We start from the raw sequence: 57,671 nt of genomic DNA, 5'->3' as shown, positions 1-57,671 counted from the left end.
CATGGACAGCCACTTTATATGATTGTTTATGCATTTTTAATGGCGTTTTTTTGCTTTTTTTATACAGCTATTGTGTTTAATCCAAGTGATACTGCAGATCAGTTGAAAAAACATTCTGGTTTTATTCCAGGGATTCGTCCAGGTGAGCGTACAGCCGAATATATTGATTACGTTTTGACGCGTATTACTGTTGTGGGGGCACTTTATATTATCTTGGTTTGTTTGTTACCTGAATTTATGATATCTGCATTACAGGTTCCTTTTTATCTTGGGGGAACATCCTTGTTGATTGTTGTTACTGTTACACTTGATACGGTTGCTCAAATTCAGGGGCATCTTGTTGCCCACCAATATGAAGGGTTGATAAAAAAATCAAAACTTCGTGGAGGTAGAAGGAATCGATGAGAGTTATTCTTTTAGGTCCTCCTGGAGCGGGAAAAGGTACGCAAGCAAAAATGTTGACTGAGGAATATAGCATTCCTCATTTATCAACAGGGGATATGTTGCGTGAGGTGATTGCCAAAGAAACGGAGATTGGTAAAAAAGCTAAAGCTATTATAAGTTCTGGTGCTTTGGTACCTGATAGTATTGTTAATCAAATCGTATCAGATCGGATTGATGAAGCTGATTGTGTAAACGGTTTTGTTTTGGATGGATATCCGCGAACTGTAGGGCAGGCAGAAGCGTTGCAACAGATACTGAATTCAAAAAATACGCAGCTTAATGCTGTTATTGAGTTGTGTGTTGATGAAGACGTGTTGATTGAACGTATGAAGAAGCGCGTTGAAGAAACAATAGCGGCTGGTGGACAGGTTCGTTTAGATGACAATCCTGTTGCTTTTGCAAAAAGATTAGTAGAATATCGTGAAAAAACAGCTCCCTTATCAAAATTTTATTCAGAGAGGGGAATGTTGAAGGTTATTGATGGAATGATTGGTGTTGCTGAAGTGACACGTATGATTAGAGGGTTTCTTTCATGAGATTTTTTTAGAAATAAATGAAAAGAGTTGACTTTTGAGATGAAATCTATCAAAAGTGAATTTAATTTATTTTAGTGAAATAATAGGATTCGGAAGAATTTTTTTCTGATTCTATTTTTTTCTATAAGGTATATCAGGTATTTTATAACAATTTGTCAAAAATAACTAAGGAGAGTAGGCGTGGCTCGTATTGCTGGCGTCAATATCCCGACAAATAAGCGTGTAATTATTGCGCTTCAATATATCCACGGGATTGGACCAAAATTTGCTCAAGAAATTATTGAAAGAGTTGGCATTCCTTTGGGGCGTCGTGTGCATGAGCTTTCAGATGCTGAGGTGCTGCAGATTCGTGAGGCAATAGATCAGGGGTATCAAGTTGAAGGTGATCTTCGTCGTGAGGTTGCTATGAATGTTAAGCGTTTGATGGATCTTGGTTGTTATCGAGGATTGCGTCATCGCCGGTCTTTGCCTGTCCGAGGACAGCGTACACATACGAATGCTCGTACGCGTAAAGGTCCGGCTAAGGCAATCGCCGGTAAGAAGAAATAAGGGCCTTTGTGGAAGGTTTTTATATGTTCTTTTTCTTGTTTGATTTGTTTGACAAGGAAAAAAAGGTGGAGCTGCTGATGTTACGGCAGTGATGAGATCGTTGAAAGGGAAATTATGGCCAAGGAATCCGCACGTGTTCGTCGTCGCGAACGTAAAAATATTTCATCGGGTGTTGTTCATATTAATTCAACATTTAATAACACAATGATTACTATTACTGATGCTCAGGGTAATGCAATTGCTTGGTCATCTGCGGGAGCTCAGGGGTTTAAAGGTGCGCGTAAATCGACACCTTTTGCTGCTCAAGTTGCTGCGGAGGATTGTGCAAGAAAAGCGCAAGAGCATGGTATGCGTTCTTTGGAAGTTGAAGTTTGTGGACCTGGATCAGGGCGTGAATCTGCTCTACGAGCATTGCAATCTGTTGGTTTTGTCATTACTTCTATTCGCGATGTAACACCAATTCCTCATAATGGATGTCGTCCGCGGAAAAGGCGGCGTGTTTAATTGGGTGTTGTTTTTTGTTGTCGGAGATTTCTCTGATGTTCACATTGGTCGTTACGATTGAATGGTAACGGAACTAAAGAACGGGAATAAAAATATGATCCAGAAAAACTGGCAGGAACTTATTAAACCCAATAAGGTTGAATCATGTGCACATGATAATCCAAATATTATAAGTGTGATTGCTGAACCTCTTGAGCGTGGTTTTGGTTTAACGTTAGGAAATGCGCTTCGTCGCGTTTTGTTATCTTCGCTTCGTGGTGCTGCTATTACTGCTGTGCAGATTGACGGTGTCTTGCATGAATTTTCATCGATTCCAGGTGTGCGTGAGGATGTTACGGATATTATTCTGAATATAAAAGAAATTGCGCTTCGTATGGAAGAAGAAGGTCCTAAACGTGTCGTCGTTTATAAAGAGGGGCCTGGTGTCGTGAAAGCGGGAGATATCAGTACAGTTGGGGATATGGAAATTCTAAATCCAGATCATGTTATTTGTACTCTTGATGAAGAAGCTGAAATTCGTATGGAATTTATTGTCAACACAGGAAAGGGGTATGTTCCATCTGATCGTAATTGTGTTGATGATGCACGTATAGGGCTTATTCCAATTGATAGTCTTTATTCACCGATCCGTAAGGTATCTTATAAAGTAGAAAATACACGCGAAGGTCAAGTTCTCGATTATGATAAATTAACGCTCACGATTGAAACAAACGGTGCTGTTAATGGTGAGGATGCTGTTGCTTTTGCAGCACGCATTCTTCAGGATCAATTATCGTTATTTATTAACTTTGAAGAGCCACAGAAGGAGCCTGTTGAAGAGGCTGATTCTGAGCTTTCTTTTAATCCTGCTCTTCTCAAAAAAGTGGATGAATTAGAACTTTCAGTTCGTTCGGCAAATTGTCTTAAGAATGATAATATTGTCTATATTGGTGATCTGATTCAGAAAACAGAATCTGAAATGCTTCGGACACCGAACTTTGGTCGAAAATCGTTGAATGAGATTAAAGAAGTTTTGGCGTGTATGGGTTTACATCTTGGGATGGAGATTCCTGCGTGGCCGCCTGAAAACATTGATGATCTTGCAAAACGTTATGAAGATCAATATTAAAATTAGAATTTAAGGAGAGGGCTTATGCGCCATAGTAAGTCAGGACGCAAGTTGAACCGTACTGCCAGTCACCGTAAAGCGATGTTTGCAAATATGGCAACTTCGTTGATCGAGCATGAGCAGATTGTGACAACGCTTCCAAAAGCTAAAGAAATTCGTCCTATTGTTGAAAAACTTGTTACTCTTGGTAAGCGTGGTGGTTTGCATGCGCGTCGGCAAGCTATTGCAGCACTTCGTGATGCAGGAAAGGTTGCGAAATTATTTGATACGCTTGCGCCACGTTATGCATTACGCAACGGTGGGTATTTGCGTATTATGAAAGCGGGGTTTCGTACCGGTGATAATGCGCCCATGGCTGTTATAGAATTTGTTGATCGTGATGTTGAAGCGAAGGGTGCTGGGGATCGTGCTCGCATGGAAGCTTCTGAGAATGAAAAGGGAACATCTTCGTAGAGTTTTTTATTCTGTTGGATTTTTAAAGGCCGCCTTGTCTTGGGCGGTTTTTTTGTGAGCATTTTTAAGTTTGTTTTAGTTGAGAAATAGGTGCAGAGAGAAAATTATAGAATATTGAATTATCTTATTTTTATAATATTTATTGTTCAAATAGGTTGTTTTTATTCTCTATTATGAAATATTAATAGAGGTCCTTAATTTGCGGGGATACGTTTTTTTATTCTATTAATCTTCAACAGAATGTGCTGATTTTATAAGGAGTGGATTATGAGGTGTTCTTTTTGGGTGCGGATTTTTTTTGTAATTATGATGCAGATATCATTTGATCATGTATATGCTCATGTTCCTCAAACACAAACAGAAATCACTCTTTCATTTGCTCCTTTAGTTAAAAAGACAGTTCCATCTGTTGTAAATATTTATGCAGCTCGACAAATTAGAGCTAGATCACCTTTTGAAGGCGATCCATTTTTTGAGCAATTTTTTGGTCGTTTTCAAAATAAATTTCCTGTTCGTAAGCAATCGTCATTAGGATCAGGGGTGATTGTTGATGCACGTGGTTTGATCGTTACAAATTACCACGTCATTAAAGATGCAAGCGAAATTAAAGTGGCTTTTTCTGATGGACGGGAGTTTGAGAGTAAGGTCGTGCTCAAAGATGAAGCAACTGATATTGCAATTCTTGAAGTTAAGGAAAAAGATGCTCAATTTCCGGTTCTTTCTTTGGGAAATTCTGATACTGTTGAAGTTGGTGATCTTGTTCTTGCTATTGGTAATCCTTTTGGTGTTGGTCAAACAGTTACAAGTGGTATTGTTTCAGCGCAAGCGCGTACACGTGTTGGGATTTCTGATTTTGACTTTTTTATTCAAACAGACGCAGCCATTAATCCAGGGAATTCTGGTGGCGCTTTAATTGATATGAAAGGTCAGTTAATCGGAATTAATACGGCTATTTATTCGCGTTCCGGTGGTTCTGTAGGGATTGGTTTTGCTATTCCAGTTAATCTTGTAAAAGTAATGCTTGATACTGTTAAACGCGGTGGAAAATATTTTGTGCCGCCTTATATTGGGGCTTCTTTTCAAAATGTTACACCTGATATTGCTGGTGGTTTAGGTTTAGAACGTCCCTATGGTGCTCTGATTATTGAAGTTATCAAAGATAGTCCTGCTGAAAAAGCTGGATTGAAAGTAGGTGATGTTATTTTGAGTGTGCAGGGGGTACGCGTTGACAGCCCAGATAGTCTTGGGTATCGTTTGATGACAGCTGACGTTGAGCATAGTCTTGCTTTGGAATATTTACGAAGTGGAAAAACTTTAAAAACACAAATAACAGTTTCATCGATATCAGAAACTGCATTTTTAAAATCTGAAAAAATTACGGGTGAAAGTCCTCTTGCTGGTGCTGAGGTGTTAGATTTAACACCGCAAAATAGTCGACGTTTTCATCTTCCTATATCTGCAAAAGGGGTTGTGATTACCAATCTTGAGGAAATGAGCAATGCTGCTGGAATTTTTCAGTCAGGAGATATTCTACGTGTTGTAAATGGCCATAAAATTCAAACAGTTCATCAGTTGAAAAAGGTTCTTATGCAAGGTCACTCAAATATGTGGCAATTGGAATATGAACGTGATGGTATGTATATTCGCCAATTTATTCGTTGAGGTTTTTTTGAAGAAAGATTTTTTTACTTCGTCGTTTGATTTTCAAGTTAATAAAAATCAGCCACTAGCAGAAAGAATGCGCCCTTGTTCTCTCAATGATGTTGTGGGACAAAAGCATTTGATTGGAGAGGATGGTTTGCTTTCACGTATGGCGGCAACAGGCTCAATTGGATCGATGATTTTTTGGGGACCTCCAGGGACGGGAAAAACGACCGTTGCACGTTTGTTAGCCCTTGAAACAAATTTCGCGTTTGAACAGGTTTCTGCTATTTTTACAGGAGTTTCTGAACTTAAAAAGATTTTTGAAGTTGCGCAGAGGCGTTTTATATCTGGGGATAAAACACTTCTCTTTGTTGATGAAATTCATCGGTTTAATCGTGCACAGCAGGATAGTTTTCTTTCTGTGATGGAAGAGGGTACTGTGGTACTTATAGGTGCAACAACCGAAAATCCTTCTTTTGAACTGAATGCTGCCCTTCTTTCGCGTGCACGTGTTTTAACATTTCTTTCTCATGATCATGAAAGTTTGGACATGCTTTTGAGGCGTGCTGAAGAAGTGGAGGGAAAAACTCTTCCCTTGGATAATGATGCCAGAGACGTTTTGATAGAGATGTCTGATGGTGATGCGAGGGTTGCGTTAACATTGGCAGAGGAAGTTTGGTCTATTGCACCATTGGGAGAGATTCTTGATGTTGTTGCTTTGCAAAAAGTTATTCAGCGTCGTGCGCCTATTTATGATAAAGGACGAGATGGGCATTATAATCTCATTTCAGCGTTGCATAAATCCGTTCGTGGATCTGATCCTGATGCTGCGCTTTATTATTTGGCACGTATGTTGGATGCTGGTGAAGATCCTCTCTATATTGGGCGAAGATTGGTTCGTATAGCCGTTGAAGATGTTGGTTTGGCGGATCCTCAAGCTCTTGTCATTTGTAATGCAGCAAAAGATGCCTATGATTATTTAGGATCACCAGAAGGAGAATTGGCTTTGGCGCAAGCATGTCTTTATGTTGCAACTGCGCCAAAGTCAAATGCAGCATATCTTGCGTATAAAGCAGCACTGCGTTGTGCACGCAAAAATGGCTCTTTACCACCTCCTAAGCATATTCTTAATGCTCCTACGAAATTTATGAAGGAAGAAGGGTATGGAAGTGGTTATTGTTATGACCATGATGAACCAGATGCTTTTTCAGGACAAGAATATTTTCCCGAAAAACTTGGGCGTCAGAGTTATTATAAACCAGTTGAGCGTGGTTTTGAGCGTGAAATTGTGAAACGTCTTGAGTGGTGGCAACAGTTGCGCAAAAAACGTAAAGATCAAAATAAAATTTGAGTTGAAATACGTTTTTTATTGATCTCTTATGTTATTGTATGAGAAATTTAGCTTATATTTTAAACATTTATTGCATTGCTTGTAGAGATTTTTTTTTGATATCTCCAAAATTGCATATTTTTTCAAATTTAAATATGTCATTCAACTTTTAAGCTGCTTTATTTTTTTTGGTTTTTATTAAATAATATATTGACTTATAATGATAATTGACTGTTTCGTAAGTTGAATGAAAGTTTCAAATACCGTAAATTTCTCTCATCCCAAGTCTGTTATTTGTTGAAGCAATCAAGTTATTCGCTTGCATGTTACAAGCAGGATTAGCGTGTGATAAAAACTGTACAAGAAAGGACTAAAAATCCCTCTTATGAATCGTCTCAAGTGCCGAGAGCTGTCGCAACATTGGGGGATGATAAATAGTGTGATGGTGCCGGCTTGCTCCTTCTATAGAGTAAAGATGGTGGTGCCTAAAGGGTTTTGCAGTATACCACATTCATAGGTGTTGTCACAAAATGAGCTTGGAAGTTTTGAGAGATGTTTCTTAAATCAAGTGCATGAATATGCAACACAATAGCGTTTTGTTCTTCGATGCAATAGGGTATGAGGTTGATTGATGATGCGTTTTTTGTGTGATCAATAGTGGGAGAATTCTTAGTCTCTCAAGTATTTAATCAAAGGGATAAGCAGAAGGGTTGTAGAACATTGTGTTTAAAATTAAATTGTTCCTTTTCTAGAGAGATATAAATATGTTAACTATGCTCCCATAGAGATATTACTTTATTGAAGTTTATTATGTGTCATAAGATAAGCAATGCCAATTCTTTATTGTGATGGTCATGAATGTTTATGGACATAATGTGGAGATAGGAATGGAAATAGTCTGTGAAAATCTAAACTCAAGCCTTTAGTTAAATTAAAAGTACAGTGTACACTAAAGTTTTAGGTTATTATGGATTCGGTCAAGGATATAATCGTGGATAAAACAAAAGCTCTCGATGCTGCTCTCTCACAAATTGAACGTTCTTTTGGTAAAGGCTCGATTATGCGTCTTGGGCAAAAAGAGCAGGTTGTTGAAATTGAAACAATTCCAACAGGGTCGTTATCCTTGGATATTGCTTTAGGGATTGGTGGATTACCGAAGGGGCGTATTGTTGAGATTTATGGACCAGAAAGTTCTGGGAAAACGACATTGGCTCTCCATGCTATTGCTGAGGCACAGAAAGGTGGTGGGATTTGTGCTTTTATTGATGCAGAGCATGCGCTTGATCCTATTTATGCGCGTAAGCTTGGTGTTGATTTAGAAAACTTGTTCATTTCTCAGCCAGATACCGGTGAACAGGCATTGGAAATTACAGAAACGTTGGTTCGTTCTGGTGCCGTTGATGTGCTTGTTGTGGATTCTGTCGCAGCTTTAACACCGCGAGCAGAAATTGACGGTGAAATGGGTGATGCTTTGCCCGGATTGCAAGCTCGGTTAATGAGTAAAGCGTTACGAAAATTAACCGCAGCAATTTTTCGCTCTAACTGTATGGTTGTTTTTATTAATCAAATTCGCATGAAAATTGGTGTGATGTTTGGTTCTCCTGAAACGACAACGGGTGGAAACGCTTTAAAGTTTTATGCTTCTGTTCGTTTAGATATTCGTCGCATTGGATCCATTAAAGATAGGGATTCAATCGTTGGTAATCAGACGCGCGTTAAAGTGGTGAAAAATAAATTGGCACCTCCATTCAAACAGGTTGAGTTTGATATTATTTATGGTGAAGGTATTTCCAAAGTAGGTGAATTGATTGATTTGGGTGTCAAGGTTGGTGTTGTGGAAAAATCTGGTGCATGGTTTTCTTATAATTCTCAGCGTTTAGGGCAGGGGCGTGAGAATGCAAAGCAGTTTTTACGTGAACATGTGGAAATAGCTACAGAGATTGAAGCAGCTTTGCGCCAAAATGCTGGTTTGATTGCGATTGAATTGTTAGAAAATGCAGGGTCAGAAAATATAGAAAGTGATGAAGCCATTTGATGGGGCGTTTTTTTCGTTTATAATTTTTTTCCTTTAAGATTTTTCTGTTTTTTTGTTTGAGTTTTTAAATACGCAGTCGTTGTTTCTCAATTTTTTAAAACAAATATTCCATTTTTGATTAAATTGACTCCATGCGTGGCGAAGAGGATTTAATGAGGGGGATTTTTCTTTTATGGTTTTGTGCTGTATTGAGCAGGTGTCAACATGAATAGTGTTAATAATATTCGGTCAATATTTTTGGATTATTTTCATCGTAATGGGCATAAAGTTCTTTCTTCTAGTCCGCTTGTTCCGCGGAATGATCCTACACTTATGTTTACAAATGCAGGGATGGTGCAGTTTAAAAATGTTTTTACTGGACTTGAACAACCTTCTTATACGCAGGCAACAACGGCACAAAAATGTGTTCGTGCGGGTGGAAAGCATAATGATCTTGATAATGTTGGTTATACGGCGCGCCATCATACATTTTTTGAAATGCTGGGTAATTTTTCTTTCGGTGATTATTTCAAGGAAGAAGCTATTTTTTTATCATGGAATCTTTTAACAAAGGAATTTTGCCTGCCAAAAGATAAATTGTTGGTGACAGTTTATCAGAGTGATGATGTTGCTGCTGAACTGTGGCGTAAAATTTCTGGTCTTCCAGATGAAAAAATTGTCCGTATTGCGACGGCTGATAATTTTTGGTCGATGGGAGAAACAGGCCCTTGTGGGCCTTGTTCGGAGATTTTTTATGATCATGGTGATGAAATCTGGGGCGGTCCTCCTGGAAGTGCTAATGAAGATGGGGATCGCTTTATTGAGATTTGGAATCTTGTTTTTATGCAGTATGAGCAAGTTTCCAAGGAAGAACGTGTTAACTTACCTCATCCTTCTATTGATACCGGTATGGGGTTAGAGCGTATTGCAGCTGTTTTACAGAGCGTTCATGATAATTATGACATTGATCTTTTTCGTGCATTAATTGACGCGTCAGAAGAAATTACAGGGATTGAGGCAAAGGGTGATTTTATTGCCAGCCATCGTGTCATTGCTGATCATCTTCGCTCATCTGCATTTTTGATTGCTGATGGTGTGCTTCCTTCTAATGAAGGAAGAGGATATGTTTTACGTCGTATTATGCGTCGTGCTATGCGTCATGCGCATCTTCTTGGTGCTAAAGAGCCCTTAATGTGGCGACTTTTGCCTGCTTTAATTCGCGAAATGGGACAAGCTTATCCTGAGTTGGTGCGTGCTGAATCTTTGGTTTCAGAAACTTTAAGGTTAGAAGAAATACGTTTTCGTAAAACGCTTGAACGAGGACTTGGTTTGTTGAACGAAGCAAGTACCGATCTTAAAGAAGGGGACTATTTGAATGGTGAAGTTGCTTTCAAGCTCTATGATACCTATGGTTTTCCACTTGATTTGACGCAAGATGTTCTTCGTCGTCGAGGAATCTCTGTTGATGTTGGTGCTTTTGATAAAGCGATGGAACGCCAAAAAGAGGAAGCACGTGCCAATTGGTCTGGTTCTGGAGAAGCTGTAACAGAGAAAATCTGGTTTTCTGTTCGTGATCAAGTGGGGGCCACAGAATTTTTAGGTTATGAAACTGAGACAGCGAAAGGTATTCTTACAGCTCTTGTGTGTGATGGTAAAATTGTTGATCATATTTTTTCAGGTCAGAAAGCTATGCTTGTTGTTAATCAGACACCTTTTTATGGTGAATCTGGTGGGCAAATTGGTGATAGCGGTATCATTTCTAGTGAAAATTTTATTTTTAAGGTGCATGATACCCAAAGAAAGGGCGATGGTGTTTTTATCCATATTGGGGAGGTGAAATCTGGTCAGGCATCGAGGTCTGATTGTGTAGAATTAATGGTTGATATTGTTCGTCGTAAGAAAATTCGTGCGAATCACTCTGCTACTCATTTGTTACACGAAGCTTTACGCCAAACATTGGGGGACCATGTTACACAAAAGGGTTCTCTTGTATCGCCAGATCGGTTGCGTTTTGATTTTTCCCATCCAAAATCTGTTTCACCAAAAGAGTTGAAAAAAATAGAAGATTTAGCCAATGAGATTATTTTGCAAAATAGTAGAGTGATAACGCGCCTCATGGCTGTAGATGATGCCATTTCTGAAGGAGCCATGGCATTGTTTGGTGAAAAATATGGTGATGAAGTTCGTGTTGTTTCTATGGGGGAGCCACTTGAACAGGGAAGATTAAAAAAGCGTTGGTCAATTGAGCTTTGTGGAGGGACACATGTGGAGCGAACAGGTGATATCGGTTTGATTCATATTGTTTCTGAAAGTTCTGTTTCAGCTGGAGTGCGGCGTATTGAAGCTTTAACAGGCAAAGAAGCACGTCTTTATCTTAGCCGCCAAGATGAACGTATTCATGAAATTGCTGATCTTTTAAAAATTTCTTCTGTTGGCGTGGAAGAACGGGTGCGAATTTTGCTTGATGATCGTCGTAAACTTGAAAAAGAATTGAATGATGTACGCAAGAAAATGATGTTGAGTGGTGGAATAACAGAAAGGAGCCAAGATGATATTATCATCATCAATGGGTTTTCTTTTACCGGACGCGTTGTTAAAAATATTTTACCACGGGATCTTAAGGCGCTTGTCGATTCTGAGAAAAAACAAATTGGATCTGGAGTGGTTGCTTTTATTAGTGTCTCGGAGGATGGAAAAGGGAGTGCTGTTGTCGGTGTTACGGATGATTTAACGGATAAATTAAATGCTGTAGATCTCGTTCGTATTCTTTCAGCGATGCTTGGTGGTAAAGGTGGAGGTGGCCGTCCTGATATGGCGCAGGCTGGTGGTCCTGAGGGGAACAAAGCTGAGGAGGCATTTGCGGCACTAAAAGATTTTCTTGAAAAAAATTAAAGAATGAAATCATTCTGCATAGGTGTTTTTCACATTGTTATATTTGGTTGGCATCTATGTATCATGAATATCTGTCTGGTGTATTTCTGAAATGCAGATACAGCGTAATTGGGGAAAATACAATTGTAAAGATAAAGACAGTGTTTGTCTTTATCACCACTTTATCATTTGGCTTTATAGCTTCCAAGCGTTTCAGGAATCACCTTTTTAAGATAAGATAGATTATGCAGCACTTCATGCTTTGCTGTGTATTCTTTTACTAGGGAGACTAGTTATTATGTTGCTCTTATAGATTTTTTGAAGAAACATCTCTTTTTATGAAAGAAAAATATAAGATTTATTGCATACGATTATCCTTATAAAGTTATAAGCTGTCATTATTCGATTAGTTTTCAAATGAATAAAATCTCTTTCCTTGAAAAGGCTTATAAAAGCGTTGTTATATCTTAGAGCTATTGTTTTCATTTTGCTTGTTATGTACAAGAAAACAGTTTTTTGGTTTATTATTAAAAGGTCTTGAAAGGAATATTCTCCTATCTTTATAAATCTTTATTTCATATTATAAAGTAATGAATTATCAATATGAATCAAAGGAATATCACATAAATCTAAAGATTTAGATTAACATCTAATTTATTTATGATAAAATTGCTTTAATACATTGAGTTATAATGATAATTTATCGTTTTATCTTTTGAATAAGAGCTACGAATATTCGTAGGATTTTATTATTTCAAATTCTGTGTATGTTAAATTAATCAAAACCACTCACGAATGTCGTTGTGAAATGGGCTTAAGAGCATTGAGAAATGTTTTTTAAAAAAAGTCATATGAATGTGCAAAACAATGATGTTCTGTTCTTTATGAGAGGACTATAAAGAAAGTGATAAACAAAGTGCAACGCAATACATAATATTCATTATTTAAAAGATATTTCTTTAGTTCGTTTTGAAATTCGTAAAGCTGAGTAAAAAGAAGACGGTAAAACTGGAAATTGTTTTTACCTTTACATTTTCCCTAAATGAGAATGTATACTCGTCAATATTCACAGATATAGGGAAATATTTTTGTCCCAATCTAGTAAAATTGCAATAGCAGAGAAAATACTAGACTGTTTTAATATTTTTCTTAAATACCTAAAATGGATTGTGGTATTTTTAGAAATCTTTTTACTTGTATCATATATAAGCACTCTTGTTATTCTGAGGAGGATTTTTTTGCTTGAAAAGAGTGTCAATTTTATGATGCTATGGCTTCATGTAAGGGGATAACATTTTCTCCTTCTCTTTTTGGTGGTTTGATTGTTAAACCACTTGCCTTTAAAAATTTAGAGAAACGTCCCCCTCTATCGATTAATTCTTGAAAGTTTCCTTTTTCCATTAAGTGACCATGATCCAGAAAGAGTATCACATCAGCATTGCGTACTGTTGAGAGGCGATGTGCTATAATAAAAGTAGTACGGTTATGGCTTATACAATCGAGAGCATCTTTGACTCGTGCTTCTGTTTCAACATCAAGAGCGCTTGTTGCTTCATCTAGAATGAGAATAGGGGCATTTTTTAAAACAGCGCGTGCAATTGCTAGTCGTTGTTTTTCTCCACCTGATAATTGAGATCCTCGTTCGCCCACTATTGTGTTATAACAATCAGCTTTTTTTAGAATAAAATCGTGAGCTTCTGCTATTTTTGCTGCTTCATAAAGTTCTTCATTCGTTGCGCTCGCTTTTCCTATTGAAATATTGTCATGAATAGTACGGTTGAAAAGACCCGAGTCTTGAAATACTGTTGCTAGAGATTTGCGTAAAGATTCGCGATTGATTGAGCATATATTTATTCCATCAATGGAGATATGCCCAAGGGTAGGGTCGTATACGCGCTGCAACAGATTGATCAATGTTGTTTTTCCAGCCCCTGTTGGTCCTACAATCGCAACAGTTTGTCCTGCTTTAACTTCAAAGGAAATATCAAAAACACCTTGAGAAGAATTTTGGAATTGATAGGTCACGTGATGAAATTGTATGGCGCCTTTAACATTTTGGAGGGAAGGAAGATTTTGCGGTTCGTTGATATGAAAGGTTGAGTCTTCCATTTCAAAAAATTCTTGCAGTTTTGCTTGTGAGGATATTGCACAATTAATAAAACTGCTCATTTGGTCTAGGCGGCTAATCATGAGTTGTGCAAATCCAACAAAAGCAACGACTTCACCTACTCGTAATTGATCTTTTGCAACAAAAAAAGCTCCAAGGAGAAGAACACAAACGATTGAAATTGTTGAAGCCATTCGATTTAAGCCACTGGCGAGCGCCCACCAATTGAGAACAGGATTTTGTGCTTTAAGAAGAGCATTTGTATGTTGATGCAGTATGGAAGTTTCTTCTTTTATTCGGTTATAACTTTGTACAATGGAAACATTAGAGATTGAATCACTGACATGCTTAAAAAGGTTATGATGATAGCATTCTACAGCGGCTTGTCCGTCTTTTGTTTTTCGCATCACTAAACGTGCAATTAATACATAAATGATGGCAAGCACAACCAAGACTATTGAAAGACGCCAATTCATATTAAACGCTATGGGGATGAGAACCAATAAGGCGACAAGCGTTGAGAGATGTTGGCGCATAAAATCAAGCCATATGGTTGACATGGAATCTATTGCGCGCAAAAGTGTATGGAGTGCGTTGGAAGTTCCACGTTGTTGATGCCAAATTAAAGGCATGGCAATGATACGTTCGAAAGATTCCGTTAAAACCGTTAAGCGGCGTCTATGGGCTAAGCGGTCAGCACCGCGAGCAACAAGGACATAAGCAATAATATGTGAAAGTCCAAAACAAACCCAAATGGCAAGAGTAGGGATGATAGCTGTTTTGTCTGTAATAGAATCAATAACTTGTCCAAATAAAATAGGTTCTGCAATAGTGATAATAGCTAATATAACATTAGCGGTACAGATTAAAAGGGATGCATTTTTTTCTCTATTTAGGTAAGTGAGAACACGTGCATAGGTTTTGAATAAGGACACGGTTAATTATCTCCATTCGCTATTAAGCGTAAAGGCTGTTGATTTTTACAACGCTTAGTTTTTAGCTAATAAAATTTGGACGTTAAGAAAAGGAAATTTTGGATACTAACTGTAATATGGTGTGATAAGACCAACTAAAATATGAATTTTTGTGTTTATAAAGGCGCAAAAATAGATCAATAAAATTAGCAGGTAAGGGAATTTTCATGGCAGGCATAGAAATAAAAAAAGTTGAGGCAGATGAAAATGGAATGCGCTTAGATCGCTGGTTTAAAGTGCATTATCCAGGACTTGGTTTTGGAGCTTTGCAAAAATTGTTGCGTTCTGGTCAGATACGGGTTGATAGTGGACGTGTTAAAGCCGATACGCGTCTTTGTATAGGGCAAGCTGTTCGTATTCCACCTCTCCCTATTAATGACAAGGAAAATCTTTCAATAACGGATAAAACACTTCGTGGGCAGGATGATGGGACCGTTTTGAAAAAAATGCTGCTTTATGAAGATCCAAAGGTATTTGTTTTTAATAAACCAGCTGGGTTGGCTGTACAAGGAGGCTCTGGTTTAACACGTCATATGGATAGTATGCTTGAGGTATGGCGCAATAAAAAAGGTGAAAAGCCGCGTTTGGTTCATCGTCTTGATCGTGAGACGTCGGGTGTGCTTATTGTTGCGCGATCAAGGGGAGCTGCTCAGTCCTTAACTGCTGCTTTTAGAGCGCGAGAAACAAAAAAGACTTATTGGGCGTTGGTTCGGGGTGTGCCTAAAAAAAAGCAGGACAAAATTTCAACGTGGATGGTTAAGGAAATGACTGCACAAGGTGACAAAATGCGTGTTTGTGAACATGGGGAGCCAGATTCACATCATGCGGTTTCCTACTATCGCGTTTTAGATACGCGAGGGCGGGCTCTTTCGTGGCTTGAAATGGAACCCTATACAGGGAGAACACATCAGCTTCGTGTGCATGCTGCCCATATGGATCATCCTATCATTGGCGATACAAAGTATTTTTTTTCTGATAGTAATTGGACATTACCAGGAGGAATTCAAAATCGTCTTCATCTTCATGCACGTCGTATTCGTATTCCTCATCCTTCAGGAGGAATATTGGACATTGTTGCACCTTTACCACCTCATATGGTCCAAAGTTTTAATCTTTTATCTTTTAATGAGAGTGATGCTGAAACCAACTAAACAAACTTCATTTGTTCTTTTTGATTGATACAAATTTTGTCTATAAATTTGATAAGATGAATAGGGCATTATTTGAAGAAAGTTTTTGATAAGTCAATTGCTATGAGAAAATTGTGTTTTTGAGTGATGAAATTTTCGAATATCATGGCTTTCTTTCTACAGATCTTTATCCATAATTGATTGTATTGTTATTTTTGGATATGATGTATCGTTTAATAATCTGAGTTTATGAAGCTGCTCCTTTGAATTATCTACAGAGGTCATATATTGGGGAGGCGTGTCTGTTGAGGGAGATGAGTTAGATAAAATCTGAAAGATATTTACTAAAATAGTGAAAGCAATTTTAGTTTTTTCATGGGGAATAATGGAGGCATTTTATAGTAATGCTGAGGGAAAGTAGCCTCTCAAAAAATTCCTGTTGTCAAGGATTTTTGTTTTGTTATCAATGTGGTTTGATATGCTTATAGTATAGATTTATGCTTTGTATCTTTGCTTACACAATGAAGCCTTCTTAGCAAAGCTCTCCTTTCAATGACCAATTATTTTTCTACTTACTTAGTTTATCCAAAAGATTATCTTTCATAAAAGAAGAAATAAGTTTTTAGTATCTTAATGCTTCATTGAAGTGAACTCATCACATTGAAAAAATATCTAGACAAAAAATTGGAGATAAAACGTCAGGTGCGTTTTATTGCTCTAGGGAGGGCTTGAACACTTTTGTTTTTTCTAGTGAACAAAAACAGATATTTATTATGGGAACATTCAAAGGGGGGATAAGTTGAAATTAGGAGTGACTGATGGGATCATTATTGATTGACGTTAATAACGTCTCAAAAATATATCGCAACATTGACAGAGAAATTGGTTTTAAAAACAAGGTGTTTTCTCTCTTCAAGCCGGATTATACAAATCATTATGTGTTAAAAGATATGAGTTTCACCCTCTTTTCAGGGCAATCGTTAGCAATTCTTGTCCCTAACGGAGCGGGTAAATCGACACTGATTAAAATACTTTCTGGTATACAATACGCTGATGAGGGATGTGTTAAAGTCCTTGGTGTTGATCCTTATAAAGCGAAGAAAAATCTGTTCAAGTCTTTGGGTGTGGTCTTTGGTCATAAGAATTGTTTATGGTGGGATTTGCCCTTACGCTACAGTCTGGATATGGTTCAACCATTATATGGTCTTGAACGCGCCTCTTTTACCCGTGATCTTAAAGAGATCGCTGAGTTACTGGGTCTTGAGCATATTATGGATAAGCCAGTGCGGATACTTAGTCTGGGTGAGAGAGTGAAAAGTGAATTGGCATTTAATCTCTCCTTTAGACCTAAACTGTTGTTTCTCGATGAGCCAAGTATTGGTCTTGATCTTACATCTAAGCATGAAATCAGGGAGCTTCTTAAAAAACTGAAAAGGGAGCGTGGCACTGGGTATATCATCACAAGTCATGATATGGGAGATATTGATGGATACGTTGATGATACTATTCTCTTGCATAAAGGAAAGAAATAGTTTCATGGTAATCTTCATGCGCTTAAAAATGTCATTCCTTCTTTGGTGAGAATGACACTTTTTTGTGAACACTTGGCGGCACCTTCAGCTGTTGTAGAAAAAATTGATGAGATTGCGTTGAAATTATCTACTCCTTTAAAAGATAAGTACTTTAACGCTGAAGAATGCTCGCTGGAGGTTTCGTTGCCCCGTGAGGATTTTGCGCGTTTTGTACGCGAAATTACAACCAAATTGAACTGTACGTTCTCTGTATCCACTCCCTCGCTTGAAGAGATGCTCCGTGTTAAATTTAAAGAATTTATCTAACCACTGCTTTGGTATGTTTCTTTTTGCCAAGAATGGATTACTCACTGTTCTAAGTGATAGAGCAATGTTTTTTACCGATATTATCATTGGGACACTTTCGCCATTTGTTATTCAACTTCTATTATGGAATGCACTTTTCTCTGATACGGGCAACACCATAAATGGCTTTAGCTTTTATGATATGATGTATTATTATGCTTTTGCTTTAGTCCTAGGTCGCTTAAATAATGGTTATAATGTGATTAAGTTTTTCTCTCATCATGTTAAAGAAGGTCAATTAGAAGTATATCTTACAAAGCCCTTTAGTTATATGACACAAATGCTTTTTACTTTTTAGGGGAGAGTGTATTATATAGCATTCCCTTATTGGCTCTTTTTGTTGTTAAGCTTGTTTTATCCTATGAAAATATTCTGGGATTGGTCATCGCTTTTCTGTTCTTTTTTTGGTTGTTATTCTATCACAACTGCTTTGTTTTTTAATCTCTTTTGGAATTGCCTTATTAAGCTTTTGGGTGATTGAGTACAATATATTACTTTCTTTCAGTATTCTCAGTTCAGCGCTTCTTGGGGGTGTTCTTTTACCACCATCTTTTTGGCCGGTGTGGCTTATTCCGCTTATGCAATTTAATCCTTATCGTTTCATGATATCAGCTCCTGCCGAGTTTTTCGCGACGCAAAATTTAGCGTTGTTTCAGCAGTTTATTTTCGGAAGTTTTACTTATATTTTGTGTTTTTTATTCTTAATTTATATTGCTTGGAATAAAGGGATGAAAGCATATAATGGAGCAGGTGGTTGAGATGAAAATCATCCTTCATTTTATCAGTCTGAATATCCGCCGACAGATTGTTTATGGTAAGAATTTGGCTGGGAAGTTTATGCTTTCTCTATGCTATTATTTTATTCAATTCATATTTATTGATAGAATATCTTCTTTTTCAGGAAAGATCGGTAACTATAGCAGAGATGAAATCCATTTTATCTTTGTTGTCTTTGTTTTACTTGGAATATTTTTGAATATTTTTACTAATTCTATTGAAACGTTTTTGAAAAAGTAGCGGATGGTAAAATTGAACCATACTTGATAAAGCCCGTTTCAATCTGGTTGTTGATGTTGTTTGGTTGGTGTAAACCTCTTAATTTGATCAAGCTCTTTGTCCTTTATGTTAGTGCCTATTTATTTGTATCATTACCGAATATTTCTGATCTTAAGCTAAGATGGATCTCTTTTATTGTTGCAATATTTTGTGTTTTTATCGTCAATATTTGTTTTTTCATGATGTTCAATTTTATAACATTTATTATTAGCCGTAAGATGCCTGTCGAATATTTTCATGAAATGATTTACGAGCTTTCATTTGTGCCAATAGGAATTTATCCTTTAAGCATCGTAAAATGGCTTTTGTTTATGCTTCCCATGGCTTTTTCTGCTTCCTTGCCTGTGTCATTGTTGCTTGGTAAAGACGAATGGAATATTGGATATCTTCTGTTGAGCGCTTTTCTTTCCATGGTCATGACTTTCATAAGTTATAAGAAAACAATGCGTAAATTTAATGGATTAGGGGGATAATATAAAAGTCATCATGATTATAAAAATAAAAAATTGAGTGAAAATTCTATCGTACTGTAAAATATCGTTATTTATGCTGGCGGTATAGGGTATGTAAAATTTACACATGAGGATTTTTATTAGACATATTCATGCATAAAATCGGTTGTATTTCTATAGCTATGAGCAAAGAATTTACAACAGAAATCATAGAGTTAAATTTCTTGGTTTTAGATCAGTTTTAGTTTGAGTTTGGATGGCTGCTTGATGACACAAGCCAATTGTAAGATGGTGTACAATATTAGTAGTGCTTTCTCCTCCGAGCAAAATTTACTTTTGTTGCGTTTATAGTGCTAAAAAACTGTCAAAGATGGGTAATTTTTATATGTGCAAAATGTGGTTATTCGTGCGGATTTTGTTGGTACATTCAATATATTATTACGTGGATGAGTTTTTGCTTAAACAATAAGAAAATTGACAGAATAAAGCTTTTAAGTTGCCCGATAGAAAGCTAAGAGCTTCGCCAAACAACATGATAGCAATTATCAAGACAACAATCACATAGAGATTTTTCAGCATGCTGAGCAGTCAAAATTCAGTTAATAATTGCTTGGAAATAAAAGGATTCACCAATCCAAGCAGGCAAAAACGATGGCAACGCAACTGAGTTCAATAACATAATTAAATATATTTCTTTGTTGTTCTTGTAAACAAAGAGAATTATACTTGATTTTCTTGTTAATTTCTTATTCTATTTAATAGAAAGATAATTATTATGTAATATTTTAGTGTTATTATAAATATTATTATTTAATTAAAAATATACAATTTAAACACATACAATATAAACATAATATATTTATATTATTTTAAATAGGTTATTTTAAAAAGTAATTAAATAAGATATTATTTTGTAAAAAAATATTTTCTATTTTTTAAATATTAATAAGCTCATTTTTCAATTTTTCTTAACAATGATAAGAGTAAAATGAAGTTTTACATACTCTTTTACAATAAATAAAAATGATACTTTAATCTGGTGTTGCTATTTAAGCTTAGAGCTATACAGATGTTATTGCTTATCATTAATAAAACTAATGTGATTGATGGCGTAGAGATTACAAAGGGCTAAATTTTTTTGTATGTAATTCATATCTTTTACAAGACTTTAAAAATAACACAAAAAAAATGAGTGAGGAAGGAATAGTGAACAAGAGTGATAAGCTTTTTCACTTTCTAGTGTTATGATTACTTTTGTATGTTACGGTTCATTCATTGTATGTATGATCAATTCCAAAATTTTTATTTTAAGCTTATAGTGAATCTATATTTTAGTCTGTTATTGAAGTGTTGTCGTGATTGAAATTACAATATCATAGTAGTGAACACTCTGATTTAATAGAGAAGATTGTTTGCTAGCAAATAATCTATCCATATCAACGTTATTTAAATTTTTATTTCTCTATTTTATCTTAAAGTCGTGAATTATATTAATGTTAGAAAGTTATAATTGTGGAAGACAATGAACTTTATTAAAATTATTCCACGTTCTTGTAGAAACGCATGGCTGTGAAATCGTTGAAATGTGTAATAGCTTATGGCATTAGATTTAGCGCATTCACCAAAGTTATCCCTTATATTACCTAATTTAGCTTTTTCAATCAAAGAATTAAGCTGGTGCTTACGCTAATTGTAGCTGGGGCAAATATTTTTTCTCAATATATACTAAGGAAAAATTATTTTATAAAAATATTTATTTTACTATATTATACAAAAAATAAAAATATTATGTGTAACTAAAAAACAACATATTAATATTTTTTTATATTATAAAATCATAATAATATTTATGATAATAAAGCTAAATTTATAATAAAAACAATAAAATAATTTTATTTTAATATATTTTTATCATTAAACATACATAATGTAAAGTACAAATAAAATAATTGACAATTATTAAATAAACATGTAACGGATATATTATAGGTGTAATATAATACAAAAACAACAATTAAAATAAAGTTATTAATTAAATTTTGTATTATATTTTTATTATAAGAAGATAAATATACTTTATCGATAGATGATGGAATGTTTTTTATTTAGAGGGGGCGGTAAAGAAAATTTATTTTATTAAATATTGTAATTAGGTGGTTATGATGAAAATATTCAAGCATTGTATAGTATGTTTTGTTGCAGTAGCGATTTTCTTTTCACAGATTTTAAGAGCCAATGCTGATTCTTTAAATGGTAGATTTCAAAAAGCTGGTTTTATTTCTGTAATGACACAGGAAAATAGAGTTATTAAAGCTGTTGATATGGTTATTAGCCAGTTTGAAGGACAAGGGGGTGAGAAAAATGTCCAAAAAGTCGCGGGTTTAATGGGGATGGAGACAGCGATTTTTGCTTTAATCGCATATTTTGTATATTTCTTTACTAGAAAGCCGCCCAGTCCTAACAGAGAGACAGGTGGAAGAACATTCGATGCTTTTGCTCATAGTTCATGGGCTTTGAATTAAAAGATATTATCCTTGATCAAATTTGAATTATTCTGTTATTTGAATGTTTTATATTAAATAAACCGTGTTATTTAATCACGGTTTATTTATTTTTTACTCTTAATAACATTGATAAGTTTATCTTTTTATATCATTAAGATATTGTTTTGTGGATGCCAGTATATGGCGCATTAAATTCAGCGAATCAGTTGCTTTTTAAATTTACTTAAATTTTTTCCTCTTCAAAATACGCGTTTGAGCTAAGTTTGTGGTTGATATTTTTTTATGATGAAAACGCGAATGCATTAATTGAGATATCCATAAACTTTGTATATCAATTCAAAAAATACAAGGTCACACAATCTTACGACTATTTGTGGGTTTTATGTTGATGAACTGAATAAGTATAGCGATGCGTCTTACAAATATTTGCAAAAATGCTTTTATTGGAATCTTTTAATCTCTTTGTGGTTTACAATTCATTTTATCATTTTATCTTAAGCAAAGAGAATGTGGATTCATTTCTATTTCTCTATTTTATCTGAGAAGGGTGGAGTTATACGAATGTCAAAAAAAGTCATGATCGTGGAAGATAATGAGCTTAATATGAAGTTATTTCGCGATCTTGTAGAAGCGAGTGGTTATGAAACCGTTGAAACGCGTAATGGTCTTATGGCATTAGATTTGGCGCGTTCATCAATGCCATCTCTTATCCTTGTGGATATCCAGTTGCCAGAGGTCTCTGGAATAGATGTTATTAAACAATTAAAAGAAGATGAAGAACTTCGATCAATCCCCGTTGTTGCTGTAACAGCTTTTGCTATGAAAGGCGATGAGGAGCGAATTCGTGCCAGTGGATGTGAAGAATATATGTCAAAGCCTATTTCTGTCCCTCATTTTATTACAATGGTAAAGCATTTCTTGGACTAAAGCTTGTTAAGTGATGATAGGAAAATATTGAAAAGCTTATAAGATTGCTAAAGTTGTCGCGTAAATATTTTTGTGCTTTAGCACGTCGATATATTACAAGTTAGTAAAACAGATTTTAAAAATTGAAACTGAAGTTTTGAATTTTTTCGGTCTATTTTTCTTGCCTTTTATCTTAAGAGAAGAGGTTGTTCTGCATTCTTGTTTTTTTTAATCGGTATAGATTTGTTCCTACATTCATCTAAAAGTCTGTTTTAGCAGTTTAAAAAAGCCCCGTTTTTGTCCGAGGCTTTATGCATTGCAAAAATTGAAATTAACGCTTTGAGAATTGGAAAGAACGACGTGCTTTTGCTTTACCGTATTTTTTACGTTCAACAACACGACTATCACGGGTAAGAAACCCACCTTTTTTCAAGATTGAGCGAAGTTCTGGTTCGTAATAGGTTAAAGCTTTGGAAATGCCATGGCGCACTGCACCGGCTTGTCCGGAAAGACCACCGCCTGCAACGGTTGCAATAATATCAAACTGGGTATCCCTATTTGTTGCAACAATTGGTTGACGAAGAATCATTCTAAGAACAGGACGAGCAAAATATTTGTCAAATTCCTTATTGTTGATCGTGATTTTTCCAGAACCTGGTTTAATCCATACACGTGCAACAGCGTCTTTACGCTTTCCTGTTGCGTAAGCACGTCCTTGTGAATCAAGCTTTTGCACGTGAACAGGAACAACATTTTCATGTGTTTCTGTAATACTTGTTACTATGCTAAGCTCAGAAAGAGAATTAATTTCAGCCATAATCAAGCAATCCTTTTGTTTTTGCGGTTTAAAGCACCAACGTCAAGAGATTCAGGCTGTTGTGCTTCATGTGGATGTTGGCTTCCAGCGTAAACACGTAGATTCTTCAATTGACGGCGACCAAGAGGTCCACGAGGAATCATACGCTCTACCGCTTTTTCAATAACGCGTTCGGGAAAACGCCCCTCAAGAAGTTGACGTGCTGTACGTTGTTTGATTCCACCAATATAGCCGGTATGCCAATAATATTTTTTATCCGTATATTTTTTGCCAGTGAGAGCTATTTTATCTGCATTAATGACAATAACGTTGTCACCATCATCAACATGTGGAGTAAATGTAGCTTTATGTTTGCCACGTAAGCGGTTAGCAACAAATGTGGCAAGACGACCTAAAACAAGGTTTTCTGCGTCAATAATAACCCATTTTTTCACCACTTCAGTTGGCTTTTGTGAAAAAGTTGCCATAGAAGTATCCTTTATTAGAACCCTTTTAATATAAGGGAATTTTTACTGTTTTGCGTTGAAAATTGTTACCATAGCGAAATATTTAACGCATACCACTTGTTCTGATATAATGTCTTTTGATTGACGTCAAGAGAAAATAAAAACTTTATAAAACAACATGTTATGAGAAAGGTATTGTAATACCACATTAAAGAAGTTTGTGGACCATTTAAATTTAAAATGAATGTTGCAAAAGACTATTTTATCTTTAACGCATGATTGTATTTTATCGTTCTTCATTATAAAATAAGTAATAATGCAGTGGTCTCGTTATTTTCTCAATGTTGAATCTTCTGCTTGTGGTCAAGCTTGGTTAGATGCCCTTGATGTTCAAGGGATAAATAATGCGCGCGCTATTTCTCAAAAATTTGGTTTTCCAGATCAGTTAGCTCGAGTACTTTCAGCAAGAGATGTGGATGAAGCTGAGGCTGTTGCTTTTATTAATCCAACATTGCGTACACTTATGCCGGATCCAGAAAGTTTTAGGGATATGCAATGCGCTGCAGAGCGTATTGTTAAGGCTCTTCTCAATCAAGAACAGGTTGCTGTGTTTGGTGATTATGATGTTGATGGTGCTTGTTCATCGGCACTCATAGCGCGTTTTTTTCGTTATTTTGGTATTGAAGTCAAAATTTATATTCCTGATCGTATTGTTGAAGGCTATGGTCCGAATGAACAAGCAATGAGGATGCTTGTGCAAGAAGGCGCTCGGTTAATTATCACTGTTGATTGTGGCGCAAACAGTCCAGATGCCGTAAAAGCAGCTAGGCTTGCTGGTGCTGATGTTGTGATTTTAGATCATCATCAAATGTCAGAGATTCATCAAGAAGCTGTTGCTCTTGTCAATCCTAATCGTCCTGATGATTTTTCTAAACAGGGGCATTTATGTGCAGCTGGCGTTGTTTTTGTTACGTTAGCTTGGGTTCATCATTTGCTGCGGAAAAAACAATTCCAAGGACCGCTGCCTGATCTTTTAAGTATGCTTGATCTTGTTGCATTGGCAACCATATGTGATGTCGTTCCATTACAGGGGGTTAACCGTGCTTTTGTGTTAAAAGGGCTTCAAGTTGCTCGTTCTATGCATAATCTAGGAATAACAGCTTTAACAAAGGTTGCACGAATAGGGGAACCGCTTAATAGTTTTCATTTAGGTTTTTTATTAGGTCCTAGAATTAATGCAGGAGGGCGCATTGGTGATCAAGCTTTGGGAGCACGTTTGCTTAGCTGTGAGAATAAAGATGAAGCGGACAGAATAGCAGAACAATTAGATCGGCTTAATCAAGAACGCCAAGAAATGGAGAACATTCAATTAGCACAAGCGGAATCTTACATTTCTTCTCTTTATCAAGATCAAGAAATACCATTGTCACTTGTGATTTCTCATAAAGAATGGCATCCGGGAATTATTGGTATTCTTGCTTCCCGTCTCAAAGAGCGTTTTTTTTGCCCTGTTTTTGCTATTGCTTTGAAAGAAGATGGAAATGGCGTAGGGTCGGGACGCTCAATTAATGGTATAGATTTAGGAGCACTCGTTCGTGAAGCTGTTACATTAAATTTATTAGAAAAAGGAGGGGGACATAGTATGGCAGCAGGAATTACAATTCAATCAACAAAAATTGAAATTTTTCGAAAATGGCTAGAAGAAAAAGTTTCTTTAATGGTTTCACAGTTGCGTGCAAAAAAATCTCTTAGTATAGATGGCTCTCTTTCTGCTTCTGGTATTAATGAAGCGCTGTTTGAATTGCTTGAAAAAGCAGGGCCATTTGGGGCAGGGAATGCAACACCTGTTTTTGTTCTTCCCTCTCATCGACTGGTGAATCTATCTGAAGTTGGTAAAGGACATCTTCGCCTCATTGTATCTAATGTTGAAGGAAAAAAACTACAAGGAATAGCTTTTCGTGCTGTAGGGACATCGCTTGGTGATTTTCTTTTTGAAAATATTGGTGAAATGATTCATTTAGCTGGTCATCTTAGTTTGAATTATTGGAATGGAACGATCAATCCGCAGCTGCGCGTGATTGACGCAGCCGCAGTGGCTTGAAAGGGATATTTTTTACATTAGATGTCTAGATTAGAAGCAAAAGTAGAATTTTCTTGTATGAAACGAAATCGTGCTTCTGGTTTTGTTCCCATGAGACTTTCTACAGTCTTTTTCGTTTCTTGCATTTCCACGGCATCAATAGAAACACGAAGCAATGTACGTTTTTGAGGATGCATAGTCGTTTCTTTAAGTTGTTCTGCGCGCATTTCACCCAGCCCTTTAAAACGCCCGATTTCGATTTTAGCTTTTCCAGTAAATTCAGTTTTGAGCAATTCATCCTTATGAATGTCGTCACGAGCATAAGCAACTTTTCCTCCTTGTGATATTCTATAAAGGGGGGGGACGGCAAGATATAAATGTCCCTGATGAATAAGGTCAGGCATTTCTTGAAAGAAGAAGGTAATGAGCAGTGACGCAATATGAGCACCATCAACATCAGCATCTGTCATGATGATAATACGTTCATATCTGAGATCTTTTTCACGATACTTGGAGCGTGTTCCACATCCAAGAGCAAGGATAAGATCGCTAATTGTTTGGCTTGAGTTCATTTTTTCATGTGCAGCACTGGCGACATTTAAGATTTTACCACGAAGAGGTAAAATTGCTTGGTTTGCTCTATTTCTTGCTTGTTTAGCAGATCCTCCTGCAGAATCTCCTTCAACAATGAATAGTTCAGCACCCACAGCATGGTTCTGGCTACAATCTGCAAGTTTACCGGGCAGACGTAATTTACGGACAGCAGTTTTTCGACTTATTTCTCTATCTTGGCGTCGTTTAACACGTTCTTCAGCACGTTCAATAACCCAATCGAGAAGTTTTGTTGCTTCTTGTGGGGAATTTGCTAACCAATGATCAAAAGGATCGCGGATTGCATTCTCAACGATACGCTGTGCTTCAATGGTTGCTAATCGATCTTTTGTTTGTCCAACAAATTCAGGGTTACTGATAAAGACTGAAAGTATTGCGGCTGTTGAAATCATAATATCGTCAGACGTAATAATCGTTGCGCGCTTGTTTCCTATTAACTCAGCGTAGGATTTCAATCCACGCAAAAGAGCTTGACGTAATCCTATTTCATGTGTTCCGCCTTCTCCTGTAGGAATCGTATTGCAGTAAGATTGCACACAAGAATCACCACCATGCCAAGCGATAGCCCACTCAACGGAGCCATGGCCATTATTGTGTTGTGTTTTGCCAGAAAAAATTTCTGACGTTACTCGAGATTTATCTTTTAGTGACGAAAGTAAATAGTCTTTAAGCCCATCGGGAAAATGAAAAACAGCTTTTTCAGGAATATTTTTTGCGCCTTCAAGTATGACGGGATCACAAGACCAGCGAATTTTTACGCCACCAAAAAGATAGGCTTTGGAGCATGTCATCTTATAGATTTTTTCTGGATCAAAAGCTGCTTTTTCACCAAAAATTTCATGATCAGGATGAAAACGAACGCGCGTACCACGACGATTATAAACATCTCCCAGATCTTCCAATCCAGATTGAGGAATACCACGTGAGAAACGTTGGCGGTAAAGTTTTCGTTCTCGTGCAACTTCAACTTCCATATCATCAGAAAGAGCATTGACGACAGAAATTCCTACTCCATGAAGTCCACCTGCAGTTTGATAAGCCTTTCCATCAAATTTTCCCCCTGAGTGGAGTTGTGTCATAATAACTTCAAGAGTCGATTTCTCAGGCATTTGAGGATGATTTTCGATAGGAATACCGCGTCCATTATCTGTAACGGTTATATAACCGTTCCTATCTAATGAGACCTCAATAGAATCTGCATAACCCGCAACAGCTTCATCCATCGCGTTATCAATAATTTCGGAAAATAAATGATGAAGCGCTTTACTGTCTGTTCCACCAATATACATTCCAGGGCGTAAACGTACGGGCTCTAAACCCTCAAGAACTCGAATAGAGAGGGCATTATAGTCATCTTCTTGCGTATCTTTTGCACTTTTTCTTGAAATCATCGCGTTTGATTTCATTGAAGACTGCAGAGTGTTTTCTTTTGTATTTACCCGAGATTGGGCTTTATTAAAAACACTAAAAAGATCCTTTTTGTTATCGCTCATAGCGTTTAACTATCCACCTCATAAAATAAAATATTTATTAAAATAATTTTATGCCTGTTTTTTGTTTAAAAATCAATGCACTTAGGAAACATCGATTGTTGGGCCAAAAATTTGTTCAAAAGCGTGTTTGAGAGCAATATCAATATCATGCATTGCTACAGGGCAACCGAGATTAAGAAAGCTTGTGACACCGTGGTTTGTAATTCCACAAGGAACAATTCCTGAATAATGGGCTAAGTTAGGATTAACATTGATAGAAACTCCATGAAAACTTATCCATTTGCGCACTCGAATGCCAATGGCTGCAATTTTATCTTCGGAAGAAAGATCATTTTGTTTTGATGGGCAATGAGACTGTTTAACCCAGACACCAACGCGATCTTCTCTGCGTTCGCCTTTAATATTAAAGTTGGCAAGCATCTGTATGATCCATTCTTCTAATGCACTAATGAAAGCACGAATGTCTTGTTTCCGGCGTTTAAGATCAAGCATGATATAAGCAATACGCTGTCCTGGACCGTGATATGTAAATTCACCTCCACGTCCTGCTTCATAAACAGGGAATAAATTAGGCGCCAAAAGATCTTTTTTATTTGCACTCGTTCCCGCTGTATAAAGGGAAGGGTGTTCAAGAAGCCAAACTTGTTCATGCGCGGTTTTTGCAAGAATTTTTTCTACACGTTCTTGCATATAACGCAGAGCTTCAGGATACTCAACTAGATGATCACTTATCTTCCATTCAACGGGTGGATTTCCTAGAATTGCATTAAAATGATGTGATAAGTGATTACGATCCGTATGTTTCAATTCAAATGTCATTGGTAATATTTATCTTGATGTTTGAGTTTATTTTGTAATCAATAAAAGTGATTACAGAGTAAGGTATAGAATTGTTGAATAAAAGAGAATACGTTCATAAATTTTATCTTAAGAAGATTTGCTACGCTTAAAAATCGACGTTCCTTTTACCATCTTCCTGTTGCACCACCACCACCTGATGATCCACCACCACCCCTAAATCCCCCTCCACCTCGAGGACCACCGAACCTTCCACCAGGATATCTGCCACCGGCACTTAAGTTAAGAAACCAAGGTGTGAAGATGATCCCCAGCCAGAGATACTTTTGTGGACCCACTTTTTTACCAAAAATCATTGCAAGAATGGGCAAACAAACGACTATAAAGAGAATGAGAAACATGATTATATTTATAATCATTTCTTCTTTTTCAGCTTGTTTACGTTGTTCTTCAACGATTTTAGCTTTTTCTTTGATGCGAAAAGTAAAATCAGAATCACTTTCTGTAATAACTTTGATAATTGCATCAACTGCTTCAGCAATTCCTTTTTGATAATTTCCTTCACGAAAATTAGGAATCATGAAGCTATTAATAATGACAGAGGAAAGAGCATCTGTTAGCTCTCCTTCCAAACCATATCCAACTTCGATACGTGCTGTGCGTTCATTCGGTGCAATGACCAGTAATACACCATTATTGATCTTCTTTTGGCCTAATCCCCATGTACAAAAAAGAGAATTGCTGTATGTTTCTATATCATTGCCCGAAAGAGTAGGGAGTGTCACAAGAACAATTTGATCTCCCGTTTTCTCTTCGAGTGCTGCCAGTTTTTTTGTCAAGTCTTCCTTGGTTGCATTATCGAGCAAATGAGCCACATCATTAACATAACCTGTTAAATGAGGAAATTTTATTTGCGAACAAGCGATACTTCCCAATGCAGCAACTAAATACAGAGAGCAGATAAAAGCCCATAATTTTGGAAATACAATACGTTGCAAAGAGTATCGAAATGATTTCATTAATTAAAATTAACCTTTGGTGTTTGTTGGCTATCAGTATCGATGGTAAAAGTTGGCATAGGTTTAGCATCACGAAACCAGAATTTTGCCCAAATCATCGTCGGCATTGTTTTGAGTGCAGTATTGTAGGCACGTACTGTTTCAATATAATCGCGGCGTGCAACGGAAATACGGTTTTCTGTTCCTTCTAATTGTGATTGAAGAGCAAGAAAGTTTTGGTTTGCTTTAAGATCCGGATAGTTTTCAACAACAGCCATAAGCCGCGAAAGTGCACTTGATAAATTTGCTTGATTTTTGAGATATTGCTGCATAACTTCTGGATTATTCAACATATCTGCATTAATGTTGACTTGCGTTGCTTTGGCGCGTGCTTCAATTACATTTGTGAAAACGCTTTGTTCATGAGCTGCGTAAGCTTTAACTGTTTCTACAAGATTGGGAATGAGATCTGTACGACGTTGATATTGATTGAGCACTTCACTCCATGCTGCATGTGCTTTTTCTTCATTTGTTGGTATCGTATTAAATCCGCACCCACTTAAAAACGGCACTAACCATGCCAAAAAAATCACGATTGGAAATTTTTTTAATATTTTAAACATTGAAGAAGTTTGTACATTTAACATAAAGATGTCTCCACAGATATTTTATGTATTATATAGGGTTTATTTTCTTGGTGGAAAGTATTTTGAACTTTATAAACAGGCGTATTTATCAATAAATTGATATCTCTATGCGTTTTAGGTACGCTTAAGTGACTTGTTGATATTAAAATAATAATAGTAATATAGATGTCATCTTATAAAAGATCAATAATATTTATATCAATTATTATTACAGAAAATTATATTATTTTCGTAGGAGTTTTGGATTTCGCAACGTGCAGATAACAATTGGAAAAGAGAAAAATGTAAGTATCAATCTTATGGAAAGATAGAAGGTCAGGGCAGTTCTTATTTTCCTCCTTTAGAAGTTTTAATACATTGGATAAAAAAGGCTTTTTTATTATGTATGGTAGTAATTGAGAAGGAGGGTGAAAGTCCTATGATAGAAAGTGTTCAGCGGCAAAGTGAAAAGTTTGATGGATTGGCTAATGATTATGATCGTTATCGTCCTCGCTATCCCCTTACTTTATTTAAAACCATGCTCCATCCTTTTAAGAACAAAAAGTATTTGTCCATTGTGGATGTGGGTGCTGGGACAGGCATCGCATTAGAGGGAATTGTTAAATTTTTAGGAAATGAGCACCAATATCATGCTATCGATGTATCGGCAGATATGATTAAGCAGGGGCGAAAAAAATTTCCTACGGTGCAGTGGTATCAGGGCCGTGCCGAAGACCTATTGCCTCAAATTGGCGAGGTTGATCTTGTCATTGCAGCGCAAGCTTTTCAGTGGATGGATCGTTCTAAGTTGCTTTGTTCTGTTTCAGATCAACTTCGGGTCAATGGTGTCATGGCGGTTATTCAAAATAATCGCGATTTCCAGCATAGCGAATTTCTAGAGGCTTATGAGACATTGTTAGAGAAAATGAGTCCGAACTATTCTCGGTATTATCGTAATTTTGATTTTTTACAGGAAATGAGTGATGGCTTTGGGGTAGATCCAGAAAAGATTTTTTTTCATACGCACAATTGGACGATGATGATCCCATCTGAAGCTTTTATTGGAATGAGCCGCTCTTCAACGCAAGCGCAACGCGCTATTGCTTTCTATGGGGAAGAATATTTGCGGCAATTGGTCGCATTGATAAAGAAATATGAAGTGCAAGGCAATTTGGAGCTTTTGTATCGAAGTGAGCTCTATATGTATGCAGGATAATCCGATATCGATGATTACTTTTGCTCTTTTAGCACATCTGAGTAGGCGGTATTCAGGAAATTAACGCATTATTAAGGCAGACTTTAAGGGGGAAAGTTTTTTTCTTCAGCATTCACATTGACATCTTATTACCGCTGATTTTCATTGTTCATTTAATATGAGAGAGTTTAAATAGAAAATTTATGCACTGCATTATAGCATCGAAGCGCTTTCTTTACTGCAGTTTAACAACAGATTATTTTATAAAATGGAAAGAGGTAGATTGAATAGAAATGTTTTATAATTCTTTGTTTTTATGATTGCTTTTTATTATTAAATGAGAGTGTTTTTAATAAATTTTGACAAAAATAACTGAAAAAGTACAAAAAATTATCATAATCAGAAATTTGTAGTAAAAAAGGTAATGGCTTGGAAGAACCTTAAAAAAACAACTCATTTTGAAATTATCTCTAAATTCAGATTGAATATAATAAAAAGTAAAATATAAATATGCTATATGAAGCATTTCTCTTTTTAGAAGATATAATATAAAAACAATATATTAATTAATTTTTTTGATATAAGAAAACTTCTTTTATTTTCTATTTTAAATAACGGGTTAGTCCGAGTCTTATGTGGTTTTATTGAAGATGTGTTTTTCAAGGTTTAATCTGGCGCTTTAAATACAATTTTAGAAGTGGCAAATAAGCTCAATTTTTTCTCTGTTGTGATGTGTTGAATAAGTTTTTTAATTTTCTATAGAGTTTAATTTTTGCAATCATGATAGATTGTGGCAGCTATCTATTTAAGGTTTTTATAAGTTTAGTAGGAATAGCTTGATGATAAATCCATTGAGTTCTCCATCTTTACGCTTCATAAAAGAATAAGCCTGCACCATCACACACTTTGTCATTTCCCAGTGTTGCGACAGCCCTTGACATGGTTTATAAGAGGAGTTTTTAGTCCTTTTTTGTACAGTTTTATCCATACGACAATCTCGCTTATGACGTGCAAGCGAATGGTTTTGATTGATTCAACATACACAGATTTGGAATGAAAGAGTCTTAAGATATTCCGCTCTCTCATTTAATATTAATAATGCTAGATTATGATTATAAATTAATGTGTTGTCTATTTTTGAAATCCATGACCTTGGTTGAGCTTGTCAATATTTCATTTTCATTTATCGTGATAATAACTCCATTGTAAGGAATACCTTTAAGAAAGCATTCTCGCTTTAAAGATTTAAAGAGTCGTTATAGTTTTTTTTGTTTTATAGAAGGATCAATAATGCTAAACGTTATACTTTGATAAAAAAAGAAAGTAAATTATGGCTATTATACTGAAACCGAGCGAGGTGACGCTTAGTGAGCTTGCAGCTATTTATTTTAATGGTGAAGTGAGTAAACTTCATAATGACACGCATTTAGCTATCGAGAAAGGGGCTCAGCGCATTGCTGAAATTGCTGCTGGAAGTGAGCCTGTGTACGGTATTAATACTGGTTTTGGGAAGTTGGCTTCCATTAAAATTGATGCGGACGATGTCGCTGTTTTACAGAGAAACCTTATTTTGTCTCATTGTTGTGGGGTAGGAGAGCCTTTAGCTGAAAATATTGTGCGTTTGATAATGAGCTTAAAGCTTATCTCTTTAGGAAGAGGGGCTTCAGGAGTTCGTCTAGAATTGGTAAATTTGTTGGAAAATATGCTTGCAAAGGGCGTCATTCCTGTCATCCCTGAAAAAGGGTCTGTTGGTGCTTCAGGTGATCTAGCTCCACTTGCTCACATGGCGGCTGTTATGATGGGAGAAGGAGAAGCATTTTTTCAAAATATTCGTATGAGTGGGGCGGTTGCATTAGAGAAAGCGGGATTGTCCCCTATTATTTTAGAGGCAAAGGAAGGTCTAGCTCTTATTAATGGGACTCAAACATCAACAGCCCTTGCACTTGCTGGTCTTTTTCGAGGTTATCGGGCATTGTGTGGTGGATTGTTGGCAGGGGCTTTGACGACAGATGCCATCATGGGATCAACGGTGCCATTTCATCCTGATATCCATATTTTACGAGGACATTATGGGCAGATTGCTGTATCGAAAACATTAGAAAAGCTTGTAGAGGATTCAGAAATTCGTGCAGCACATTTACGGGGGGATGAGCGTGTACAAGATCCTTATTGTATACGTTGCCAGCCACAGGTCATGGGGGCATGTTTTGATATTTTGCTGGCAGCAGCAAAAACACTGATTATTGAAGCAAATGCTGTTACAGATAATCCATTGATTTTAAGGAATGGTGAAGTTGTATCAGGTGGGAATTTTCATGCTGAACCTGTAGCGTTTGCTGCTGATCAGATTGCTCTTGCTTTATGTGAAATAGGATCTATTTCTCAACGGCGTATTGCTCTTATGGTTGATCCAGCAGTTTCTTATGGACTTCCAGCTTTTTTAGCACATAATGCGGGTCTTAATTCAGGTTTTATGATTGCTGAAGTAACAGCGGCAGCTTTAATGTCTGAAAATAAGCAAATGGCCCATCCTGCTTCCGTTGATTCAACCCCAACTTCTGCCAATCAAGAAGATCATGTTTCAATGGCTTGCCATGGAGCGCGTCGGTTATTGGTAATGAGCGAAAATCTTTTTACACTTATTGGCATTGAAACGCTTGTTGCAGCACAAGGAATTGAATATCGTGCACCTTTAAAAACAAGTACTTTTTTGCAATCTGTTATGGAATGTCTACGAAAAAATGTTGCTTCTCTTAAGAAAGATCGCTATCTGGCTCCAGATCTTCATCAAGCACATATACTTGTGCGTGAAGGGCACTTATTATCTGTTTTACCAGAAACAATTTTTCCTTCATTAAGTTTTCAATAGTATTTGTTTTAAGGTCAATGCTGAAGGGCGGATATTGAATTTTAAAACTTCCTCATATGAAAATATAGAGGAGCGATACTATATTTGAATTATTTAATAAATTATATATTTTTTACTGTATATATCTGATTTTTGTAGTTAACTAGATATTTTGTTATTTTATAGAAACTATAAACTTAAAGCACCTATATTTTCTGATTTATATCAGAAATTTTAATATAAGTTAAATAATATCCACGAATTATATATTCTTGATATTATATTTATATAAATATAAATTATAATATATGTATTGTATAGAGTAAAAATAAAAGTTTTATTTTATATTCTTCTTATTTGTTAATACTTTATGAATTTTATAGTTCATTTTTGATATTTATAATAAAAAAGGAGAAAGGAATGTTTAAAAGTGCTAAATTATGTGTTTCAATAACAGTTCTTTTTTTTTCTCAAATTCTTGAGATTCATGCAAATTTTAGGAGAGTTAGCTTTCCAGAGGAAGTTTTCATTATGATAGTTGACCAAGAGAAAGAGCCTCTTATTTCAGCGAAAAACAAAGATTTTATTGCTATCTCAGGGCAAATTTCCAGAGGTAAGGAGAACGCTATCATCGGACCAACAATCAAAGATGCTCTTTTTACCGTATATTTTTTTTTCATTGGAAAGCTTGTCGTTAAGGCAGCTGGAGTCCTTAAAAGATGGGTTGTAGATAGATTTTCTCATGCTTTTGAAAACTTGCGAGATTCGTATTATCATTAATTGAGCTATTCAATTGGCGTAAAAAGTTTTTTTATAAGCTCAAAGAAAGTTAGCTTAAAGTAACAAAAAATTAATTGTATGCATAGTTAATGTGTTTGTTATGAATTTTTAGGCTTCTATTTCAGTACACTGAAATAGAAGCCTAAAAGTTTAGATTACATTAAGGTTAATTTTCTCTGTAAAAAACTAGAGAATACGAAATGAATTAAATGACAATTATGAAAAAATTCATTATCACTTTATTTGAATAAAATAATACGAAATTGCAGGCTATAAAAGCTGAATAATTCGCAATAAAAGTATTTTTTCATTGTTTAGAGCAAAGTGTTAGACTGGCTGGTCTTCGATGTTTTTTGAAATATATTTGTGAAAGAAACATGAGGCTTTATTTCTCATAGAGCTGTTATCGTGGTGTGGATTGTCAGCATTTCAAAAAGTAAGGAAAGAAATGGCAATAAATGAACTGAAAAGAGGGATGAGTAAGCGCCAAGTTATTTTTTTAGCTCTTGGTTCTGCTATTGGAACAGGTCTTTTTTATGGGTCTGCACAGGCAATTAAGCTTGCGGGTCCCAGTGTTTTGATTGCCTATTGTATTGCTGGTTTAGCTATTTTTATGGTTATGCGGGCTCTAGGAGAGATGATACTTCATAATCCATTGCCTGGTTCTTTTGCTCGTTATGCGGCAAATTACATATCACCATTAGCAGGTTTTTTAACGGGATGGACATATGTATTTGAGATGATTCTTGTTGGTTTGGCTGATATTACAGCTTTTGCGACTTATATGGGGTTTTGGTATCCTGATGTTGCTCCTTGGGTATGGGCACTGAGTATTACATTAATCATCACAGGTATTAATTTAGCTGCTGTAGAAGTCTATGGTGAACTAGAGTTTTGGCTATCTTCTATTAAAGTTATTGCTATCATTGCGATGATTATTTTAGGAATAGCAATTATTTTTTGGGGGGGGGGTGAAGGTGCAGATTTTTCTACCGTTACTGTTCATAATTTATGGAAAAATGGTGGACTTTTTCCCAATGGTTGGTTTGGTTTTTTAGCTTGCTTTAGTGTTGTTGTTTTTGCTTTTGGTGGCATAGAAATCATTGGCATGGCAGTCATGGAAGTTCAAAACCCTCATCAAACGATTTCAAAGGCAATTAATTCTACTCCAGTTCGTATTTTGCTTTTTTACGTCATGACGTTAGCTATTTTAATGTCTCTTTATCCTTGGAATGAGATTGGTCTCATGGATAGCCCTTTTGTATCCATTTTTGAAAATCTTGGGATTTCATATGCAGCAAATATTTTAAATATTGTTGTTGTTACAGCGGCTATTTCAGCAATGAATAGTGGAATGTATGGTGCTTGTCGTATGATCCATGGTTTATCGCAGGAAGGTTATGCTTTAAAAAAGTTTCAATATTTATCAAAAAACGGTATACCAGTTTTTGTTATTTTGATGATCTTTGGTATTTTTCTTCTTGGTGCTGTCCTTAATTATTTTTATCATGAAAAGCTTTTTTTTCTTATTGCTGCAATGGCAACATTTGCGACAGTTTTTGTTTGGATGATGATTCTACTTTCACAATTTTTTATGCGAATTAAGATGCCTAAAGAAGCTCAGAATGGTTTAAAATTTCCCATTCCATTTTGGCCAATAGGATCGATTTTTTCTATTTTATTTATGGTTTTTATTTTTATTCTCCTATGGTACTTTGATGAGACACGACCAGTTTTAATTATAGGTGTTATTTGGATTGCTTGGCTTGTTATTTGTTTCTATGCACTTAAACTTTATAATTTTAAGCAAAAGAAGCTGAATAAAATGTGAATAGAGAAAAAACTCAAAACAAATAGCTGATGTCATCAGGAGAACTGGTGTTTGATTGTTTTCTCTAAAGGTTAGAACAATCTAGATTGAAAAAATCTGCTCGTTATTATTTTGCTTTGGAAGTTTTTGTGAGCCATTGCTTACGGTAACGACAAAATCATATAAATATTAGGCGTTTTTTTGATGGTGAACTGTGCCATCAATATAAGTCTTTCAGGTTAAAATGCCTAACAGTGCAAATAGATTTTACCAGATACATGATTATAGGCAGATATCTTTTTCTAAACGTATTAATGAAGTTCTGTTTCACAAGAGAAGTTATTGTAAGAATTGTTTTTTAAGCTCTTTAAAAAATTGGTTGTTTAAATTTTGTTGTTTAGAAAATTACTATTGCTTTTAGAAGCGAAGATAAAGTTCTTTATGTATTTTTTCTCAAAGAGGATTGGCGTTGGTAGAAAATAGTGGATAACAAAGTTACAGGAGGCATTGTGTCATCGTTTTTACAAAAACTTTAATAAACAGCAGCAAGGTATTACAATAAAATCTCATAGAAGAGTAAATTAAAGAGAACAATGAACGTGTGACAGTTTTACGATTCTTATTGTTATTGCTTTCAGAAGAGGAAGGATCAAACTTATTTTTTTAATATTGATACAAGAGTAATTTTTATTACAAGTGGAGGCGGACAAAATGCACTCCGCAACTGTATTTCGGTGCAAAATTATTCAATATTACCATAAAAGGCGCTCAAGAACACTACGACTAGCAAAAACAATCATCGGAAAATGGCTTTTTACACGAGAAATCTTCCAATAGCTCTGAAACACACACAACAACAATTCTCTCTATCCTTGAGGCAACAGGCAATGTTGATATGGATGTACAATGAGATGCTACGATTATTGCTTCTCATCTGATTTCCGATCAAGATATCAATGTAATGGGAGAAAGTATGACGATTGTTGGCATGACAGACCATCATAGCAGCCATTCATAGACGCGTGAAACAGGTTTTGATGGGAATAGATTTTACTTTGTAAGCAGAATTATTAGCGGTAATGGCTATACCTACGAGACGATACCTGCTGGCAGTGACGTTTGGATAGAATGGTAGAGAGTGGCTACAAATCCCATAAATCCCCATACTTGCCTTGGAGATGCGAGCCAAGCATGTCGGTATGTTCATGGCTCATTCAATCGAGTACAAGTCCCTTTAAGGAGGAAAAAATGAAACAAAGTTTAAAATTATTGAGTTGCATAGCTTTATTAGTTATAATGGGATGCCAGTTTAATAAACCTCCTGAAGAATACTTCACGGTGTGGGAGAAATCAGGAGCAGATCGGTTTGAGGTAAAAAAGCACTTTTAGAATGTGGAATGCCAGCTCCTTATGATGTGTTTCCGGAAAACAGAAATTTAAGCAACAATGCATGGGCAACCATAGAAGCTTGTATGATTCAAGCTGGTTTCCATGATAAATATGATAGGGGGGGCTGGTGTGGAAATCATAAAGCCGAAAACTTGCCGATTTGTCGTCCAGGCGCTGTCATCCCGAGGCGCAGTGTCAAGAAGCGCTTAAACAGCCCTTTTTGTAAAAAGCATCCAGAACAATATGAATGCTATCCTTAAATCTTGCAGCTAGTGATAAGCAACAATCCGCTATCCTTGCCTTCGCTTGGAATGGTGGGATTGTTCCCTCTCTTTCATTATTTAACGGATGAAGAAAAGCAGCATTTGCAAGAAGGTTCTGATGGCAAGGTGCATGTGTCCTTTAATGGCATCTTTACTCCACCAGAGGAAGCCGCTGTTTATACAGAGCAACATGCGAAGGATAAAAATAATCCGCTTTATTTTGTTGTGTTCCCAGAAGCCGATTCTGCTATCTCAGAACTTCTGGTCGCGGGATACCAGAAGTTTATGGAAAATAACTTTTGGGGTTTGACTAATTCCACACAAGAAGCAAAAGACTTGATGTATAGCCATGGTATTACAGGGTTGGAACTTTATGGACATAGCCGCGGACCATAACATTGGGGAATATGCTGTATTATTTCAAACAAGAAGGTGTTCGCGGGATAGCCGACAACACGAATATCAATTTCTATGGACCAGCCTTTAATGTTTTAGTTGCATACGGTCTGTTAGGTTATGTGAGTGATGGCAAACAAACCATTATTGGTTTTGATGGGAATAGATTTGACTTTGTAAGCAGAATTATTGGCGGTAATGGCTACACCTACGAGACGATACCTGCTGGTAGTAACGTTTGGATAGAATGGAGGAGAGTGATCATGAATCCCATAAGCTTCCATACTTGTCTTGGAGATGTGGGTTATAAATGCCAAAAGTTTTATGGCACATCTCATTTAGAACAAAAGCCTTGAATTAAATCATGGAGTAAAAATGAAACAAACTCTAAAATTATTAAGCGCGATAACTCTATTGAGTATAGCTGGGTGCCAGTTTAATAAAACTCCTCCAGGAGAGATAGCTACGTGGGAGAAACCTGGAGCAGATTTTACTGAGGTAGCAAAAGCATTATTAGAATGTGGTATGCCAACGCCTTATGATGTTGATCCAGAAAGCAGAAAGCTCAGCTACAATGCAATAGCAACCATAGAAGCTTGTATGTTCCAATCAGATTTCCGTGATAAAGTGGGGGGACTTGGTGCGAGAATCATAGAGCCGAAAACTTGCCCATTTGTCGTCCAGGCGCTGTCATCCCGAGGCGCAGTGTCAAGAAGCGCGTGAACAGCCCTTTTTGTAAAAAGTATAAAAATAGTCGCAAATGCCAACCTTAAGTTTTGCTGTTTGTGACGATCACAGTCCCTACCTTCATGTTTCTCATACCCGTACGCGGGGGGCTTAATTCAGCATGTCAATGCTATTTATTTATGGGTACCACAACTGTTGGCGCAATAATATAAAATATCTATTTTGGTTGTAATCAAAATATTGATAATAATTATAAGCATATCGTTGATAGATATATGATTTTAGTAATAATTTTACCGTATTTTTGATATAATAATTATGGTATAATCTTCGGAAAGATAAAAATAATATATGTTGATAATGTTCATCATTGTTTTGGAAATAAAAAATAGCATGTAAAATAATTTATAGATTGTTTCGTAATCTCAAAATTACTCAAGGATAGGAAAATGAAGCAGATTTTAAAATTATTAAGCGGGATAACCTTATTTGTTATGGCTGGATGCTACCCTGAGCAGCCTTCTCGAACAGCTGTAGATGCATGGGAAAAATCCGGTACTGATCAGCTTGAGATCAAAAAAGCTCTGTTAGAATGTGGAATACAGCATTTTGATGGTCGTCTTGATACAGAAACAAGTACGGATGAGAAATTCAATGCTGAGGAGTCTGTGAATGCATGTATGATCCAAGCAGGTTTCCAAGATAAATTGGGAAGAATGAAGTGGTGTGAGAAATATAAAAATCTTCCAATTTGTCAGCCTGATGCAGTTATTCCTCAGCGAAGTGTAGAGAGGCGTTTGAATAGTCCTCATTGTCAAGAGCATAAAGAACAACCTGAATGTCAACCTTAAGTATTGAGGCTGCTGTAATCAAAAATCCTTACATTCTTGTTTTTCCATGGGGGGTGGGATTGTTTCTTCAATATCTATATGCTAACAAAAGTCATTTTGCGTGTGAGTAAATATTAGAAGACTTATCAGTCTTTCTATCGTAAATATTGACGGAGGGGGAAATGAAAAAAACATTGAAATTATTGAGTGCTATAATTTTATTAAGCTCTGCTGGGTGTATTAGCAAACCTCCCCCATCGACGTTAGAATTATGGGAAAAGTCTGGTGTCAGTAAGTCTATGGTCCAACAAGCACTGTCAAAATGTGGTTGGAAACCAATCTACGCTTCTTCTAAAAATATGGATTCGCGTGCAAGTGATTTTGCAGCAGTTTATGAGTGCATGACTAAAGCAGGTTATCGGTACAAATTACAAGTTTCAAAGGGAATCTATTTTTCATCAACGCCGCGAAGTGATTCATTTTTAGTTAATTTAATGGTAGCAGGGTATCAGCAGGTTATGGACAATGATACTTTTGGTGTAACCAATTCGACACAACAAGAGCGAGATTTGATGATACGTTTTGAAAATGATAAAAAGCGCCAGAAAATAAAAAAAGCTTTGTACAAGTGATCATCAACAGTAGAACGTTGATTTTTAAAGCAATAATTAAATAAAAATATTAAACGGGAGAAGAGAGAAATATAGCTCTTTTGTCTCCAATGTAGTTATATTCATCAGCTACGAGATTGGCAATAGTGTTGTGGTCAGATGATGCTAGCGGAGGATAGTGGGTTGTTGTTTAGAGAAATTTATTCAATATAAAGAATGGCAAATAATAGCTTTGCTAAAATATCTGCTTTAACGATAATAAACAGATAGCTTTCATAGAGCTAATTTTGATGAAATTTTATTTTGGTGTTTTTTAAGTTCAGAATGGTGAGTGTTTTACTGTATTTTAGATTTTATCAAAAGATCTAAAATATTACATTTATTAATTCAAATCATTGATGATAGGGTATTAGGAGAAGTTTTTTATTTATTCAAATTTCTTTGTTAGATATTTAACATTTTTAATATAGAAATTGTGTACATTAGCTTATACATTAGTGTGCAATTTCTTGTTTTTTTGTTGTGGTTGAAGAGATGATGCGGTTATAGATTTCGTATATTGTATCTTTTTGTGCTGTGTTTTATTAAAACGTTTTAATCGTTTAATCTTAAAAGTTATTCTCATGTTGTTGTATTTTTATTTTTTTGTGGTGAGATAAATTGAATATTATATCTCTTCAAAATTCGCATTTTTTCACGTTTTTTTAAGATTGGTTTTTGGGACTTTTGTAATTACAGTTTTCAGCGGTTTTTGAGATGCCTTCTTTAAAGGGATTGTCCTCCTAAATGGTATTTTTAAACTTTTTGTTCTTTCTTTACATAAAACACAAAACATATTATTGAATGCTATGATTTTATCATAAAAAAATAAAATAATTTTGTTTGTTTTGTTCTTATTGTGTTTAATTTGTGGTTTATTTTTTTTCCAGCATTTTTTGTTTTTGTTGAAAAAAGAAAGTTTTGAGAAACAATGATAGTCAAGGTATCTAACAATCACTTGTATTCGTGCTTTTTTACAGCAGCTATTTTTTCTTTTTTGTTAAATATAAATATTGAGGCACATTCTCATTCATATACATCACTGTCATGTGATGAAAACAAATTACCTTACGGATGCAGTGATGGTTCAAAGCATACAATTAGTGATAAAGTATATAAATTCACGGCGCCTGTTAAAGAAAAGAATGGGGAGGGTCGTTCTCTCATGTTACCTGCTGCTATAGTAGTGCAGGAGCCAAATACAGTTATTCAGGCAACGCGTGTAGAGGTTGAAGCTACTGCGGGTATAGAAGATATTTATGGTGTTTTTGTATCACGAGGGGGAAAAATTGTTTTGAGCGATTCAGCTTTTAAAAATGTATCAATAGGTCTTAAAGCTGATAGTGGAATGATTGAGGTTAATCGTGGAACAATTGAGGCTTCTCAGATTGCTGCTTATGCAGAGAAGCGAGGAGCATCTGTTACGTTAACGAATACAAAAATTAAAGTGGAAGGTTTGGGTATCGGTCAAGAGAGTGCTCTTTTCGTTAGTGCTGATGCGGGTATTCAGATGAAAAGTGGATTTATTGATGTGAATGATGCTGCTGCGCTTTATGTGGGGAGAGGGGGGAGTGCGACTTTAGATGGTGTTACCATTGCTTCAAAATATCAAAAAACAGAAGACAAAGAAAATACAAATGAAAAAAGTACACATACAGTTTTCAATGTAAAACATCAGGGTTCTGTTTATGTAAAAAATACGAATATTATTTCTACGGATGTTCATGTTTTAACAGTTGGACAAGATTCTAACACGCCATCCAATAACGGCAGGGAAGGAAATATTTTAATTTCGCGGGTTAATATTGAAGATTCAACAATTAAAGCAATAGGTAACAAACATGGTATGTATTTTGAGAGGGATGGGGAAAATGATGCGTATGAACAGGGGCTTGTCTTTTTGAAAAGGACGATTTTTGAGGTTCCAGATGGGACAGCTGTTCATAGTAATAACAGTCGTAGTTATATTGGAGTAACAGAAGGTACAAAAATTTTTGGTGACTTATTATTAACAGTTGAAAAGGGGGGGAGTGTAGCGATTTTGGCTAATTCTTCTTCATTGATAGGAGGGACTCGTGTTGCCGATGATTCTATTGCTGAGCTTTATTTAACAGGGGGATCAAAATGGTTTTTGACAAAAAGAAGAGAGATCGATTTGCAAGTTGCAAACCGTACAAGTTCGTCTATTTCATTTGTGAAAGTTTCTGATAGTTTTATTGCTTTTGAGACTCCAATGTTTCAGGAGTATCAGACACTTCATATTGGGAAGGGAGAAAAAGAAGTTTATAGTGCGCAAGATAGGGCAGATATTTATCTCAATACGCATCTCAGTAGTGATGGTTTGCTCGATAATAAAAAAACTGATCGGCTTTTAATACATGGTGATGTTTCTGGAAAAACAACAGTTTATGTGCAATTTGTTGCAGGAAATCAGGGTGAGATAGCAACCGGTGAAAATGCTCATAGTATTTCACTTATTCAGGTTTCTGGAAAAGCGGCAGAGGATTCTTTTCAGTTAAATCGTGCTTATATCGCATTAGAGGGTTTGCCTTACCAATATTATCTTCATGCTTATGGTCCAGCTTCTGCTCTTGGAAATGCACAAACTTCTCAAAGATTGGTTGAAGGAGATGGAGATTTTTGGGATTTTCGCCTTGAAAGTAAATATATTCAGCCTGCTTTAGAGGTGTCTGCTATTCCCCCTTCCGAGTTAAAGGTCAGAGAGGTTGTTCCACAAGTTCCAACTTATCTTTTGTTACCAAATGCTTTATTTCATGTTGGGCTCATGGATATTGATCATCAACAAAAGCAGTTGCAAGCTACGCGGTCTATTCCTCGTAAATTATTAAAAGTTGAAGGGAACTTTGCTTTATCTGTTCACGGTTATGGTGGGAGTTATCGTTATGTCTCAGATCTTTCTATACTTAAATATGGGTACGATGGTCATGTTGATTATAACGCTATAAAAACAGATATTTTGCTCAAAACAATAGAGAGCGCATATAGTACGACATCTTTTGGGATTATGGGAACCTATGGAAAGCTTTCTTTACAACCTCGTAACGTGGAACGAAGCCAAAAGAGTACGTTTAATAAATGGTCATTTACGTCATACGGTAGTGTGGAACACAAAACTGGTTTTTATATAGATGGTCTTTTATCTTATGGTTTGTTTAAAGGGGATGTGCGTAGCCATGTTTGGGGTAAGACGGCGACATTAAAAGCAAATCCTTTGAACGTTTCGTTTTCTGCTGGTAAAACGTTTATGACAGGATATAAAGATCTTATTTTTGATCCGCAACTTCAGCTTATTTATCAACATCTTCAATTTGATAAGTTTCGTGATATTGATGGATTTGATGTTGATATGAAAAAAATGAGTCAATGGTTTGTGCGTGTTGGTGGGCGTTTAAGTAAAACATTTACAGCCTCTGATAAGGATCGTATCACTTCTTTTTATGGCAATATTCATCTTGCTCATTGTTTTGGTAAAGAACAATTTGTTCATTTTAAAGATGTTTTTCAGTTGAGTGCTTTCGGTTCTTCCTTAGAAACAGGTTTGGGTATCAATGCGCAGTTTTCTTCTAAAGTTACACTTTACAGTGATCTTAGCTATCAGCATAGGTTAACCAAGGCTGGTTTTTCTGGAGTTCATTTTTCTGGTGGTTTGCGCTATCATTTTTAATAAATCTTTTAAAAAAATAATAAATGTGATTTTCAAAGTCTTGTTCTACTATCGGAATTAAAACCATTGTTTGTGCAGAATTTTAGTTGCTTCTTTTAATAATGATATCATGTGTTTTAATAAATATGAAAATATCGTGTTGATTTATTTTTATCTACTATAGCATTTTTCAAATGCTTTAAAAAATTTGTTCATCTGATAAACAGATTTAAAATGAGAAAATCCTACGATATCGGCGTTCTCATTCAATATGAATAACGATAAATTATCATTATAAATCAGTATTTTGCCATATGATGCTTAAGGTATCATCGAGCCATTTATGGTAATTGCGTGCTTCTTCGTTTGAGTTATGAACAGAGAAAATAAAACCAGGATATCCACCAAATGCTGGTGGAGGTGGTGAAATGTGATTGGTTTCAAAAAAAATGATAGTTCTGGCGGTTTGAGGATGCTGTGCAACCTTATCTAGACCTGAAAATCCAGAAAACCGTCCATACCCATGAAGAGGAATAATATAATTTGCCGCCACTTTTTCAGTTGGGAGTATATCGGGAAGGTCTGGGGTTTGTTCAGCTAAAGCGGCATTCATACATAGTTTTGCAAATGAAATTCCTGTACCTTGCTCAACAATAAAATGGGAAACACCTGATCCACCTATACGAGCGCCTATCTCAATGATATAAGGTAAATTATTAGTATCTAGGCGTAGCTCTACATGGGCAGCTCCCATATTTATACCAAGAGCTTTAACTCCAGAGCATGCAGCCTCACATAAAGCAATAATTAAAGGATCATCTATATCACAGCGTTGACGATAAATTGTTTCTTCAAACCATGGTCCCTCAGGCTGTCCCTTGTCTCCAACGGATAGAACGTGTACACCTGCTGTATCAACAAAGCATTCTACGACAAACTCTTTTCCTGACAAATACTGTTCTACGACTAAACCTACAGGTTTATTTTTATCATTAAAACGTGCCATGTCTTTATGCTGAACATTCCATACGGCTTTAATGAGATCAGGAAGTTCGGTGGAATTTTTAGCTAACATGACGCCTGCACTTGCCCATCCAGAGACGGGTTTAATAACGAGTGGACAGTCTAAGGCATGTACTTGTGATAGGTCTTCTGGATTATCTATATAAAAGAATCCTGGTGTTCTTAAGCCTGCTTTAGCAAAAGCTTGACGCATGAGATATTTATTTCTGGTTAATGCTGCTACTTCTGGTTCAATACTTGGAGTATTGATTTTTTTTGCAGCCAAAGCTGTCCATAGAATGGCTTCTTCGCGAAGGGTCATAACCCCAGCAATATTGCGTTCTTTTGCTCCTGTTGCAAAAGTGTCTAGAGCTAGCTCTGGGTTATCAAAAACAGGAAGTTGCCAAGTTGAAGTGACTGCTGCGGGGTGTTGAGTGGGAGCGCTTTCAGCGGTATCATAGATCATTACTAATTCGATATTAGCTGCTTGTGCTGCTTCAAATATAAATGGTAATTTTGCATTGCGCTGGCAAACTAACGCGATTTTTTTCATTTTGTTTCCTTATTAAATTTGGAGTTTTGAGAATGGCGTTTATGTTGCCATGTAGATACCTTTGATGCATCTATAAATAAGAGTGTCATCCCTATAACAACTACAATCATAGCAATTATTTTGATAATGTTGAGAGAAGGGCTCGAGTCGATTATCCATTCACATGCAACCACTGCAAAAGGGGATAATACGCCGATAGTGTTGGCGTATAATACGCCTCCTTCGGCTAAAACTTTTTAGTATAATACGTAAACTGGTGCCGAGCAAACAGTTCCTAAAATCAATATTTTAAATATATCTTCTAACTTAAGATATAAGAGTGGGGCAGGATCAAAAATAAATAATGGCATAAATGATGCTGCAGAAATTATCGTGATCCAAGCCAGTGAGGTGAGCAAAGGTAGATTTTTAAGATAACGTTTAGACAATAAGCCATAAGCAGAGTAAGAAAGGGCTGCTGTTAAAGCAAGAGCTATTCCTATTAGGCTGTATCCACCTTCTCCACTGTTTATATTGAATACTACAGCTGCTACACTGAAAATTATCACTCCACTAAGCTTCAGCCATGAGAATTTAAGGACATTTGTCAATGCACCTAATATATAAGTAATTCCTGGAATAGTAGCGAGCACCATGGTTAAATCACTGGCTTTGAGTGATTTTAATGCACCAAAGCTGCATACAAAATACAGCGAGAATCCTAACACTGATAGAATTAAAAAAGAAGGTATCATGGAAAGCAATGGTAGGGATCTGAAAACAGCTTTCTCACGAAATACTGCAATCAGCCATAAGGTGGCAGCGGTGGCAAACAACCTAAGTCCAACCGCATGCATGACGGGTATATTGCTAACCAAATTCTTAGATAATAACCAACTTATGGAAAACAATGCTAGAATGGCAAAAGTAAATAATAGTAATCGTCCTTTTATAAAACTCAATGATTTAATCCTCTAATCACTCGCTGTGCATAAGATGATGTTGAAAAATTAAATCGTGACTTTGAGGTCTGTGGTTTTCCAAGATTATTTTGGATATAATCTTTAGCTCCTGCCAAATAAGCGTCATCATCTAATGCTTCAAGTGCTTCTATATCTGCTATCATCAATATTATTACTTTTTCAAGACACTCCAAATCAAATTGAAGATAACCTTGATTTGTTTCAATCAATGCTTTGTTCCGCATCAATATTTCAAAAAGCAAGATCCCTGTACCAGCATCGAATGTCATATGCTGATCAGAATCTTTTGGATAACGGAATATGCGTTCTAATAGGACAAATTCAGTTATTTCTTTCCAAAATTTTGGATGATTTTGTAGCATAATACGCACTGTAATTAAATCAACTTTAGTTTCTTCTAGAAGACCAGTGAACCAATTTAATTTTATATATAGATTTTTATCCAATGGCCGCGGTCCAGTATGATGTGCATAGTCATGATAATAGCCCCACAAACAGCGAGCATCGTAAATGTCTTCTTTAGATAAGTTTCGACTCTGCAATTGACCGAACAGGAATTTACTATCACGGCCGAGTAAACGTTCAGCTTCCACAATTGTTTGCTTATTGTAAATATCAAAGAATTTACTGAAAAAAACAAAGCAAATGCTTGCTTAACAATTTTTTGAGCAGTTGCTACAGATTCTGGGAATAGAACAATGCAATTGCCTTCTAAAAAACCTCTTGATGCTATTCCCATTTTTATACATTGAAAAGGTGACAGATAATTATTTGTATATTTTGAGGCGTCAGCAAGATAGGCCGTTTCATGACGATATCCTGTAACTAATTCCAGCCGGAATCCTTCTGGATCAGGTCCATTTGTTGCACGCATTGGAGCCAAGAAAAACAAGGGAGCATCTGGTAATGGGGCTTTGAAAGCAGCCAAAGTGTTATCAAATTGAGGAGGGGTCGTTAAACCGCTGATCATCCACTGATGAAGATCATCAGAAATGGTCGCTAAAAGTTTTGGAGATAATCCGTCAAGAATATTAGCATGGTGGTTCAGCAGAGTGATCAATTCATTGATCATATTATTATCTGCTGAAGTTGGTTCTTTAATGCTCCCATCTCGTTCTTGGCGCATACGGAATTTGTCAACTAAGTTAACAATGGAAAGAAGCGCTTCAGATTTTTTCATGATTAGTTGACTTTAGTGAGTGGAGCAAAAAGGACATTGGCACTTGTCCAAAATTTTCGACAATACTCAGCTTATAGCGATTTGCCGCAACCGATGTTGTGATACAAGCATCGGCTTTTTCAGCCTTACAAAGAACGGCTGCATCAGCATTGCTGTTGGCAAATACTTTGTCATATTGATGAGCTACCAGAGATTGCGGGGCAGGATGAGTCGCTACGGTTTTAATTTCATCAATGTTATTGCGTTTAGCTAAAACCATAGAGTGAGTAGGCATGATAAAGCTGTCAAATAATTGCATATCACCTAAACGGGTAAATATGAGTGTATGCAAATCAGGGTAAGCAGCACAGCTTAAGAGATATCCATCCTTTTTCTGAGCAAGTTCATTAAATGCTTCTTCAAGAGTTGCGTATAAGATAATACGGGATCTCGAGTCAGTGAACAAAACACTTCTATTGTGATTGTCAAGCCACCACTGTGCTGCTGCTGCACAGTTAGTATCTGCAGGGCCAAGTGTATAGATAAAAGTATTATTTTCAGATTGCATGATCTCTATTCTTTATAACTATATGCCTAAATTTAAACTAGTGTAATATGTAGAGTATATCAAGCACAATGCGTTAAGTAATTTAGTGCTTTATAAAATAATGTATATATGAAAGAAAATTTACAATTATAATTTTGTCTGTTCATTATTCTATCATGCCGTAAAACAGCGTCTTTTAGGGGAGTAATTGAGCAGAAAAATTCTATGCAGGGTATTTATTGGATATGTTAGAGAATTATTGGAATGGTTAAGCGAAGGTGAATGACACATAAACCGTACTGCTCTATCATTTTTTGGATGAGCAGCGTTTTTGAATCTGTTCATATTGATAATACTATTATAGGTGAATAATAAGCAAATTGGTAAGGCGTGAACATCTTTGCCATAAAACTCAATATATTTAACTTCTTAATTAAGATAATACTTTTAAAAATTGTTTTACTATTATGATTGTATTAAATATATAAAAGGCAATCATCATTGTCTTGTTTGTAAAAGAAACATGAAATATAACTCTTAAGTTAGATTGAGATTGGCAAGATTTTTTTTCTTCTTTGGAATCGTTAAGAAGGTCAGATTAAACCTTATTGAAGCTACAGAACCTAAAGAAACAGTCGCTTTCTTGAAAAAATCAGAGGTAAACAAATATGCGTGAGATTTTGGATCATTTTGATATGCCATTGAATAAAAAGAGTTCTGTTCAAAAGATTCAAAATCTTTCATTCCAATCACACCCAAAACGGTTTTATAAGCAAGTGAAGATCGCTTGTGAGGAGGGCGGCTTTACGATTTTGTTGGATGAACGTCCTGTAAAAACGCCCGCAAGGCGTCATTTTCATGTGCCAACAGAAGTGTTTGCTGAATACGTTGCTCAGGAATTTGAGAACCAAAAGCACGTTGTTGATCCTGCAAAAATGCCGATGACGCGTTTGGTTAATACTGTTATTGATGGTATCGCTGATGATATGCAGGCGGTTTTTGAAGATTTATTGCGTTTCGTTGCATGTGATATGATCTTTTATCGTGCACAGACACCTAAAGAGTTGGTGCAAAAACAATCTGAACAATGGGATCCTTTATTAGATTGGGCAGAAAAAAAACTGGGTGCGCGGTTTTATTTGACAGAAGGGCTGATGCATGTGGAACAATCACCAGAAGCACTTCAAGCTGTGAGTCATTATTTACGTAGAGTTGAGTCTGCTTATATGCTTGCGGCACTTCATATGATGACAACATTAACGGGATCTGCTCTCATTGCTCTTGCTGTTGCTGCGGGAAACATTGATGCTGATCATGCTTGGTCTATTGCCCATTTAGATGAAGATTGGATGATGGAGCAATGGGGAACGGATAAAGACACAATAGCACGCCGTGCTCATAAAAAAGTTGAATTTAATGCTGCTGCTACAATTGTTACAACTTGTTTATAGGGGAAAATCTTTTATTTACGTGCATTCTTTTCGCTCAGAGTATTTTTGTGACTTTTTGAGGATTGGTTTTTACTTTATCAAGTCCAGGAAATAGTTCATTGGTTATGGTTAAGAGCGCTTCGTCATTGCCACGGATAAAATACCATTGGTTATCGTGAAGTAGGGCAATAATTTCAGTTTGAATAGAGCATTTTTTTCCAGCATTTGTTGTGGTTACAAGCTCCACGGGTATAACAAAATAAGGGGTACCATTATCAAGGGTACCTTCACGTTTTTGTTTTTGATCAATGTTGATCGTTTCAATCTTGTAACTTTCTGCCAACCGTTCTATTTGGCTTTTCATGATTTGTAGAAATTGTGATTGATTAAGATTTTTTTTGGCGGTTAAGCGGTTGATGACTTGGGGAGGAATAGCATTTAAGATGGCATTTGCATCGGCATTTTTAAGTGCTTTACTATAAGCAGATGTTGCTTTCTCAAGAGTTGTAAGTTTTTGGTTGGTTATTGTATGTGCTTTAGTTGTTGATGTGATAAAGACAATGCATAAAAGAACGGGAACGAGAAAACAAATTCGCGGCATTAGAAACCTTTGTTAATTCATTTGAAGAGATTCAACACATTATAAAGGAAAAGCGGACGAGCAAAAAGCCTCTTGCGCTTTTGCATGAGAAGAATATCCACAAAAATGGAGGCTTTTGCCTCCATTTTTAAAATCAAAAGAATGCGTATTGATTGTTTAAACAGAATAGTACATATCAAATTCAACAGGATGGGGTGTTGTTTCGTAACGCAAGACTTCTTGCATCTTTACTTGAATGAAGGAATTAATCTGATCATCATCAAAAACGTCGCCAGCTTTAAGAAAGCCACGATCTTTGTCAAGTGCTTCAAGCGCTTCACGCAGGCTTCCTGAAACAGTAGGGATTTCTTTAAGTTCCTTTAAGGGAAGATCATAAAGATCTTTATCCATAGCATGTCCGGGATGAATTTTGTTTTTGATACCGTCAAGACCAGCCATTAAAAGGGCTGCAAATGCCAAATAGGGATTTGCTGTTGGGTCTGGAAAACGAACTTCTACGCGTTTTGAATTTGGTGAGGAGCTCATAGGAATACGGCAAGATGCAGAACGATTACGTGCTGAATAGGCAAGAAGAACAGGAGCTTCATAACCAGGAACCAAACGTTTATAGGAGTTTGTGGATGGGTTGGTAAAAGCATTTATTGCTTTTGCGTGCTTAATAACACCACCGATAAAAAACAGACAGGTTTCTGATAGTCCGGCATATTCATTTCCTGCAAAAATGGGTTTGCCATCTTTCCAAATGGAAATGTGGACATGCATTCCAGAGCCGTTATCACCAAAAACTGGTTTTGGCATGAAGGTTGCTGTTTTCCCATAACTGTTTGCTATTTGATGTACAACATATTTAAAAATTTGCATCTTGTCAGCCTCGCGAACAAGTGTATCAAAACGAATACCCAATTCATGTTGGCCTGCTGCTACTTCGTGATGGTGTTTTTCGACCTGTACGCCCATATCCTTGAGTGCTGTGAGCATTTCAGAACGCATATCTTGGCAGGAGTCAATCGGCGGAACAGGAAGGTAGCCTCCCTTTATTCGTGGGCGATGCCCTAGATTTCCTGTTTCATATTCCGTATCATTATTAGAGGGAAGTTCACTTGAATCGAGTTTAAACTCTGTGTTGTAAGGGTCCGTTTTATAGCGTACATCATCAAAGATAAAAAACTCAGCTTCTGGACCCACATTGATTGTATCTCCAATGTTTAAAGATTTCATATAAACCTCAGCCCTTTTGGCGATAGAACGAGGATCTCTACGATAAAACTCACCAGAGACAGGATCAAGTACATCACAAAATATGACCAAAGTAGATTGAGCAAAAAAAGGATCAATATGTGCTGTTGCTGGATCTGGCATTAAAACCATGTCAGATTCATTAATTGTTTTCCAACCAGCAATTGAAGAACCATCAAACATGACACCATCACTAAAAGTATCCTCGCTGATCTCTGCGATATCCATTGTAATGTGATGCAATTTTCCTCGTGGATCAGTAAAACGTAAATCAACAAAACGGATTTCGTTGTCTGTAATCTGTTTGATAATATCTGATGCGGTTGTCATATTCAATTTCCTTAATATGGCGTTGAGGTGGATAAAAAAGTGAATTTTCTCGTTATTTATTAAAGGGCATCGATACCGGTTTCGTCCGTGCCTATACGAATTGCATCATCAATGGAAAAGACAAATATCTTTCCATCCCCTATATGTTTGGTTTGAGCTGCTTTACGTATTGCATCAACAGTTTGTTCCAGTTTTTCATCGGACACAACAATTTCAATCTTTACTTTAGGTAGAAAGTCAACAACATATTTCGTACCACGATAAAGTTCTGTATGTTCCCTTTGACGACCAAAACCTTTCGCTTCTGTTACTGTAATACCATGTAACCCAATTTTTTGAAGCGCTTCTTTCACTTCATCAAGTTTGAAAGGTTTTATAATGGCTTCAATTTTTTTCATGCTGAAATTATCTCCAACGTTATTTTGTCTTTTTAGACTGCATCACATTATATTGACAACTGTAAGATGTCCAACAGATACTTTGTGCACAAAAAGTCGAAAATAATGATACTCTAAGCTCTTTTAGGAGAGTTTCTTTTGTAGAATACAGCCAAATACTGTTTTTTGGGAAAAAAACTTACAATTCTTATACAAGAATTCAAATAATATAATAAAAGAGTTTTGTTTCTTTTTTGTTAGATAATATCTTGACTTATAAGGATAATTAGACTCTCTCCACATTAAATGAGAAATTCTAATAGCGTAAGATTTTCTCATTTTAGATCTTTTTATCGTCAATCAATCAAAACGATACTTTTATATATCATAAATAGTTATGAGTGTGTGGATAACAACATTTGAAAAAATAAATAAAATGCTTTTTATGAAAGCTTTCGATAACTAAAGGCTTTACAATATTAGGGAGTAGGGAAGACAAATATTGGAAAAAAGTGTGATGATGCCGATTATGCTTCTTCGTAAACGTAAAGATGGTGGTGTACAATAATGAGTTTATCATTATAGCATTCATAGGAGCCGTCGTGAAATGGGCTTGAGAGCATTGAGAAATGTTTCTTTAAAACAGATGTGGGAATTGGCAACGCAAATATATTCCGTTTGGGGCGTTTTGTCCCTTCGTGAGGAATGTGATCTTCATTAAGGAACGCGATAAATAAAAGCGTGAAGCAATGGCAATCTTCATTATAAGATATTGCTGTGGATGTCTTTGAAAATCATAAAGATAAATTAAAAGGAAATGGAAAGATAGGAACTTATTTATACTCTTAAAACTTCGTATTCTTCCCAGTTTAGGCTGTCTGGTCGTTTCAGGTATAAACAAAACAGAGAATAAATACGCAATTATGCGCCCATTCTTATTTGATAATACGACAACTGAAACAGCTTATAAAGCGCTAAATTGTTTTTAGTCTTTGCTTCAAACATGTTGCACCACTGGAATTAGGTGTTGGTTTACAGGTAATAATAAAAGTACAGGCTTTGTTAGTATGCTGTATTTTACAATGGAAAGCGTTTCTAAGAATTGGAATTATAGAGAGATGGGCGCAGTAAAACATCTTTTAGAAATTTTCCCGTATAGGAAGCGGGAACCTTAATGATGTCTTCAGGGCGTCCAATGGCAACGATTTCACCACCGCGATCTCCACCTTCTGGTCCTAAATCAATAATCCAGTCGGCTGTCTTTATAACATCAAGGTTATGTTCAATGACTATAACTGTGTTGCCTTGCTCGACTAGTTCGTGAAGCACTTCAAGAAGTTTGGAAATATCATGAAAATGTAAACCTGTTGTCGGTTCATCCAAAATATAGAGTGTACGTCCCGTTGTTTTACGAGAAAGTTCTTTCGCAAGTTTTACACGTTGTGCTTCCCCACCAGAAAGTGTGGTTGCTTGCTGTCCTACTTTTATGTAACCCAATCCTACTTTAATGAGAGTTTCCATTTTATTATGAATAGCGGGAATAGCTTGGAAAAATTCCTCTGCCTTTTCAATTGTCATATCCAAAATATCGGCTATAGACTGTCCTTTGAATTTTATTTCTAGTGTTTCTCGGTTATAGCGTTTTCCTTTACAGACATCGCAAGTAACATAGACATCAGGTAAAAAGTGCATTTCAATTTTGATGACTCCATCACCTTGACACGCTTCGCAACGTCCTCCTTTAACATTAAATGAAAAACGCCCAGCTTTGTAACCGCGGGCTTTTGATTCTGGAAGATCGGCAAACCACTCACGAATCGGTGTAAAAGCGCCTGTATAGGTTGCGGGATTAGAGCGTGGGGTGCGTCCAATAGGGGACTGATTGATATCGATGACTTTATCAAGAAATTCTAATCCTTCAATTTTGTCATAGCTGGCAGGGCTGTGATGAGAGCCCATGATATGATGTGATGCTGCTTTGAAAAGCGTTTCAATAAGAAATGTTGATTTTCCTCCTCCAGAAACACCAGTTATGCATGTGAAGGTTCCAAGAGGAATATTCGCATTGATATTTTTGAGGTTATTGCCTTTGGCGCCGATGATTTTAAGTATTTTCGTTTTTGATATTTTGCGTCGCTCTGTCGGCATTTTAACAGCCATTTTTCCTGAAAGGTATTGGCCTGTGAGAGAGGCTGAATTTTCTATAATTTCCTGCGGTGTCCCTTGCGCTATGATTTCTCCACCATGAACGCCCGCGGCAGGCCCCATATCGACAACATGATCCGCTGTGAGAATAGCATCTTCATCATGTTCAACAACAATAACTGTATTGCCAAGATTGCGCAAATGGCGCAGCATTTCCAACAGGCGTTCGTTATCGCGTTGGTGTAAACCGATAGATGGTTCATCTAAAATATAAAGAACGCCTGTAAGACCAGAACCAATTTGGGATGCCAACCGAATGCGTTGGCTTTCTCCACCTGAAAGCGTTCCTGAATTTCGAGACAAGGTAAGATATTCCAATCCTACATGATTTAAAAAAGCCAAACGTTCACGAATTTCTTTTAAAATACGTACGGCGATATTACGTTGTTTTTCTGTGAGATATTGATGAACATTGGCAAACCAATCATCTGCTTTTAGAATAGAAAGATCTGATATTTGCCCAATATGCATTCCGTTGATTTTTACAGCAAGTGCCTCTGGTTTTAAACGATAACCGTGACAAGCTGGGCAGGGCGAAGAAGACATATAACGTTCGATTTCTTCTCGAGACCAAGCAGAATCGGTTTCTTTCCAGCGTCTCTCCATATAAGGGATGATTCCTTCAAAAGGTTGGGTCGTTTTATGCGAACCAGAATTATTTTTATAGATAAAAGAAATTTCATCTCTTTTTGTACCGTAGAGAATAGCCTGTTGTGCTTCATTAGAGAGTTCACACCATTGATCTGTGAGTTTGAAACCGTAAGCTTTTCCTAATGCTTCTAGGGTTTGGCTATAATAAAGTGAATCCGATTTAGCCCAAGGAGCAATGGCGCCATTTTTGAGGGTAAGATTTTTATTGGGCACAATTTTCAGTGGATCCATTGCTTTTTTGATGCCCAGTCCATCGCAGAGAGGACAGGCGCCAAAAGGATTATTAAACGAAAAAAGGCGTGGTTCAATTTCAGGAATAGAAAAACCCGATACAGGGCAGGAAAACTTTTCTGAAAAAATGAGCCGTTTGTGTGTATTATTTTTCGACTTATGAGCAGATTCCTTTGTCGTTTCTTTTTGTGCTAAGGGTTGGTCTGCCATTTCAGCAATGGCAAGCCCATTTGCTAGCTGTAAACAGGTTTCTATACTATCAGCCAAGCGAGAGGTGATATCCTTCTGTACAACAATGCGGTCTACCACGACATCGATGTCGTGTTTATATTTTTTATCAAGAGGTGGAATATCAGCGATTTCATAGAATTTTCCATCAACTTTAGCGCGTTGAAATCCTCTTTTTAAAAGTTCTGTTAGCTCTTTTTTATATTCTCCCTTTCGTCCTCGCACCAAAGGGGCCATAATAAAAATTCGCGTTCCTTCTGGTAAGGACATAATTTGATCCACCATTTGGCTTACTGTCTGGCTTTCAATAGGAAGTCCTGTCACAGGAGAATGAGGAATACCAATACGTGCAAAGAGAAGACGCATGTAATCGTGGATTTCAGTAACGGTACCTACCGTTGAACGAGGATTGCGGCTGGTTGTTTTTTGTTCAATGGAGATAGCTGGAGAGAGACCGTCTATACGGTCGACATCAGGTTTTTGCATGACTTCCAAAAATTGGCGTGCATAGGCTGAAAGGCTTTCGACATAGCGACGCTGTCCTTCAGCGTAAATTGTATCAAACGCTAAGGATGATTTCCCTGATCCAGAAAGTCCTGTTATAACAATGAGTTTATCACGAGGAAGATCGAGATCAATATTTTTAAGGTTATGCTCACGTGCACCGCGAATGGAGATATATTTTTGATGAGTCATACTTTATCCTTGGCATATGTGGCAAAAATTGAGCACCTAAAATGGAATAAAACTGTTTTTTTAGAATTACAATGTGTTTAACTGCTTTAATGCTAAAGGAAGGTATAAGTTTTGTGAAAAGAAAAATACAAATGAGCAGCTTTTTATTCTCTTGTGGTGGAATAAACTATGCGTCTTTATCATCTTTTGTTATAATTACACGGATACAATATTGGGAAAGGATAGCAATATCCATATTGAAGGTCAATTGCAGACATGTAAATTGAAGGTCGAGATGGTTATAACTGTTATAAAACAGAGTATTTTACGAATTAAAATTTTGGAGTTTATGCGATGGCTGGTAGCCTTAATAAAGTTATTCTGATTGGTAATCTTGGTGCGGATCCTGAAATCCGCCGTTTGAATTCTGGTGACCAAGTGGCAAATTTACGTATTGCTACTTCAGAAAGTTGGCGTGATAGGAATACAAATGAGCGAAAAGAACGCACTGAGTGGCATAATATTGTTATTTTTAATGAAAACCTTGTCAAAGTTGCAGAGCAATATTTAAAAAAAGGCAGCAAAATTTACATTGAGGGGCAGTTACAGACAAGAAAATGGCAAGATCAAAATGGAAATGACC

46 protein-coding genes and 4 pseudogenes (2 of these 50 running past the window's edge) are annotated in these 57,671 nt (G+C 36.3%); 33 read left to right on the top strand and 17 right to left on the bottom strand.

Annotation, left to right across the window (positions count from 1 at the left end; translation table 11 throughout):
- From secY to alaS, 10 genes are all read left to right on the top strand, one after another.
- A protein-coding gene (secY, locus tag ACFIL2_RS06120; RefSeq protein WP_375617729.1) for a preprotein translocase subunit SecY crosses the window boundary here: on the top strand, positions 1–405 show its end. 942 nt of this gene lie to the left of the window's left edge; the window shows 405 of its 1,347 coding nt (coding positions 943–1,347); its start codon lies off the left edge, out of view; it ends in the stop codon at positions 403–405.
- The gene (locus ACFIL2_RS06115; RefSeq protein WP_375633793.1) at positions 402–980 is read left to right on the top strand and encodes an adenylate kinase; all 579 of its coding nucleotides are present in this window, start codon (positions 402–404) and stop codon (positions 978–980) included. Before secY ends, ACFIL2_RS06115 begins: the two co-directional genes overlap by 4 nt.
- A 180-nt stretch (positions 981–1,160) precedes the next feature.
- Entirely contained in the window at positions 1,161–1,529 is a 369-nt protein-coding gene (gene rpsM, locus ACFIL2_RS06110; RefSeq protein ID WP_026500557.1) for a 30S ribosomal protein S13, read from the top strand.
- 114 nt (positions 1,530–1,643) lie between these two features.
- Positions 1,644–2,033: a 30S ribosomal protein S11 gene (rpsK, locus tag ACFIL2_RS06105; RefSeq protein ID WP_375680620.1), complete on the top strand. Its 390-nt coding sequence runs from the start codon at positions 1,644–1,646 to the stop codon at positions 2,031–2,033.
- Between the two features lie 94 nt (positions 2,034–2,127).
- Positions 2,128–3,141, top strand: coding sequence for a DNA-directed RNA polymerase subunit alpha (locus tag ACFIL2_RS06100; RefSeq protein WP_375611485.1), 1,014 nt, complete (start codon positions 2,128–2,130; stop codon positions 3,139–3,141).
- Positions 3,142–3,165: 24 nt separating this feature from the next.
- Positions 3,166–3,594: a 50S ribosomal protein L17 gene (gene rplQ, locus ACFIL2_RS06095; protein WP_375680619.1), complete on the top strand. Its 429-nt coding sequence runs from the start codon at positions 3,166–3,168 to the stop codon at positions 3,592–3,594.
- 267 nt (positions 3,595–3,861) lie between these two features.
- On the top strand, positions 3,862–5,256 hold the full coding sequence (locus tag ACFIL2_RS06090; protein ID WP_375680618.1) for a DegQ family serine endoprotease: 1,395 nt from the start codon (positions 3,862–3,864) through the stop codon (positions 5,254–5,256).
- A gap of 7 nt (positions 5,257–5,263) precedes the next feature.
- Positions 5,264–6,589 carry a replication-associated recombination protein A gene (locus tag ACFIL2_RS06085; protein ID WP_375633791.1) on the top strand — a complete coding sequence of 442 codons (1,326 nt, stop codon included), beginning with the start codon at positions 5,264–5,266 and terminating at the stop codon, positions 6,587–6,589.
- A 970-nt stretch (positions 6,590–7,559) separates the two neighbouring features.
- Positions 7,560–8,603 carry a recombinase RecA gene (gene recA, locus ACFIL2_RS06080; protein ID WP_273791424.1) on the top strand — a complete coding sequence of 348 codons (1,044 nt, stop codon included), beginning with the start codon at positions 7,560–7,562 and terminating at the stop codon, positions 8,601–8,603.
- Positions 8,604–8,807: 204 nt separating this feature from the next.
- Positions 8,808–11,474: an alanine--tRNA ligase gene (gene alaS / locus ACFIL2_RS06075; RefSeq protein ID WP_375680617.1), complete on the top strand. Its 2,667-nt coding sequence runs from the start codon at positions 8,808–8,810 to the stop codon at positions 11,472–11,474.
- Positions 11,475–12,713: 1,239 nt separating this feature from the next.
- On the opposite strand, the gene ACFIL2_RS06070 is transcribed toward alaS, so the two are convergent.
- Positions 12,714–14,495 carry a glucan ABC transporter ATP-binding protein/ permease gene (locus tag ACFIL2_RS06070; protein ID WP_375633789.1) on the bottom strand — a complete coding sequence of 594 codons (1,782 nt, stop codon included), beginning with the start codon at positions 14,493–14,495 and terminating at the stop codon, positions 12,714–12,716.
- A gap of 206 nt (positions 14,496–14,701) precedes the next feature.
- Between ACFIL2_RS06070 and ACFIL2_RS06065 the strand changes: the two genes are divergently transcribed.
- The 8 genes and pseudogenes from ACFIL2_RS06065 to ACFIL2_RS06030 all read left to right on the top strand — a co-directional run bounded on the left by ACFIL2_RS06065 (position 14,702) and on the right by ACFIL2_RS06030 (position 22,480).
- Positions 14,702–15,685: an RluA family pseudouridine synthase gene (locus ACFIL2_RS06065; RefSeq protein ID WP_375633788.1), complete on the top strand. Its 984-nt coding sequence runs from the start codon at positions 14,702–14,704 to the stop codon at positions 15,683–15,685.
- Between the two features lie 797 nt (positions 15,686–16,482).
- Positions 16,483–17,196: an ATP-binding cassette domain-containing protein gene (locus ACFIL2_RS06060; protein WP_375680616.1), complete on the top strand. Its 714-nt coding sequence runs from the start codon at positions 16,483–16,485 to the stop codon at positions 17,194–17,196.
- A gap of 51 nt (positions 17,197–17,247) precedes the next feature.
- A complete protein-coding gene (locus tag ACFIL2_RS06055) occupies positions 17,248–17,502 on the top strand; it encodes a hypothetical protein (protein WP_375639895.1) in 255 nt (84 codons plus the stop codon).
- Positions 17,477–17,839, top strand: coding sequence for an ABC-2 family transporter protein (locus tag ACFIL2_RS06050; RefSeq protein ID WP_375639894.1), 363 nt, complete (start codon positions 17,477–17,479; stop codon positions 17,837–17,839). The genes ACFIL2_RS06055 and ACFIL2_RS06050 overlap by 26 nt, the downstream gene beginning before the upstream one ends.
- Positions 17,840–17,945: 106 nt before the next feature.
- Positions 17,946–18,299, top strand: a complete 354-nt coding sequence (locus ACFIL2_RS06045; protein WP_375680615.1) for a hypothetical protein — start codon at positions 17,946–17,948, stop codon at positions 18,297–18,299.
- Positions 18,283–19,070: pseudogene (locus tag ACFIL2_RS06040) on the top strand (ABC-2 family transporter protein). Before ACFIL2_RS06045 ends, ACFIL2_RS06040 begins: the two are co-directional and overlap by 17 nt.
- A 2,141-nt stretch (positions 19,071–21,211) precedes the next feature.
- Positions 21,212–21,571 (top strand): hypothetical protein, encoded by a 360-nt coding sequence (locus ACFIL2_RS06035; protein WP_375639918.1) that lies wholly within the window; start codon positions 21,212–21,214, stop codon positions 21,569–21,571.
- A 543-nt stretch (positions 21,572–22,114) separates the two neighbouring features.
- Positions 22,115–22,480, top strand: a complete 366-nt coding sequence (locus ACFIL2_RS06030; RefSeq protein WP_273724078.1) for a response regulator — start codon at positions 22,115–22,117, stop codon at positions 22,478–22,480.
- A 77-nt stretch (positions 22,481–22,557) separates the two neighbouring features.
- Here the strand turns inward: ACFIL2_RS06030 and ACFIL2_RS06025 are convergent, their stop codons facing one another.
- The 3 genes from ACFIL2_RS06025 to rplM all read right to left on the bottom strand — a co-directional run bounded on the left by ACFIL2_RS06025 (position 22,558) and on the right by rplM (position 23,743).
- Positions 22,558–22,635, bottom strand: coding sequence for a hypothetical protein (locus ACFIL2_RS06025; protein WP_375606729.1), 78 nt, complete (start codon positions 22,633–22,635; stop codon positions 22,558–22,560).
- Positions 22,636–22,790: 155 nt separating this feature from the next.
- Entirely contained in the window at positions 22,791–23,276 is a 486-nt protein-coding gene (gene rpsI, locus ACFIL2_RS06020; protein WP_015856545.1) for a 30S ribosomal protein S9, read from the bottom strand.
- A gap of 2 nt (positions 23,277–23,278) precedes the next feature.
- Positions 23,279–23,743, bottom strand: a complete 465-nt coding sequence (gene rplM / locus ACFIL2_RS06015; protein ID WP_015856544.1) for a 50S ribosomal protein L13 — start codon at positions 23,741–23,743, stop codon at positions 23,279–23,281.
- A gap of 295 nt (positions 23,744–24,038) precedes the next feature.
- Between rplM and recJ the strand changes: the two genes are divergently transcribed.
- A complete protein-coding gene (recJ, locus tag ACFIL2_RS06010) occupies positions 24,039–25,823 on the top strand; it encodes a single-stranded-DNA-specific exonuclease RecJ (protein ID WP_375680614.1) in 1,785 nt (594 codons plus the stop codon).
- A gap of 17 nt (positions 25,824–25,840) precedes the next feature.
- Here the strand turns inward: recJ and parE are convergent, their stop codons facing one another.
- The 4 genes from parE to ACFIL2_RS05990 form a co-directional block, all read right to left on the bottom strand.
- The gene (gene parE / locus ACFIL2_RS06005; protein WP_375617741.1) at positions 25,841–27,907 is read right to left on the bottom strand and encodes a DNA topoisomerase IV subunit B; all 2,067 of its coding nucleotides are present in this window, start codon (positions 27,905–27,907) and stop codon (positions 25,841–25,843) included.
- Positions 27,908–27,988: 81 nt separating this feature from the next.
- On the bottom strand, positions 27,989–28,726 hold the full coding sequence (gene lipB / locus ACFIL2_RS06000; protein WP_375639889.1) for a lipoyl(octanoyl) transferase LipB: 738 nt from the start codon (positions 28,724–28,726) through the stop codon (positions 27,989–27,991).
- 146 nt (positions 28,727–28,872) lie between these two features.
- Positions 28,873–29,724: a TPM domain-containing protein gene (locus ACFIL2_RS05995; RefSeq protein ID WP_375680613.1), complete on the bottom strand. Its 852-nt coding sequence runs from the start codon at positions 29,722–29,724 to the stop codon at positions 28,873–28,875.
- On the bottom strand, positions 29,724–30,350 hold the full coding sequence (locus ACFIL2_RS05990; protein WP_375617744.1) for a LemA family protein: 627 nt from the start codon (positions 30,348–30,350) through the stop codon (positions 29,724–29,726). The genes ACFIL2_RS05995 and ACFIL2_RS05990 overlap by 1 nt, the downstream gene beginning before the upstream one ends.
- 418 nt (positions 30,351–30,768) lie before the next feature.
- On the opposite strand from ACFIL2_RS05990, the gene ACFIL2_RS05985 reads away from it, so the two are divergent.
- The 12 genes and pseudogenes from ACFIL2_RS05985 (at position 30,769) to ACFIL2_RS05930 (ending at position 44,862) form a co-directional block, all read left to right on the top strand.
- A complete protein-coding gene (locus ACFIL2_RS05985) occupies positions 30,769–31,545 on the top strand; it encodes a class I SAM-dependent methyltransferase (RefSeq protein ID WP_375617745.1) in 777 nt (258 codons plus the stop codon).
- 1,309 nt (positions 31,546–32,854) lie between these two features.
- Entirely contained in the window at positions 32,855–34,393 is a 1,539-nt protein-coding gene (gene hutH, locus ACFIL2_RS05980; RefSeq protein ID WP_375680612.1) for a histidine ammonia-lyase, read from the top strand.
- Between the two features lie 399 nt (positions 34,394–34,792).
- Entirely contained in the window at positions 34,793–35,152 is a 360-nt protein-coding gene (locus ACFIL2_RS05975; protein WP_375617747.1) for a hypothetical protein, read from the top strand.
- A 448-nt stretch (positions 35,153–35,600) separates the two neighbouring features.
- Positions 35,601–36,983: an amino acid permease gene (locus ACFIL2_RS05970; protein ID WP_375639886.1), complete on the top strand. Its 1,383-nt coding sequence runs from the start codon at positions 35,601–35,603 to the stop codon at positions 36,981–36,983.
- A 727-nt stretch (positions 36,984–37,710) separates the two neighbouring features.
- A pseudogene (locus tag ACFIL2_RS05965) lies at positions 37,711–37,977 on the top strand (hypothetical protein); the annotation flags it as partial.
- A 233-nt stretch (positions 37,978–38,210) separates the two neighbouring features.
- Positions 38,211–38,611 (top strand): annotated as a pseudogene (locus ACFIL2_RS05960) (hypothetical protein).
- Between the two features lie 36 nt (positions 38,612–38,647).
- Complete coding sequence (locus tag ACFIL2_RS05955; protein WP_375680611.1) at positions 38,648–39,010, top strand: hypothetical protein; 363 nt, start codon at positions 38,648–38,650, stop codon at positions 39,008–39,010.
- 11 nt (positions 39,011–39,021) lie between these two features.
- Positions 39,022–39,366, top strand: coding sequence for a hypothetical protein (locus tag ACFIL2_RS05950; protein WP_375639883.1), 345 nt, complete (start codon positions 39,022–39,024; stop codon positions 39,364–39,366).
- Positions 39,367–39,385: 19 nt separating this feature from the next.
- Positions 39,386–39,783, top strand: a pseudogene (locus ACFIL2_RS05945) (hypothetical protein).
- A 363-nt stretch (positions 39,784–40,146) separates the two neighbouring features.
- Positions 40,147–40,548, top strand: coding sequence for a hypothetical protein (locus ACFIL2_RS05940; protein ID WP_375617749.1), 402 nt, complete (start codon positions 40,147–40,149; stop codon positions 40,546–40,548).
- A 161-nt stretch (positions 40,549–40,709) separates the two neighbouring features.
- Positions 40,710–41,159: a hypothetical protein gene (locus tag ACFIL2_RS05935; RefSeq protein ID WP_375680610.1), complete on the top strand. Its 450-nt coding sequence runs from the start codon at positions 40,710–40,712 to the stop codon at positions 41,157–41,159.
- 949 nt (positions 41,160–42,108) lie between these two features.
- Entirely contained in the window at positions 42,109–44,862 is a 2,754-nt protein-coding gene (locus ACFIL2_RS05930) for an autotransporter outer membrane beta-barrel domain-containing protein (RefSeq protein ID WP_375680609.1), read from the top strand.
- A gap of 271 nt (positions 44,863–45,133) precedes the next feature.
- Here ACFIL2_RS05930 and ACFIL2_RS05925 read toward each other — a convergent pair whose 3' ends face one another.
- The 5 genes from ACFIL2_RS05925 to ACFIL2_RS05905 form a co-directional block, all read right to left on the bottom strand.
- Positions 45,134–46,396 (bottom strand): acetyl-CoA carboxylase biotin carboxylase subunit family protein, encoded by a 1,263-nt coding sequence (locus ACFIL2_RS05925; protein ID WP_375639881.1) that lies wholly within the window; start codon positions 46,394–46,396, stop codon positions 45,134–45,136.
- A gap of 236 nt (positions 46,397–46,632) precedes the next feature.
- Complete coding sequence (locus ACFIL2_RS05920; protein ID WP_375639880.1) at positions 46,633–47,337, bottom strand: DMT family transporter; 705 nt, start codon at positions 47,335–47,337, stop codon at positions 46,633–46,635.
- Positions 47,334–47,804: a hypothetical protein gene (locus tag ACFIL2_RS05915; RefSeq protein WP_375633846.1), complete on the bottom strand. Its 471-nt coding sequence runs from the start codon at positions 47,802–47,804 to the stop codon at positions 47,334–47,336. Before ACFIL2_RS05915 ends, ACFIL2_RS05920 begins: the two co-directional genes overlap by 4 nt.
- A complete protein-coding gene (locus tag ACFIL2_RS05910) occupies positions 47,783–48,538 on the bottom strand; it encodes a DUF6421 family protein (protein WP_375680608.1) in 756 nt (251 codons plus the stop codon). Before ACFIL2_RS05910 ends, ACFIL2_RS05915 begins: the two co-directional genes overlap by 22 nt.
- Positions 48,525–49,085: a prephenate dehydratase domain-containing protein gene (locus ACFIL2_RS05905; protein ID WP_375636821.1), complete on the bottom strand. Its 561-nt coding sequence runs from the start codon at positions 49,083–49,085 to the stop codon at positions 48,525–48,527. Before ACFIL2_RS05905 ends, ACFIL2_RS05910 begins: the two co-directional genes overlap by 14 nt.
- A 647-nt stretch (positions 49,086–49,732) precedes the next feature.
- Here ACFIL2_RS05905 and ACFIL2_RS05900 point away from each other — a divergent pair.
- Entirely contained in the window at positions 49,733–50,515 is a 783-nt protein-coding gene (locus ACFIL2_RS05900) for an ATP12 family chaperone protein (RefSeq protein WP_375633843.1), read from the top strand.
- 34 nt (positions 50,516–50,549) lie between these two features.
- Here the strand turns inward: ACFIL2_RS05900 and ACFIL2_RS05895 are convergent, their stop codons facing one another.
- The 4 genes from ACFIL2_RS05895 to uvrA all read right to left on the bottom strand — a co-directional run bounded on the left by ACFIL2_RS05895 (position 50,550) and on the right by uvrA (position 57,049).
- Complete coding sequence (locus ACFIL2_RS05895) at positions 50,550–51,095, bottom strand: hypothetical protein (RefSeq protein ID WP_375621407.1); 546 nt, start codon at positions 51,093–51,095, stop codon at positions 50,550–50,552.
- A gap of 156 nt (positions 51,096–51,251) precedes the next feature.
- Positions 51,252–52,661, bottom strand: a complete 1,410-nt coding sequence (gene glnA / locus ACFIL2_RS05890) for a type I glutamate--ammonia ligase (protein WP_375680607.1) — start codon at positions 52,659–52,661, stop codon at positions 51,252–51,254.
- Positions 52,662–52,720: 59 nt separating this feature from the next.
- Entirely contained in the window at positions 52,721–53,059 is a 339-nt protein-coding gene (locus ACFIL2_RS05885) for a P-II family nitrogen regulator (RefSeq protein WP_015856528.1), read from the bottom strand.
- A 1,074-nt stretch (positions 53,060–54,133) separates the two neighbouring features.
- Positions 54,134–57,049, bottom strand: coding sequence for an excinuclease ABC subunit UvrA (gene uvrA, locus ACFIL2_RS05880; protein WP_375680606.1), 2,916 nt, complete (start codon positions 57,047–57,049; stop codon positions 54,134–54,136).
- A gap of 333 nt (positions 57,050–57,382) precedes the next feature.
- Between uvrA and ssb the strand changes: the two genes are divergently transcribed.
- On the top strand, positions 57,383–57,671 hold the 5' portion of the coding sequence (ssb, locus tag ACFIL2_RS05875; protein ID WP_375633841.1) for a single-stranded DNA-binding protein. It continues 218 nt past the right edge of the window; only the first 289 of its 507 coding nucleotides appear in the window; the start codon lies at positions 57,383–57,385; its stop codon lies beyond the right edge, outside the window.

The organism is Bartonella sp. AP30XZML (genome assembly GCF_042195945.1).
Taxonomy (GTDB): domain Bacteria; phylum Pseudomonadota; class Alphaproteobacteria; order Rhizobiales; family Rhizobiaceae; genus Bartonella.
Note: the sequence above shows the minus strand (reverse complement) of the source record. Positions and strands in the feature narration are given on the sequence as shown.

Coding starts and splice junctions, on each gene's coding strand:
- lipB (WP_375639889.1), bottom strand. CDS start 28,726: ATGACATTTGAATTGAAACATACGGATCGTAATCACTTATCACATCAT.
- ACFIL2_RS05950 (WP_375639883.1), top strand. CDS start 39,022: ATGCTGTATTATTTCAAACAAGAAGGTGTTCGCGGGATAGCCGACAAC.
- parE (WP_375617741.1), bottom strand. CDS start 27,907: ATGAGCGATAACAAAAAGGATCTTTTTAGTGTTTTTAATAAAGCCCAA.
- ACFIL2_RS05970 (WP_375639886.1), top strand. CDS start 35,601: ATGGCAATAAATGAACTGAAAAGAGGGATGAGTAAGCGCCAAGTTATT.
- ACFIL2_RS05985 (WP_375617745.1), top strand. CDS start 30,769: ATGATAGAAAGTGTTCAGCGGCAAAGTGAAAAGTTTGATGGATTGGCT.
- ACFIL2_RS06035 (WP_375639918.1), top strand. CDS start 21,212: ATGAAAATATTCAAGCATTGTATAGTATGTTTTGTTGCAGTAGCGATT.
- ACFIL2_RS05930 (WP_375680609.1), top strand. CDS start 42,109: ATGATAGTCAAGGTATCTAACAATCACTTGTATTCGTGCTTTTTTACA.
- ACFIL2_RS05925 (WP_375639881.1), bottom strand. CDS start 46,396: ATGAAAAAAATCGCGTTAGTTTGCCAGCGCAATGCAAAATTACCATTT.
- hutH (WP_375680612.1), top strand. CDS start 32,855: ATGGCTATTATACTGAAACCGAGCGAGGTGACGCTTAGTGAGCTTGCA.
- recJ (WP_375680614.1), top strand. CDS start 24,039: ATGCAGTGGTCTCGTTATTTTCTCAATGTTGAATCTTCTGCTTGTGGT.
- ACFIL2_RS06055 (WP_375639895.1), top strand. CDS start 17,248: ATGACACTTTTTTGTGAACACTTGGCGGCACCTTCAGCTGTTGTAGAA.
- ACFIL2_RS05885 (WP_015856528.1), bottom strand. CDS start 53,059: ATGAAAAAAATTGAAGCCATTATAAAACCTTTCAAACTTGATGAAGTG.
- ACFIL2_RS06060 (WP_375680616.1), top strand. CDS start 16,483: ATGGGATCATTATTGATTGACGTTAATAACGTCTCAAAAATATATCGC.
- ACFIL2_RS06115 (WP_375633793.1), top strand. CDS start 402: ATGAGAGTTATTCTTTTAGGTCCTCCTGGAGCGGGAAAAGGTACGCAA.
- ACFIL2_RS05935 (WP_375680610.1), top strand. CDS start 40,710: ATGAAAAAAACATTGAAATTATTGAGTGCTATAATTTTATTAAGCTCT.
- rpsI (WP_015856545.1), bottom strand. CDS start 23,276: ATGGCTGAAATTAATTCTCTTTCTGAGCTTAGCATAGTAACAAGTATT.
- rpsK (WP_375680620.1), top strand. CDS start 1,644: ATGGCCAAGGAATCCGCACGTGTTCGTCGTCGCGAACGTAAAAATATT.
- ACFIL2_RS06090 (WP_375680618.1), top strand. CDS start 3,862: ATGAGGTGTTCTTTTTGGGTGCGGATTTTTTTTGTAATTATGATGCAG.
- ACFIL2_RS05910 (WP_375680608.1), bottom strand. CDS start 48,538: ATGAAAAAATCTGAAGCGCTTCTTTCCATTGTTAACTTAGTTGACAAA.
- ACFIL2_RS06100 (WP_375611485.1), top strand. CDS start 2,128: ATGATCCAGAAAAACTGGCAGGAACTTATTAAACCCAATAAGGTTGAA.
- uvrA (WP_375680606.1), bottom strand. CDS start 57,049: ATGACTCATCAAAAATATATCTCCATTCGCGGTGCACGTGAGCATAAC.
- ACFIL2_RS05995 (WP_375680613.1), bottom strand. CDS start 29,724: ATGAAATCATTTCGATACTCTTTGCAACGTATTGTATTTCCAAAATTA.
- glnA (WP_375680607.1), bottom strand. CDS start 52,661: ATGACAACCGCATCAGATATTATCAAACAGATTACAGACAACGAAATC.
- alaS (WP_375680617.1), top strand. CDS start 8,808: ATGAATAGTGTTAATAATATTCGGTCAATATTTTTGGATTATTTTCAT.
- ACFIL2_RS05895 (WP_375621407.1), bottom strand. CDS start 51,095: ATGCCGCGAATTTGTTTTCTCGTTCCCGTTCTTTTATGCATTGTCTTT.
- ACFIL2_RS05900 (WP_375633843.1), top strand. CDS start 49,733: ATGCGTGAGATTTTGGATCATTTTGATATGCCATTGAATAAAAAGAGT.
- ACFIL2_RS05990 (WP_375617744.1), bottom strand. CDS start 30,350: ATGTTAAATGTACAAACTTCTTCAATGTTTAAAATATTAAAAAAATTT.
- rplQ (WP_375680619.1), top strand. CDS start 3,166: ATGCGCCATAGTAAGTCAGGACGCAAGTTGAACCGTACTGCCAGTCAC.
- ACFIL2_RS05940 (WP_375617749.1), top strand. CDS start 40,147: ATGAAGCAGATTTTAAAATTATTAAGCGGGATAACCTTATTTGTTATG.
- ACFIL2_RS05905 (WP_375636821.1), bottom strand. CDS start 49,085: ATGCAATCTGAAAATAATACTTTTATCTATACACTTGGCCCTGCAGAT.
- ACFIL2_RS05975 (WP_375617747.1), top strand. CDS start 34,793: ATGTTTAAAAGTGCTAAATTATGTGTTTCAATAACAGTTCTTTTTTTT.
- ACFIL2_RS06030 (WP_273724078.1), top strand. CDS start 22,115: ATGTCAAAAAAAGTCATGATCGTGGAAGATAATGAGCTTAATATGAAG.
- ACFIL2_RS06065 (WP_375633788.1), top strand. CDS start 14,702: ATGGCAGGCATAGAAATAAAAAAAGTTGAGGCAGATGAAAATGGAATG.
- rplM (WP_015856544.1), bottom strand. CDS start 23,743: ATGGCAACTTTTTCACAAAAGCCAACTGAAGTGGTGAAAAAATGGGTT.